Origin of the sequence: Streptomyces sp. NPDC088246 (assembly GCF_044741025.1) — a bacterium.
Classification (GTDB): Bacteria; Actinomycetota; Actinomycetes; order Streptomycetales; family Streptomycetaceae; genus Streptomyces.
In genome coordinates, this window is the sequence record NZ_JBIURV010000012.1 from 172,204 (window position 1) to 228,504 (window position 56,301).

At 70.5% G+C, this 56,301-nt stretch carries 47 protein-coding genes, 3 pseudogenes and 1 riboswitch (2 of these 51 cut by a window edge); of the genes and pseudogenes, 27 read left to right on the top strand and 23 right to left on the bottom strand.

Annotated elements, in window-relative coordinates:
- A protein-coding gene (locus tag ACIPEK_RS18935) for an NlpC/P60 family protein (RefSeq protein ID WP_401997217.1) crosses the window boundary here: on the bottom strand, window positions 1-124 show its 5' end (the start). The gene continues 1,034 nt to the left of window position 1, outside the view; the window shows 124 of its 1,158 coding nt (coding positions 1-124); the start codon lies at window positions 122-124; its stop codon lies beyond the left edge, outside the window.
- A riboswitch (cyclic di-AMP (ydaO/yuaA leader) is annotated at window positions 123-288 on the bottom strand. It overlaps the preceding gene by 2 nt.
- Window positions 289-546: 258 nt before the next feature.
- On the opposite strand from ACIPEK_RS18935, the gene pcrA reads away from it, so the two are divergent.
- Window positions 547-2,991: a DNA helicase PcrA gene (gene pcrA, locus ACIPEK_RS18940; RefSeq protein ID WP_401997220.1), complete on the top strand. Its 2,445-nt coding sequence runs from the start codon at window positions 547-549 to the stop codon at window positions 2,989-2,991.
- Window positions 2,992-3,040: 49 nt separating this feature from the next.
- Here pcrA and ACIPEK_RS18945 read toward each other — a convergent pair whose 3' ends face one another.
- Both ACIPEK_RS18945 and ACIPEK_RS18950 read right to left on the bottom strand, forming a co-directional pair.
- Window positions 3,041-4,594 carry a M23 family metallopeptidase gene (locus tag ACIPEK_RS18945; protein WP_401997223.1) on the bottom strand — a complete coding sequence of 518 codons (1,554 nt, stop codon included), beginning with the start codon at window positions 4,592-4,594 and terminating at the stop codon, window positions 3,041-3,043.
- A gap of 249 nt (window positions 4,595-4,843) precedes the next feature.
- On the bottom strand, window positions 4,844-5,761 hold the full coding sequence (locus ACIPEK_RS18950; protein WP_401997225.1) for an esterase/lipase family protein: 918 nt from the start codon (window positions 5,759-5,761) through the stop codon (window positions 4,844-4,846).
- Window positions 5,762-6,170: 409 nt separating this feature from the next.
- Here ACIPEK_RS18950 and ACIPEK_RS18955 point away from each other — a divergent pair, with 409 nt between their 5' ends.
- Complete coding sequence (locus tag ACIPEK_RS18955) at window positions 6,171-6,584, top strand: cobalamin B12-binding domain-containing protein (RefSeq protein ID WP_093899677.1); 414 nt, start codon at window positions 6,171-6,173, stop codon at window positions 6,582-6,584.
- 795 nt (window positions 6,585-7,379) lie between these two features.
- Here ACIPEK_RS18955 and ACIPEK_RS18960 read toward each other — a convergent pair.
- A complete protein-coding gene (locus tag ACIPEK_RS18960; protein ID WP_401997228.1) occupies window positions 7,380-8,972 on the bottom strand; it encodes a DUF5691 domain-containing protein in 1,593 nt (530 codons plus the stop codon).
- Between the two features lie 22 nt (window positions 8,973-8,994).
- A complete protein-coding gene (locus ACIPEK_RS18965; RefSeq protein WP_401997231.1) occupies window positions 8,995-10,446 on the bottom strand; it encodes an SWIM zinc finger family protein in 1,452 nt (483 codons plus the stop codon).
- A gap of 133 nt (window positions 10,447-10,579) precedes the next feature.
- On the opposite strand from ACIPEK_RS18965, the gene ACIPEK_RS18970 reads away from it, so the two are divergent.
- The 6 genes from ACIPEK_RS18970 to sucD all read left to right on the top strand — a co-directional run bounded on the left by ACIPEK_RS18970 (window position 10,580) and on the right by sucD (window position 19,126).
- Window positions 10,580-11,026, top strand: coding sequence for an MmpS family transport accessory protein (locus tag ACIPEK_RS18970; RefSeq protein WP_401997234.1), 447 nt, complete (start codon window positions 10,580-10,582; stop codon window positions 11,024-11,026).
- A 339-nt stretch (window positions 11,027-11,365) separates the two neighbouring features.
- Entirely contained in the window at window positions 11,366-12,478 is a 1,113-nt protein-coding gene (locus ACIPEK_RS18975; protein WP_401997236.1) for an AAA family ATPase, read from the top strand.
- Entirely contained in the window at window positions 12,475-14,928 is a 2,454-nt protein-coding gene (locus ACIPEK_RS18980; protein WP_401997239.1) for a DUF5682 family protein, read from the top strand. The genes ACIPEK_RS18975 and ACIPEK_RS18980 overlap by 4 nt, the downstream gene beginning before the upstream one ends.
- Entirely contained in the window at window positions 14,925-16,181 is a 1,257-nt protein-coding gene (locus ACIPEK_RS18985) for a VWA domain-containing protein (protein ID WP_401997242.1), read from the top strand. The genes ACIPEK_RS18980 and ACIPEK_RS18985 overlap by 4 nt, the downstream gene beginning before the upstream one ends.
- An 857-nt stretch (window positions 16,182-17,038) precedes the next feature.
- Window positions 17,039-18,220, top strand: a complete 1,182-nt coding sequence (sucC, locus tag ACIPEK_RS18990) for an ADP-forming succinate--CoA ligase subunit beta (protein ID WP_401997245.1) — start codon at window positions 17,039-17,041, stop codon at window positions 18,218-18,220.
- A gap of 21 nt (window positions 18,221-18,241) precedes the next feature.
- A complete protein-coding gene (gene sucD, locus ACIPEK_RS18995) occupies window positions 18,242-19,126 on the top strand; it encodes a succinate--CoA ligase subunit alpha (RefSeq protein ID WP_266358624.1) in 885 nt (294 codons plus the stop codon).
- Window positions 19,127-19,278: 152 nt separating this feature from the next.
- On the opposite strand, the gene ACIPEK_RS19000 is transcribed toward sucD, so the two are convergent.
- Window positions 19,279-20,217, bottom strand: a complete 939-nt coding sequence (locus ACIPEK_RS19000) for an RNA polymerase sigma factor (protein WP_401997248.1) — start codon at window positions 20,215-20,217, stop codon at window positions 19,279-19,281.
- Between the two features lie 284 nt (window positions 20,218-20,501).
- On the opposite strand from ACIPEK_RS19000, the gene ACIPEK_RS19005 reads away from it, so the two are divergent.
- Window positions 20,502-22,145 (top strand): DUF6350 family protein, encoded by a 1,644-nt coding sequence (locus ACIPEK_RS19005; protein WP_401997349.1) that lies wholly within the window; start codon window positions 20,502-20,504, stop codon window positions 22,143-22,145.
- Between the two features lie 12 nt (window positions 22,146-22,157).
- On the opposite strand, the gene ACIPEK_RS19010 is transcribed toward ACIPEK_RS19005, so the two are convergent.
- On the bottom strand, window positions 22,158-23,087 hold the full coding sequence (locus tag ACIPEK_RS19010) for a hypothetical protein (protein WP_401997251.1): 930 nt from the start codon (window positions 23,085-23,087) through the stop codon (window positions 22,158-22,160).
- 331 nt (window positions 23,088-23,418) lie between these two features.
- Between ACIPEK_RS19010 and purN the strand changes: the two genes are divergently transcribed.
- Together purN and purH are read left to right on the top strand one after the other, a co-directional pair.
- Window positions 23,419-24,075: a phosphoribosylglycinamide formyltransferase gene (gene purN / locus ACIPEK_RS19015; RefSeq protein ID WP_401997254.1), complete on the top strand. Its 657-nt coding sequence runs from the start codon at window positions 23,419-23,421 to the stop codon at window positions 24,073-24,075.
- Window positions 24,062-25,615 carry a bifunctional phosphoribosylaminoimidazolecarboxamide formyltransferase/IMP cyclohydrolase gene (purH, locus tag ACIPEK_RS19020; protein ID WP_383074671.1) on the top strand — a complete coding sequence of 518 codons (1,554 nt, stop codon included), beginning with the start codon at window positions 24,062-24,064 and terminating at the stop codon, window positions 25,613-25,615. The genes purN and purH overlap by 14 nt, the downstream gene beginning before the upstream one ends.
- An 87-nt stretch (window positions 25,616-25,702) precedes the next feature.
- Here the strand turns inward: purH and ACIPEK_RS19025 are convergent, their stop codons facing one another.
- On the bottom strand, window positions 25,703-26,293 hold the full coding sequence (locus tag ACIPEK_RS19025) for a hypothetical protein (protein WP_401997257.1): 591 nt from the start codon (window positions 26,291-26,293) through the stop codon (window positions 25,703-25,705).
- A 239-nt stretch (window positions 26,294-26,532) separates the two neighbouring features.
- Here ACIPEK_RS19025 and ACIPEK_RS19030 point away from each other — a divergent pair, with 239 nt between their 5' ends.
- From ACIPEK_RS19030 to ACIPEK_RS19050, 5 genes and pseudogenes are all read left to right on the top strand, one after another.
- A complete protein-coding gene (locus ACIPEK_RS19030; RefSeq protein ID WP_327273412.1) occupies window positions 26,533-27,396 on the top strand; it encodes a bifunctional methylenetetrahydrofolate dehydrogenase/methenyltetrahydrofolate cyclohydrolase in 864 nt (287 codons plus the stop codon).
- A gap of 29 nt (window positions 27,397-27,425) precedes the next feature.
- Entirely contained in the window at window positions 27,426-28,115 is a 690-nt protein-coding gene (locus ACIPEK_RS19035; protein ID WP_401997260.1) for a DUF3017 domain-containing protein, read from the top strand.
- A 427-nt stretch (window positions 28,116-28,542) separates the two neighbouring features.
- Window positions 28,543-28,873: pseudogene (locus ACIPEK_RS19040) on the top strand (helix-turn-helix domain-containing protein); the annotation flags it as partial.
- Between the two features lie 381 nt (window positions 28,874-29,254).
- Entirely contained in the window at window positions 29,255-30,244 is a 990-nt protein-coding gene (locus ACIPEK_RS19045; RefSeq protein WP_266358614.1) for a malate dehydrogenase, read from the top strand.
- A gap of 208 nt (window positions 30,245-30,452) precedes the next feature.
- A pseudogene (locus tag ACIPEK_RS19050) lies at window positions 30,453-30,572 on the top strand (helix-turn-helix domain-containing protein); the annotation flags it as partial.
- Between the two features lie 239 nt (window positions 30,573-30,811).
- Here ACIPEK_RS19050 and ACIPEK_RS19055 read toward each other — a convergent pair.
- Both ACIPEK_RS19055 and ACIPEK_RS19060 read right to left on the bottom strand, forming a co-directional pair.
- The gene (locus ACIPEK_RS19055; RefSeq protein ID WP_401997263.1) at window positions 30,812-31,546 is read right to left on the bottom strand and encodes an isocitrate lyase/phosphoenolpyruvate mutase family protein; all 735 of its coding nucleotides are present in this window, start codon (window positions 31,544-31,546) and stop codon (window positions 30,812-30,814) included.
- Between the two features lie 120 nt (window positions 31,547-31,666).
- Window positions 31,667-32,182, bottom strand: coding sequence for a carboxymuconolactone decarboxylase family protein (locus ACIPEK_RS19060; RefSeq protein WP_401997266.1), 516 nt, complete (start codon window positions 32,180-32,182; stop codon window positions 31,667-31,669).
- Window positions 32,183-32,229: 47 nt separating this feature from the next.
- Here ACIPEK_RS19060 and ACIPEK_RS19065 point away from each other — a divergent pair, with 47 nt between their 5' ends.
- Window positions 32,230-33,633: a PLP-dependent aminotransferase family protein gene (locus ACIPEK_RS19065; RefSeq protein ID WP_401997269.1), complete on the top strand. Its 1,404-nt coding sequence runs from the start codon at window positions 32,230-32,232 to the stop codon at window positions 33,631-33,633.
- Window positions 33,634-34,087: 454 nt separating this feature from the next.
- Here ACIPEK_RS19065 and ACIPEK_RS19070 read toward each other — a convergent pair whose 3' ends face one another.
- The 4 genes from ACIPEK_RS19070 to ACIPEK_RS19085 all read right to left on the bottom strand — a co-directional run bounded on the left by ACIPEK_RS19070 (window position 34,088) and on the right by ACIPEK_RS19085 (window position 37,181).
- The gene (locus ACIPEK_RS19070; protein ID WP_401997272.1) at window positions 34,088-34,594 is read right to left on the bottom strand and encodes a transcriptional regulator; all 507 of its coding nucleotides are present in this window, start codon (window positions 34,592-34,594) and stop codon (window positions 34,088-34,090) included.
- Window positions 34,587-35,780, bottom strand: a complete 1,194-nt coding sequence (locus tag ACIPEK_RS19075) for a PEP/pyruvate-binding domain-containing protein (RefSeq protein ID WP_401997275.1) — start codon at window positions 35,778-35,780, stop codon at window positions 34,587-34,589. The genes ACIPEK_RS19070 and ACIPEK_RS19075 overlap by 8 nt, the downstream gene beginning before the upstream one ends.
- Window positions 35,780-36,172 carry a hypothetical protein gene (locus tag ACIPEK_RS19080; protein ID WP_401997277.1) on the bottom strand — a complete coding sequence of 131 codons (393 nt, stop codon included), beginning with the start codon at window positions 36,170-36,172 and terminating at the stop codon, window positions 35,780-35,782. The genes ACIPEK_RS19075 and ACIPEK_RS19080 overlap by 1 nt, the downstream gene beginning before the upstream one ends.
- An 829-nt stretch (window positions 36,173-37,001) precedes the next feature.
- Window positions 37,002-37,181, bottom strand: a complete 180-nt coding sequence (locus ACIPEK_RS19085; RefSeq protein ID WP_401997361.1) for a hypothetical protein — start codon at window positions 37,179-37,181, stop codon at window positions 37,002-37,004.
- A gap of 56 nt (window positions 37,182-37,237) precedes the next feature.
- On the opposite strand from ACIPEK_RS19085, the pseudogene ACIPEK_RS19090 reads away from it, so the two are divergent.
- A pseudogene (locus ACIPEK_RS19090) lies at window positions 37,238-38,062 on the top strand (trans-sulfuration enzyme family protein); the annotation flags it as partial.
- Between the two features lie 369 nt (window positions 38,063-38,431).
- On the top strand, window positions 38,432-39,610 hold the full coding sequence (locus ACIPEK_RS19095) for a DUF418 domain-containing protein (RefSeq protein WP_401997280.1): 1,179 nt from the start codon (window positions 38,432-38,434) through the stop codon (window positions 39,608-39,610).
- Between the two features lie 315 nt (window positions 39,611-39,925).
- Here the strand turns inward: ACIPEK_RS19095 and ACIPEK_RS19100 are convergent, their stop codons facing one another.
- Entirely contained in the window at window positions 39,926-40,765 is an 840-nt protein-coding gene (locus tag ACIPEK_RS19100) for a hypothetical protein (protein ID WP_401997352.1), read from the bottom strand.
- 128 nt (window positions 40,766-40,893) lie between these two features.
- On the opposite strand from ACIPEK_RS19100, the gene ACIPEK_RS19105 reads away from it, so the two are divergent.
- Together ACIPEK_RS19105 and ACIPEK_RS19110 are read left to right on the top strand one after the other, a co-directional pair.
- Window positions 40,894-41,169, top strand: a complete 276-nt coding sequence (locus tag ACIPEK_RS19105) for a hypothetical protein (RefSeq protein WP_327273400.1) — start codon at window positions 40,894-40,896, stop codon at window positions 41,167-41,169.
- A 6-nt stretch (window positions 41,170-41,175) separates the two neighbouring features.
- Window positions 41,176-42,372, top strand: a complete 1,197-nt coding sequence (locus ACIPEK_RS19110) for a glutathionylspermidine synthase family protein (protein WP_401997283.1) — start codon at window positions 41,176-41,178, stop codon at window positions 42,370-42,372.
- Window positions 42,373-42,455: 83 nt separating this feature from the next.
- Here ACIPEK_RS19110 and rocD read toward each other — a convergent pair whose 3' ends face one another.
- Window positions 42,456-43,661, bottom strand: coding sequence for an ornithine--oxo-acid transaminase (rocD, locus tag ACIPEK_RS19115; protein ID WP_401997286.1), 1,206 nt, complete (start codon window positions 43,659-43,661; stop codon window positions 42,456-42,458).
- A 240-nt stretch (window positions 43,662-43,901) separates the two neighbouring features.
- Here rocD and trpS point away from each other — a divergent pair, with 240 nt between their 5' ends.
- Window positions 43,902-44,915: a tryptophan--tRNA ligase gene (gene trpS, locus ACIPEK_RS19120; RefSeq protein WP_093900215.1), complete on the top strand. Its 1,014-nt coding sequence runs from the start codon at window positions 43,902-43,904 to the stop codon at window positions 44,913-44,915.
- A 119-nt stretch (window positions 44,916-45,034) separates the two neighbouring features.
- The gene (locus ACIPEK_RS19125) at window positions 45,035-45,625 is read left to right on the top strand and encodes a 2'-5' RNA ligase family protein (protein WP_383074705.1); all 591 of its coding nucleotides are present in this window, start codon (window positions 45,035-45,037) and stop codon (window positions 45,623-45,625) included.
- A gap of 243 nt (window positions 45,626-45,868) precedes the next feature.
- Here ACIPEK_RS19125 and ACIPEK_RS19130 read toward each other — a convergent pair whose 3' ends face one another.
- Together ACIPEK_RS19130 and ACIPEK_RS19135 are read right to left on the bottom strand one after the other, a co-directional pair.
- The gene (locus tag ACIPEK_RS19130; protein WP_401997290.1) at window positions 45,869-46,669 is read right to left on the bottom strand and encodes a decaprenylphospho-beta-D-erythro-pentofuranosid-2-ulose 2-reductase; all 801 of its coding nucleotides are present in this window, start codon (window positions 46,667-46,669) and stop codon (window positions 45,869-45,871) included.
- 76 nt (window positions 46,670-46,745) lie between these two features.
- Window positions 46,746-48,095 (bottom strand): FAD-binding protein, encoded by a 1,350-nt coding sequence (locus ACIPEK_RS19135; protein WP_401997293.1) that lies wholly within the window; start codon window positions 48,093-48,095, stop codon window positions 46,746-46,748.
- 141 nt (window positions 48,096-48,236) lie between these two features.
- Here ACIPEK_RS19135 and ACIPEK_RS19140 point away from each other — a divergent pair, with 141 nt between their 5' ends.
- The gene (locus tag ACIPEK_RS19140; protein WP_401997296.1) at window positions 48,237-49,166 is read left to right on the top strand and encodes a YihY/virulence factor BrkB family protein; all 930 of its coding nucleotides are present in this window, start codon (window positions 48,237-48,239) and stop codon (window positions 49,164-49,166) included.
- Here ACIPEK_RS19140 and ACIPEK_RS19145 read toward each other — a convergent pair.
- Window positions 49,114-50,367 (bottom strand): D-alanyl-D-alanine carboxypeptidase family protein, encoded by a 1,254-nt coding sequence (locus tag ACIPEK_RS19145; RefSeq protein ID WP_401997299.1) that lies wholly within the window; start codon window positions 50,365-50,367, stop codon window positions 49,114-49,116. The two genes, ACIPEK_RS19140 and ACIPEK_RS19145, sit on opposite strands and share 53 nt — an antisense overlap.
- A 121-nt stretch (window positions 50,368-50,488) precedes the next feature.
- Here ACIPEK_RS19145 and ACIPEK_RS19150 point away from each other — a divergent pair, with 121 nt between their 5' ends.
- From ACIPEK_RS19150 to ACIPEK_RS19160, 3 genes are all read left to right on the top strand, one after another.
- The gene (locus tag ACIPEK_RS19150) at window positions 50,489-50,734 is read left to right on the top strand and encodes an SCO4848 family membrane protein (RefSeq protein WP_383074715.1); all 246 of its coding nucleotides are present in this window, start codon (window positions 50,489-50,491) and stop codon (window positions 50,732-50,734) included.
- A gap of 29 nt (window positions 50,735-50,763) precedes the next feature.
- Window positions 50,764-52,044 carry a metallophosphoesterase gene (locus tag ACIPEK_RS19155; protein ID WP_401997302.1) on the top strand — a complete coding sequence of 427 codons (1,281 nt, stop codon included), beginning with the start codon at window positions 50,764-50,766 and terminating at the stop codon, window positions 52,042-52,044.
- A gap of 188 nt (window positions 52,045-52,232) precedes the next feature.
- On the top strand, window positions 52,233-53,789 hold the full coding sequence (locus tag ACIPEK_RS19160) for an ABC transporter substrate-binding protein (protein ID WP_401997355.1): 1,557 nt from the start codon (window positions 52,233-52,235) through the stop codon (window positions 53,787-53,789).
- An 82-nt stretch (window positions 53,790-53,871) separates the two neighbouring features.
- Here the strand turns inward: ACIPEK_RS19160 and ACIPEK_RS19165 are convergent, their stop codons facing one another.
- The 4 genes from ACIPEK_RS19165 to ACIPEK_RS19180 form a co-directional block, all read right to left on the bottom strand.
- The gene (locus ACIPEK_RS19165; RefSeq protein WP_383050461.1) at window positions 53,872-54,582 is read right to left on the bottom strand and encodes a TetR family transcriptional regulator; all 711 of its coding nucleotides are present in this window, start codon (window positions 54,580-54,582) and stop codon (window positions 53,872-53,874) included.
- A 23-nt stretch (window positions 54,583-54,605) separates the two neighbouring features.
- Window positions 54,606-55,034, bottom strand: a complete 429-nt coding sequence (locus tag ACIPEK_RS19170; protein WP_383074719.1) for a thiol-disulfide oxidoreductase DCC family protein — start codon at window positions 55,032-55,034, stop codon at window positions 54,606-54,608.
- A 7-nt stretch (window positions 55,035-55,041) separates the two neighbouring features.
- Window positions 55,042-55,473: a hypothetical protein gene (locus tag ACIPEK_RS19175; RefSeq protein ID WP_401997306.1), complete on the bottom strand. Its 432-nt coding sequence runs from the start codon at window positions 55,471-55,473 to the stop codon at window positions 55,042-55,044.
- A 67-nt stretch (window positions 55,474-55,540) separates the two neighbouring features.
- Window positions 55,541-56,301, bottom strand: the 3' portion of a protein-coding gene (locus ACIPEK_RS19180; RefSeq protein ID WP_401997309.1) for an MFS transporter. It continues 466 nt past the right edge of the window; 761 of the gene's 1,227 nt are visible here — the last part of the coding sequence; its start codon lies beyond the right edge, outside the window — the gene reads right to left on this strand; it ends in the stop codon at window positions 55,541-55,543.

Consider the following 56,301-nt stretch of genomic DNA (forward strand, 5'->3'; position numbering starts at 1 on the left):
CGGCCGTGGCGCTCTGTGCGGAGAGCAGGGTCACGGACGCCAGTGCCGCCGTGGTGAGCCCCACGGCCGGTGTGGTGGTGCGCACCCGGGTGCGCGGTTTGCGATGTGATGCCAAGGCCGGCATCTCCTTCCGTGGACCGCCTACCGGGTTAGCTGTCGGGTTCGGGCGGAACGGAAGGCTGCCCTACGGTCCGAGTGGGGGACAAGGACCGATTCACCCCGGTGCTGCGTGTGGGTCCCCGGTTCCGAACTCCCGTGAGGGCAGGCCGGATTCGGCGTGGGCGCCCGCTCGGCGTGGTTCGCCTCAGGGGGTACGGGCCGCCCGGTCGGGCACGCTAGCCAACCCGTGGTGCTGCTGTGAAGGTCGATGTTCGATATGCCCGATACGTTTTCGTGACCTTGCTGAAGTGGGGGCGGCAAGGGCCGACGAGGGCCCGTATTCGCTTACGTGGAGTGGGTGACCGCTGCCTTTGTGTGCCCGGCCGTCGGGTCCGGTTCGTCATGCGGCCGTCGTGTGTCGTTGCGGCGGCCTAGACTCGACAAGCGATGAGCAGCCTCTTTGACGACAGCTTCCTGGCCGGCCTCCAGCACTCGGAGGAAGAGCCCCCGCCGCCCCCCGAGGACTCCGCACCCGAAGCGGTGCCGGAGGACCTCTTCGCGGGCGTATTCGACGGGCCCCCGCCGCCCAGGGACGCGTACTACCGCGACGGCGCGCACCGCCCCGTCATCGACTCCGCAGCGCTCCTCGACGGGCTGAACACCGAGCAGCGCGCCGCCGTGGTCCACGCGGGCTCCCCGCTGCTCATCGTCGCCGGGGCGGGCTCCGGAAAGACCCGGGTGCTGACCCACCGGATCGCCCACCTCCTCGCCGAGCGCGGGGTGCACCCCGGCCAGATCCTGGCGATCACCTTCACCAACAAGGCCGCGGGCGAGATGAAGGAGCGCGTCGAGCAGCTCGTCGGACCGCGCGCCAACGCCATGTGGGTCATGACCTTCCACAGCGCGTGCGTACGCATCCTGCGCCGTGAGTCGAAGAAGCTCGGCTTCACCTCGTCGTTCTCGATCTACGACGCCGCCGACTCCAAGCGGCTGATGGCTCTCGTCTGCCGCGACCTCGAGCTCGACCCGAAGCGCTTCCCGCCGAAGTCGTTCACGGCCAAGGTCTCCAACCTGAAGAACGAGCTGATCGACGAGGAGACCTTCGCCGGGCAGGCCGCGGACGGCTTCGAGAAGACCCTCGCCCAGGCCTACGCGATGTACCAGTCCCGGCTGCGCGAGGCCAACGCGCTGGACTTCGACGACATCATCATGACGACGGTCCATCTGCTCCAGGCGTTCCCCGATGTCGCCGAGCACTACCGCCGCCGCTTCCGGCACGTCCTTGTCGACGAGTACCAGGACACCAACCACGCCCAGTACACCCTCGTGCGCGAACTCGTCGGCCCGGCCGGCGAGGGTGACGCCCCCGCCGAGTTGTGCGTCGTCGGTGACGCGGACCAGTCGATCTACGCCTTCCGTGGCGCGACCATCCGCAACATCCTCCAGTTCGAGGAGGACTACCCGAACGCGACCACGATCCTCCTGGAGCAGAACTACCGCTCCACGCAGACGATCCTGTCCGCTGCCAACGCGGTCATCGAGCGCAACGAGAGCCGCCGCCCCAAGAACCTCTGGACGAACGCCGGCACAGGCGCCCGGATCACCGGCTACGTCGCCGACACCGAGCACGACGAGGCGCAGTTCGTCGCCGACGAGATCGACCGGCTGACCGACGCGGGCGACGCCAAGGCGGGCGACGTCGCGATCTTCTACCGTACGAACGCGCAGTCCCGTGTCTTCGAAGAGATCTTCATCCGCGTCGGACTGCCCTACAAGGTCGTCGGCGGCGTGCGCTTCTACGAGCGCAAGGAGGTCCGGGACGTCCTGGCCTACCTCCGGGTCCTCGCCAACCCCGAGGACACCGTCCCGCTGCGCCGCATCCTCAATGTTCCCAAGCGCGGCATCGGCGACCGTGCCGAGGCGATGATCGACGCGCTCTCCATGCGCGAGAAGATCACCTTCCCGCAGGCGCTGCGCCGGGTCGACGAGGCGTACGGCATGGCGGCCCGGTCGGCAAACGCCGTCAAGCGGTTCAACACGCTGATGGAGGAGCTGCGCACGATCGTCGAGTCCGGCGCGGGCCCGGCGGTGGTTCTGGAGGCAGTGCTGGAGCGCACCGGCTACCTCGCCGAGCTCCAGGCATCCACCGACCCGCAGGACGAGACCCGCATCGAGAACCTTCAGGAACTCGCCGCCGTCGCCCTCGAATTCGAGCAGGAGCGGGGTGAGTCCGGCGAGGAGGGCACGGGCACACTCGCCGAGTTCCTGGAGAAGGTCGCGCTCGTCGCCGACTCCGACCAGATCCCCGACGAGGACGAGGACGGCTCCGGCGTCATCACGCTGATGACGCTGCACACCGCGAAGGGCCTCGAATTCCCGGTGGTCTTCCTGACCGGCATGGAGGACGGCGTCTTCCCGCACATGCGCGCGCTGGGACAGGTGAAGGAGCTGGAGGAGGAGCGGCGGCTCGCGTACGTCGGGATCACCCGGGCCCGCGAGCGGCTCTATCTGACCCGGGCGGCGATGCGCAGCGCGTGGGGGCAGCCCTCGTACAACCCGCCGTCGCGATTCCTGGAGGAGATCCCGGACCAGCACCTGGAGTGGAAGCGGACAGGGCCGATGGCGGCCCCGGCCGGACCGACGTCGGGGATCACGTCGTCGCTGTCCTCGTCGCGGGCCCGGTCGGGCCCCTCGGGCTTCGCGACCCGGCGCACCTCGGACAAGCCGACGGTCACGCTGGTGGTCGGGGACCGGGTCACGCACGACCAGTTCGGGCTCGGCACGGTCACGGCGGTCGAGGGTGTCGGCGACCAGGCGAAGGCGACGGTCGACTTCGGGGACGAGCGGCCGAAGAAGCTGCTGCTGCGGTACGCGCCGGTCGAGAAGCTGTAGTGCGGTAGCCGGGTGGGCGGCCGGGCAGTTGCACCGGCCGCCGGGTGGCTCAGGTCGGGTCGAGGCCGTGGCTGCGGAGCCAGGGCAGCGGGTTTATTGCCGCTCCGCCCCCGGGCCGTACCTCGAAGTGCAGGTGCGGGCCGGTGGAGTTCCCCGAATCCCCGGAGTACGCGATCACATCGCCGGCCTTCACCGGGCCGGAGCGGATCCTGGTGCTGCTGAGGTGGCAGTACCAGGTCTCGGTGCCGTCGGCCATGGTGACGATGGCCATGTTCCCGTAGGCGCTGTTCAGCTGGGTGCGTACGGTGCCGTCGGTCGCGGCCATCACGGGCGTGCCGTACGAGACGGGGAAGTCGATGCCCGTGTGCACGGACATCCAGTTGACGCCCGCCTGGCCGAAGTACGCGCTGAGGCCGTGCCGCGCGACCGGCAGGAGGAATTTGGGGCGCAGCGCCTCCTTGCGGGCGGCCTCTTCCTCGCGCTTCTTCTTCTCGGCGGCCTGCCGCTCCCTCAGGTCGATGCGTTCCTGGGTGCGGCTGGCGCGGTCGGCGAAGTTCTCCGCGTCGGCGCTGAGGTTGGCGAGCTGGGTGTCCAGCTTGTTGTTGGCGGCGACCGGCTTGACGGAGCCGGGGTCGGCGGCCGCCATTGTGGTGTTGTTGTCCTTCTTGTCCTCGTCGCCCAGTCCGCTGACGGAAGCCGCGGCGATACCGGCCACGCTCATCACGCAGGCGGAGGGAATGGCGACGGTGAGGAGCGCGGAACGCTTTGCGGGGGAACGCCGCCGACTGCGACTGCCGCCGCCACCGCTGCGGGTGGCGGGGCGTCCGATGGGGCGGTGGGTGTCTGGCGCGGCGTCGGCCGTGTCGTCGGCGGCGGCTTCGCGCACGTCGGTGTCGAAGTCGGCCTCCGCCCCCGTCTCCGTCTTCGCCCCCGTCTCCGGGAGGCTGAACTCGGCGGTGCGCTGGGGCTCGTAGGGGTCGAAGGAGCCCTGGTCGGCATAGGGATCGTACGACTGGTGCGCCTCGTGCGCCTCTTGTGCTTCGTATGCCTCGTGTGTCGCCGGAGCCTCGTGCAACATCTGCGCGGTTTGCGCGGTCTGCTGTTCCTGCTCGGGCGTGGCGCCGGTGTTCCAGGCGGTGGCGTCGTACGCGCCGGTGTCGTGCGCGGCCGTGTCGGTCGTCGCCCACTGGCCGGTCTGGTGCCAGCCGTTGGTGTCCCACTGGCCCGTGGTGTCCGGGGCGCCGCCCTGGGCCGGAATTTCGGCGAAGGTGGCGGTAGCGGCGTCGGCCGTGGCCGCTGCCGTGCCGTAGTCGGCTCCGGGCGTCCAGGTGGCTGTGGTGTCGTACGTGGGGCCTGCGGCGTACTGCTGGGACTCCGCTGCGTACGGGGCGTAGGCGTCGTACGAGGTGGTGGGGTGTGCACCCGTGTCCCACTGCGTGGAGTCGTACTGGCCGCTGTACCCGGCATGGCCGGTCTCGTAGCCGCTGCCGTACGTGCCGTCGTAGCTGCCGGGAAGGGAGCCGAAGAGCGGGTCGCTGTCGAAGCTGCCGGTGGCCTGGCTGTCGTATCCGGCGTACCCGGCGTGGGGGTGCTGGTCGTTCACCAACTTCTCTCTCGCCTCGGCAGCAGGACCTGTGGTCTGGGGTCCGACGGAGGGATCCCAGGGGGAGCAGTGGGCGCGACTGTACCCGGCGGTACGTGACGTCGACAATCTTCGGCAGGCTCGGGCGGCTCAGGAAACGGGCAATCGGCCGTCTTTCGACGGGCTGTCCACACAGCCTTGGCTCTATGTTCGAAACGCGTTCTATTTTTGGGCCCTCCGGCGGGGTGCGGTGAGGCCGGGCCGGTCCGGTCAAGCCACCGAAGCGGCCCCTGCTGCTCCTGTTGGTCCTGTTGTTCCTGTGGTTCCTGTGGTTCCTGTGGATTCGATCACCGATTGGCGGGATTCCAGCGCCTGCCGGACCGCGGCGGCGACGGTGGGGTGCACCGGGAGCGCGAGATGGCCGATGCCGCTGACGCGTACGTTCAACGCGTCGAGATCCGGATGGTCGATACAGGCCGCCTCGGCCGGGACGATCACCCGGTCCAGCTCGCTCCAGAAGCTCACGAACCGGGTGCGGCAGCCGGGCGCCGGCCTGCGCAGTTCCTCGATCGGCGCGGAGCCTGTACGCATCTGGCGCACGATGGGGTGAGCGCTGGCCAGTGGGGCGACGGACGTGCCCCCGTGCGGTGTGCCGAGGGTGACCAGGGTGCGCACCCGCTGGTCACCGCCCAGCCGCTGTACGTAATAACGGGCGATCAGGCCGCCGAGGCTGTGCCCGACGATGTCTACCCGGTGGTGTCCGGTGCGGGCGCAGATCTCCTCGACGTGCCGCCCGAGCAGCTCGGCCGCCGTACGGATGTCGCAGGTCAGCGGCGAGTAGTTGAGTGACTCCAGATGGCGCCGGCCGTGCCGGGCGAGGGAGCGGCGGAGCAGGACGAAGACCGAGCGGTTGTCGATGAAGCCGTGCAGGAGCACGACGGGCGGCGGCTCGCCGCCCTCGGCGGGGAGGGCGGAGGTCCCGGCCGGGGCGGTGGGGGGTGTGGTGGTCGGTTCCGCCGGGCGCTGCGGGGGCCGTCGCTCCCCGGCGATGCCGGTGGGGTAGAGGAGCACATGCCCGGCGAGCACCACCAGTTCGAGTGCGGTGGCCTTGAGCAGCGCGGATGGCAGCCGGGCGCGGCACAGACACGGCCGGCGCAGCAATGGGGGAAGGAAAGGCAGGACCTTCATGGCCGACCTCCTGCTTCGGCAAGCGGGGAGGCGGCTCCGGTCCCCGTATGCCCTCATGGGATGCCGTTGCGGAGGTACGGGCGGCCGAACCCCGGCCATCCGGCCGGGGTTCGGCTCCGATTCGCAGGCCCCTGCTCACCGGTGGTGACCGGCGAACGATCGGCAGCCCGTACCACCGTGCCGCGCGGCTGGCAGCGCGGTGGTACGGCGACCTCTTGGCGGCTCCCCTGGCGGCCGGTCCCGCACGGCAGGTGTGCCGCGTCAAGCGGGAACGGCGCCCGGTGAACATGTCCCACGTGTGATTTCCCCCTCCCCGTCCACCGCGAAACGGCGGGTTGCGGGATGCTGTCGATAACGTTCGTTCACATCCCTGGCCCTTCAGGCACGGGAGACGCATGTGGAGGCAGTGATGGGTGTGACCGGTCCGATCCGTGTGGTGGTGGCCAAGCCGGGCCTGGACGGCCATGATCGCGGGGCCAAGGTGATCGCGCGGGCGCTGCGCGACGCCGGTATGGAGGTCATCTACACCGGGCTCCACCAGACGCCCGAGCAGATCGTGGACACCGCGATCCAGGAGGACGCCGACGCGATCGGCCTCTCGATCCTCTCCGGTGCGCACAACACGCTCTTCGCCAAGGTGATCGAGCTGCTGAAGGAGCGCGAGGCGGAGGACATCAAGGTCTTCGGCGGCGGCATCATCCCGGAGGCGGACATCGCACCGCTGAAGGACCAGGGCGTCGCGGAGATCTTCACCCCGGGTGCGACGACGGCGTCGATCGTCGACTGGGTCAACGCGAACGTCCGCCACCACGCGGAAGCCTGACCTCTCCCCGCCGCAAGGCAGCGGGCCGACAGGCCCGTCTGCCTTGCGGCGGTGTGCCGGGTGACGGCTGCGCGGGGGTGGCCGGCGGGGGCCGCTTGCCCCTGGAGCTGCTTGCCCGGAGTCACTTCCTGCGGCCGACTCTGCGGGCTGCGCCCGGGACCGGGTGCCTGGGATCAGCCACTGGCCACGTCGGACACCGGGCCCGAGCCGCTGCCCGGCCCCGCCGGCTGGGTCCCGGCCCCGCCCCGGGTCCCGGCCCCGCCGGCTGGGTCCCGGCCCCGCCCCGGGTCCCGGCCCCGCCGGCCGAGTCCCGGCCCCGTCCCGGGTCCCGGCCCCGCCCCGGGTCCCGGCCCCTGTCGGACACTTGGCCCCCGAGTCCCCGGGCCCGTCCTGGGCCTCCCTGGCCTCCCCGGCCCCCGGCACGCCCGTGCCGCTTACCCGGGACCGGGCGACCGAGGCCGGCCGCAGGCCCCCGCCGGACACTCGGCTCTCGGTATCCGGCCCCACTCGGGCTCCGGTCACTCCGGTCCCTCCGGGAACCTGGCCCCCGCCCAGACGCCCGGTTCCTGCCGATTCCGCTCGGGCCGGAGTCCGCCGATCCCCGTTGGACCGACCGGCACATGGGGGGCGGCGTCGCGGGGCTGGGCACGCACTCCCCCAAGGCATTAAGGGCCAGGGGGCCCCTTCCGGCGTTGTCGTCTGTCAACGGCGCTCCGCGTTGCTTCCCTCCTCCGCCTTGCAGCTGCACGCACCCGGCCCCGCTCCTTCTCCCACCCCCCCATGTGCCGGTCGGTCTTAGCCCGGTATCAGTTCCAGGTCCATCGCCGAGCGCAGCCGCAGCGTGGAGACCAGTCGTTGGAATGCCTCCGACCAGTAGCCGTTCGCGCCCGGTGAGGCGTCTTCCGGTTCGTCCGGGGTGGTGGTGAGGACCTCCAGGCGGTCCGCCTCGGCCGGGTTCAGGCAGCGCTCGGCGAGGCCCATCACGCCGCTGAAACTCCAGGGGTAGCTGCCCGCGTCCCGGGCGATGTCCAGGGCGTCGACGACCGAGCGGCCGAGTGGTCCGGCCCAGGGTGTCGGGCAGACCCCCAGCAACTGGAAGGCCTCCGACAGTCCGTGCGCCGCGATGAAGTCGGCCACCCATTCGGCCCGTTCGGCTGCGGGAAGTATGGCGAGCAGTTTCGACCGCTCGGCGAGCGACGCCGTACCGGGGCCGTTCGACGGGGGGACGGACGGGGCGCCGAGCAGCGCGCGGGCCCACTCCGGATCCCGCTGTCGCACTGCTGCCCGGCACCATGCCGCGTGCAGTTCCTCGGCCCAGCCGTCGGCCACCGGCAGGCCGACGATCTCCTGCGCGGCGCGGCCACCGAACCGCACCGGCCAGGTGGCCAGGGGGGTCGCCTCCACCAACTGGCCGAGCCACCACGACCGTTCGCCCCGCCCGGACGGCGGCACCGCCACCACGCCGTCGCGCTCCATCGACGCATCGCATTCGTGCGGGGCCTCCACGGCGACGGAGGCCTCGTCGCCGGTGAGGTCCGGGCTCACACAGGACATCGCGCGGCCCGCCATCCGCTCGGCGAACGCCGACTCCGGCAGCGCCGACAGCAGTTCGGCGGCAGTCGAACGGACATTGCGACTGCGGTCGGAGAGCGCCTGTTCCAGGAAGGTCTCGTCCACTTCGGACAGTCCGGTGCGCAGCGAGTCGAGAAACATCAGCCGGTCCTCGGCGCGCTCGGTGGTCCATGTGGTGGTGAGCAGCGCGAGCGCTTCAGCGGGATCGTGTGCCCGTACGGCCCCGAGCAGGGCGACCCGTTCGGCGAACAGGCCCTCCTCCCACAGCCGGGCGGCCGCTTCCGGCTCCCTGACGTCCGGCAGCAACGAGCCGCCGGGCGAGCCGCGCAGCGCGAACTTCCACTCGGGGTTCAGCCCGGCCAGCCACAGCCCGCGCGGCCCGGCGAAGGCCAGGGCCTGCGGCCGCAGGTCAGTACGGGACCTGGCCGCGTCCAGCAGGGGCGGGAGCAACGCGGCCGGGGCCCGGTAGCCGTGCTGATTGGCGGTGGCCAGCCACTGGGGGATCAGCTCCGTGAGATCAGGAGCCGTACCCCGCCGGCCGCCCGAGCCGCCCGGTGCCGACCGGTCCGCGAGCAGCCGGGCGAGCCTGCGCCGCGCGGCCGGGGGCAGCGGCGGCCGTGGGTCGGCGGGCGCCGGCTCGGGCCGCGCGGCCGCGGAGGCGGGCAGCAGCCCCGCTCTGCGTTGCACGGTGTGGAGCGCCGCCGCGTCCAGAAGTCCGTCCGGTCCGCCGCCTCCCTCGGCCGGGCGGCGGTCGGTGCCGAGAAGCGCCGAGGTGACGAGCTCTTCCCAGGGCGTGGGTGTGACGGTGCGAGGCATTGGTCCCCCTTCGGATCCAACGTCAGATGAGCGGCACGGTCTCGGACGTCGTGTCGACGCTGCTGATCCCGACGCCGTCGGCATCGACTCCGCAAGCTCCCGCGTCCGCGTCCGTGGACCAGGCCGCGAGCGGGTCGAATCCTCGGTGGCCGCATTCGCCGAAGACCGTGATGGGCGAGCCGCCGGAGAGCGCGACGAGCTTCCACAGGCCGGGCCGGGACAGCGCCGAAGGGGCGACGGGCAAGGCCGCATCGCTCGCCGCATCGACCAGCTGCCAGCCGTCCCCGGACGGTACGGGTATGACCTCGCGCAGTGTCACCGGCCAGGCGTCCAGCCAGGGATCGTCCAGCAGGGCGTCTCCGTACGCACCGATCGCGGCCGCCGCCGTACCGCCCGGCGGTGGCGTACCGATCGGTGACGGAACACCGAACTGCCCGCCCAGCTCCGCCCGTAGCCGGCCGGCGCCCGGATGGAGCGTGATCTCGGCGTCGATCGTGACGCCCACCGGCAGTGCCAGCCCAGGGGCGCGCCCGGCCGCCCCGAAGGAGAGCAGCAGAGCCGTGCGGCCCGAGTCACTCCCGTACAGCCAGATGCGGCGCGTGACGATCTTGCCGTCCGGGGTGTCGTACTGGGCGAGGACCAGCCAGTGGTCGCGGATTGGTGGGCCCTCGGCGGGGGCGGTCAGCCCCACGCGGGTACGGACCGTGGCCGCCAGCGGCTCCGGCAGCCGGTCGATCCCCAGCCATGCGCTGTCCAGCAGATGCAGCAGCGCGCACTCCTCCAGCAGCCGCACCGGCCAGCCCGGCCCGGATGCCGGGATGGAGCCCAACTCCCTTACACGGGAGGCCAGCCCAGGAGCTTGGGCGTCCACCATGCGGGCTGCCGTCTCCTCCCACAGCCCGTACCCCGGCTGATCGGCCGCTGCCAGACCGCCGCGCAGCAGATCCGTCAGCCGCTGCTCCAGCTCCTGCGCACCGCCGGTGATCCGCCCGGCCCGGCGCTCGGCGCGCCGCCGGGCGGCCTCCGGGTCGGCCGGGCCCGCGGCCGAGGCGCCGCGCGCAACCGGCCCGCCCTTCTCCCCCTTGTCCGCCGCACGCTTGCGTCGGCCCGTCAGCCACTCACCGGCCCAGTCCGGCACCTCGCCGGCGGGCAGGGCCGATTCGCCGGACGCCCAGACCAGCAGCAGACCCAGTGCGTGCTTGCACGGGAACTTCCGGCTGGGACAACTGCACGTGTACGCAGGGCCGGTGGTGTCCACCACCGTTTGATACGGCTTGCTTCCGCTCCCCTTGCACAGCCCCCACACCGCACCCGAACCGTCACACCCGCCGACCGACCACGGACCGGCCGAACCGAGCTTGCTCCCCGCCCTGCGTGACGTGTCGTCAGGAGCCAGGGCCAGCACCTGCTCCACCGTCCAGCGCGCAGCCGGGTCAGCGGTGCGCAAGGGTTCTCCCCCGTGAGATAGCAGCATGGGAACGACGGTAGAACGCACCACTGACAATCATCCTGACCTGCTGATTTACCGTCACGCGCACTACTTGACTTTACCTGCGCTTTGCGATTCGCTGCGAACTCCAGACCTGTGAATCCGGGGGGATCAGCTGATGAACCGCACCGTCCGTAACATCCGCAACGTCCGCACCATCCGCAACGTTCGGACGGCCCTCTGCGCAGCCGTCGTCCTCGGTCTCGCCGTGGGCGTCGGCGCCTGCTCCGAGACCGTCGACCAGGTGGACAAGGCCGTGGACGAGACGTACGAAGTCACCTACGAGGTCACCGGCACGAGCGTGGACGAGATCCAGTTCCACGCGGGCGGCGGCAAGGCCATGGACCCGGAGATCGAGACGGTCAAGTCACCCAAGCTGCCGTGGCGGAAGACCGTCACGCTGCGCGGCATCATGCCGCCCGCCGTCATGCCGATCACCCTGGACGAGGACGGGGCCGACGTCACCTGCTCGATCACCCACAAGGGCAAGGTCATCAAGGAGGCCAAGGGTGAGGGTCTCGTCACTGCGGGCGGCTGCGTCACGGTCTCGCCGGTGACCGGCTGAACGCCGCCCTTGGACCGACCGCACATGGGGGGCGGCGTCGCGGGGCTGGGCACGCACTCCCCCAAGGCCTTAAGGGCCAGGGGGACCCCCCTCCGGCGTTGTCGTCGGTCGACAACTTCCCCAAGCTCTCGGCTTCGCTCGAGCAGGGGAGGCCCCATTCGCGTTGCTTCCCTCCTCCGCCTTGCAGCTGCACGTACCCGGCCCCGCTCCTTCTCCCACCCCCCATGTGCCGGTCGGTCTCAGCCGCTGAATCGGCCCTGACCTGCGGTCGGGGCCGATTGTCAGTGCCATGGTGCACGGTGGAAACCACATCAGGTCGACCGATCTGGAGGGGGATCCATGACCGTGCCCGAAACCACCGCCGCCATTGGCGTACAGGCCCTGCGGCCGCATGCCGAGGACGCCTTCGCTCACGAGCTGAAGGCCCTTGCCGCGGCCGACGACCGGCCGCGGCCCGCCCGTTGGCAGTTGTCCCCGTGGGCCGTCGCCACCTACCTGCTCGGCGGCACACTGCCGGACGGCACGGTGATCACACCCAAGTACGTCGGTCCGCGCCGCCTCGTCGAAGTCGCCGTGACCACACTCGCCACCGACCGGGCCCTGCTGCTCCTCGGCGTTCCCGGCACCGCCAAGACCTGGGTCTCCGAGCATCTCGCGGCCGCCGTCAGCGGCGACTCGACACTGCTCGTCCAGGGCACGGCGGGCACCCCGGAGGAAGCCGTCCGCTACGGCTGGAATTACGCACAACTGCTCGCACACGGGCCCAGCCGCGGCGCCCTGGTGCCCAGTCCGCTCATGCGCGCCATGTCCGACGGCATGACCGCGCGGATCGAGGAACTCACCCGTATCCCCGCCGATGTGCAGGACTCGCTGATCACGATCCTGTCGGAGAAGACGCTCCCCGTCCCCGAACTGGGCCAGGAGGTCCAGGCGGTCCGCGGTTTCAACGTCATCGCCACCGCCAACGACCGCGACCGCGGGGTCAACGAGCTGTCCAGCGCGCTGCGCCGCCGGTTCAACACCGTCGTGCTGCCGCTGCCGGCCACCCCCGACGCAGAGGTCGACATCGTGTCCCGGCGCGTCGACCAGATCGGGCGTTCGCTCGACCTCCCGGCCGCGCCCGACGGCATGGCCGAGATCCGGCGCGTCGTGACGGTCTTCCGCGAGCTGCGTGACGGTGTCACCATCGACGGCCGCACCAAGCTCAAGTCTCCCTCGGGGACGCTGTCGACGGCCGAGGCGATCTCCGTCGTCACCAACGGCCTTGCGCTGGCCGCGCACTTCGGCGACGGGGTGCTGCACCCCGGTGACGTGGCTGCGGGCATCCTGGGCGCGGTCGTCCGCGATCCCGCGGCCGACCGGGTGGTCTGGCAGGAGTACCTGGAGACCGTGGTCCGGGAGCGGGACGGGTGGAAGGACTTCTACCGCGCCTGCCGCGAGGTATCCGCATGACCCGGGCCGCGTGTTCCGCCGGGCCGCTGCTGCTGGGAGTGCGGCACCACGGCCCGGGCTCGGCCCGAGCCGTCCGTGCGGCCCTGGAGGCCGCCCGCCCGCGGGCAGTGCTGATCGAGGGACCTCCTGAGGGTGACGCACTGCTGCCGCTGGCCGCCGACGAGCAGATGCGGCCGCCGGTCGCGCTTCTTGCCCATGCTGTCGACGACCCGGGACAGGCGGCGTTCTGGCCGCTGGCCGCGTTCTCGCCCGAGTGGGTCGCGATCCGCTGGGCGCTGGCGCACGACGTCCCGGTCCGCTTCATCGACCTGCCCGCGGCGAACTCCCTGGCCATGGCACAGGCGGCGGAACGCGAGACGGGCGGGGACGGGGGAGCGGACGGGGATGGATCCGGGGAGCCGTCTACGGCCGGCTCGCCTGCGCATGCCCCGATCGACCCCATCGGAGTACTGGCCGAGACAGCGGGTTACGACGACCCGGAGCGCTGGTGGGAGGACGTCGTCGAACACCGCGCCCAGGGCGGTGAAGCAGTCGACCCGCGGGCGCCGTTCGCCGCGCTCGCCGAGGCGATGACGGCCCTGCGCGAGGTGTACGGGGACGGCGGCCACCCTCGTGACACCGTCCGCGAGGCGTATATGCGTATCCAACTGCGCAAGTCGGTAAAGGAGTTCGGGGACGACATCGCGGTCGTCTGCGGTGCCTGGCATGTGCCCGCGCTCGTCACGAGGACCACGCTCGCCGCCGACCGGGCCCTGCTCAAGGGGCTGCCCAAGGTCAAGGCCGAGCTGACCTGGGTGCCCTGGTCGCACCGTCGGCTGGCCCGGCACAGCGGATACGGGGCGGGCATCGACTCGCCCGGCTGGTACGGACACCTCTTCGAGACCGCCGACCGCCCGATCGAGCGGTGGATGACCAAGGTCGCCGGACTCCTGCGCGACGAGGACCGGTTCGTCTCGTCCGCCCATGTCATCGAGGCCGTCAGGCTCGCCGAGACCCTCGCCGCCATGCGCGGCCGCCCGCTGGCCGGGCTGAGCGAGACGACCGATGCGATCCGGGCCGTGATGTGCGAGGGCTCCGATGTGCCGCTCGCGCTCGTACAGGACCGGCTGACAGTCGGCGAGACACTCGGCGAAGTGCCGGACACCGCCCCCGCCGTACCCCTGCAGCGCGACCTCACCCGACAGCAGCGCACACTCCGGCTCAAGCCGGAGGCCATGGAGCGGGAGTTGGAACTCGACCTGCGCAAGGACACCGACGCGGCCCGTAGCCGGCTGCTCCACCGGCTGCGGATCCTCGCCGTCGGCTGGGGCGAGCCCGTCGCGGGCCGGGCGAGTACCGGCACCTTCCGGGAGAGCTGGCGGCTCTGCTGGGAGCCCGAGCTGTACGTACGGGTCGCGGAGGCCGGGACATGGGGTACCACCGTGCTTGCCGCGGCGACCGCCAAGGCCGAGACCCAGGCGGTTTCGGCGACCGCACTCGCCGAGGTCACCGCACTCGCCGAGCACTGCCTCCTCGCGGAACTGCCGGACGCGCTGCCCGTGGTGATGCGGGCCCTCGCCGACCGTGCCGCACTCGACGCCGACGTCGGCCATCTCGCCGACGCCCTGCCCGCGCTGGCCCGCACCCTGCGCTACGGCGACGTGCGGTCCACGGACACCGCGGCTCTCGGCGAGGTCGCGGCCGGGCTCGCCGAACGGATCTGCGTCGGACTCCCTCCCGCCTGCACCGGACTGGACGCCGACGGCGCCGCCGAACTGCACCGCCGGGTGGACGGGGTCCACACCGCGATCGGGCTGCTCACCGGATTCGTTCAGGCGGTCGACGGGGCCGGGCTGCGTGAGCGCTGGACCGCCGTGCTGCACAAGCTCGCCGCCCGGGACATGGTCGCGGGTGTCATCCGGGGCCGCGCGGCCCGCCTGCTGCTCGACGAAGGGCGGCTCGCGGAGGACGACGCGGCACGGCTGATGGGCCTGGCCCTCTCGCCCGGCACACCCCCGGCCGACGCCGCGGCCTGGATCGAGGGGTTCGTCGGCGGAGCCGCCGGGGGCGGCATGCTCCTCGTCCACGACGAGCGACTGCTGGGCCTGGTCGACGCCTGGCTCACCGGGGTTCCAGCCGACACCTTCGCCGATGTGCTGCCCCTGTTGCGCCGCACCTTCTCGGTGTACGAAGCGGGCGTACGGCGCACGCTGGGCGAACTCGTACGGCGCGGCCCGTCAGCCGAAGGGCCGACAGCCACCGCCACCGGGACGACGGCCCCCGGCTTCGGCCCCGGACTCGACCGAGCCAGAGCCGACGCGGTGGTGCCGGTGCTGCGTCTGCTGCTCGGTCTGGACACCGGCACCGGTCCGGACCCGGGCGGCGTCGACCCGGACAACAGAGATCCGGACAACAGAGATCCGGACAAGAGAGTCGGGAACGCCGAGGAACCGCTGGGGGCGACGGGATGACCACGGACACGGCCGGCACCGCACCGCACCCGGCCCACAGCTCGCCGCCCGGCCCGGCGGACCGCTCGGCACGACCCCGCCCGCAGTCGGGCCCGGCGGACGACGAGCGGCTGCGTCGGTGGCGGCTGGTCCTGGGCGGGGACAGCGCAGAGAGCACCGGCTGCACCCTCACCGGACGCGACGCCGCGATGGACGGCGCACTGACCGCGCTGTACGGCGGCGGAGGCAGACCCGGGGGCCGGGGCGGGAGCAACCGCTCGGCCGGACTCGGGGCCTCCGCCCCCTCCGTGGCCCGCTGGCTCGGCGACATCCGCACATACTTCCCCAGCTCCGTCGTCCAGGTCATGCAGCGCGACGCGATCGACCGACTCGGCCTCTCCGCACTGCTCCTCGAACCGGAGATGCTGGAGGCCGTCGAGGCGGACGTCCATCTCGTCGGAACGCTCCTCTCTCTCAACAAGGTCATGCCCGAGACGACGAAGGAGACCGCAAGAGCCGTCGTGCGCAAGGTCGTCGACGATCTGGAGAAGCGGCTCGCCACCCGCACCCGGGCCACACTCACCGGCGCACTGGACCGCTCGGCCAAGATCAACCGGCCCCGCCACCACGACATCGACTGGGGCCGGACCATCCGGGCCAACCTCAAGAACTACCTTCCCGAGCACGGCACCGTCGTCCCCGAGCGGCTCATCGGCTACGGGCGGGCCGCGCAGTCCGTGAAGAAGGACGTCATCCTCTGCATCGACCAGTCGGGGTCGATGGCCGCCTCCGTCGTCTACGCCTCCGTCTTCGGCGCGGTGCTCGCCTCCATGCGAACCCTGCAAACCAGGCTTGTCGTCTTCGATACGGCGGTGGTCGACCTCACCGACCAGCTCGACGACCCCGTCGACGTACTCTTCGGTACCCAACTCGGCGGCGGCACCGACATCAACCGTGCGCTCGCCTACTGCCAGTCGAAGATCTCCCGCCCTGCCGACACCGTCGTCGTCCTCATCAGCGACCTCTACGAGGGCGGCATACGCGACGAGATGCTGAAGCGGGTCGCCGCGATGAAGGCATCCGGCGTGCAGTTCGTGACGCTGCTCGCGCTGTCCGACGAGGGTGCGCCCGCCTACGACCGTGACCATGCGGCGGCCCTCGGGGCCCTGGGCGCACCGGCATTCGCATGCACCCCGGATCTGTTTCCGGGAGTGATGGCAGCGGCGATCGAGAAGAGGCCACTTCCCATGCCGGACAAGGAGACTCATCAGTAACAAGGGCCTGCGCAAACCCGGGAGGTTCGTGCAAGCACCGCCCCGTCACCCGCGGAGGACCGCATTCCGCGGTCTGCGCCATCCGGGGAGGGCTCATCCCCACGTGACCACCGCAGCCGTTCGTTCCGCCACCGGCCCGCGCCCCCGGCGCGGGCCGGTCGCCCGGCGAGCGCTACAGGTGGTGCTGTTCCTCGGCGGGCTGCTCTTCGGGACGCGGGCCCGTGCGGCACAGCAACCCGCTCCGTCGCTCCCCGGCGCGGGGGGCAACGATGACCCGCGCAGCGGACACAGAAGCGGAAGCCGAAGCCGAAGCAGAAGTCGCTACGGGCCAGGCGCGCACGGCGTCGGAGCCCAGGCGCAGCCGTTCGCCGGCGGTCTCGCCGGTACGGTCGGTGACGGTGTCCGTCCCACTGCCGGGAACGCGGCCTACGGTGCCGAGGGCCTGACCTCGATCACTCCGGCGTATGTGACCGATGCGACAGACTCGGTGCCCTCCTTCGGCACTCCCGGGTACCCGGCCCGGAGCATCTGAGACCGGCGGCCCCGGACCGCCCGGATGCTGTTGCGGATTAACCAACAGCATCCGCCCGGTCCGGGGCCCGTCCCCGCTGCACCGCACGAGTGCCCTTTTGTCCACTGCGGCCCGGGCACCGGCGGGATCTGTGACCGTAATCACCGCTCAGGTGCGATCTGCGATTTAGGGTCCTGTGGAGCGCGGGGATAACCTGCGAGATGGACATGCCGCGTACCCCGGGTCACCGTGTGCGCCTTCCTAGTGACAGAGCAGTCACGTTGCCCCTCGCGGCACGCCCACGCTGAAAACGAACCGCGAGACCACTGAAAAGGGACGGACGCGCGTGGACCTGTTCGAGTACCAGGCGAGGGACCTCTTCGCCAAGCACGGTGTACCGGTGCTGGCCGGTGAAGTCATTGACACGCCTGAGGCAGCCCGCGAGGCGACCGAGCGGCTGGGCGGCAAGTCTGTCGTCAAGGCGCAGGTGAAGGTCGGCGGCCGCGGCAAGGCCGGCGGCGTCAAGCTGGCCGCCACCCCCGACGAGGCGGTCGCCCGCGCGACCGACATCCTCGGCATGGACATCAAGGGCCACACGGTCCACAAGGTGATGATCGCCGAGACCGCGCCGGAGATTCTTGAGGAGTACTACGTCTCGTACCTCCTCGACCGCACCAACCGCACCTTCCTGGCCATGGCCTCGGTGCAGGGCGGCATGGACATCGAGGAGGTCGCGGAGAAGACCCCCGAGGCCCTCGCGAAGGTCCCGGTCGACTCCAACACCGGAGTCACGATCGAGAAGGCCCGCGAGATCGTGGCCCAGGCGAAGTTCCCGGCCGAGGTGGCCGAGAAGGTCGCCGAGGTCATGGTGACGCTGTGGGAGACCTTCGTCGCCGAGGACGCGCTCCTCGTCGAGGTCAACCCGCTCGCCAAGGTCGCCTCCGGTGACGTCCTGGCGCTGGACGGCAAGGTGTCTCTCGACGAGAACGCCGACTTCCGTCAGCCCGGCCACGAGGCCCTTGAGGACAAGGCCGCGGCCAACCCGCTCGAGGCTGCCGCCAAGGCCAAGAACCTCAACTACGTCAAGCTCGACGGCGAGGTCGGCATCATCGGTAACGGTGCCGGTCTGGTCATGTCGACCCTGGACGTCGTCGCGTACGCCGGTGAGAACCACGGCAACGTGAAGCCCGCCAACTTCCTCGACATCGGGGGCGGCGCCTCCGCCGAGGTCATGGCGAACGGCCTGGAGATCATCCTCGGCGACCCGGACGTCAAGTCCGTCTTCGTCAACGTCTTCGGTGGCATCACCGCGTGCGACGAGGTCGCCAACGGCATCGTCCAGGCTCTTGCGCTGCTCAAGAGCAAGGGCGAAGAGGTCACCAAGCCGCTGGTCGTGCGCCTCGACGGCAACAACGCGGAGCTGGGTCGCAAGATCCTTTCCGACGCCAACCACCCGCTCGTTCAGCGCGTGGACACCATGGACGGCGCGGCCGACAAGGCCGCCGAGCTCGCCGCGGCTGCGAAGTAAGGGACGAGGGACTCCAACACCATGGCTATCTTCCTCACCAAGGACAGCAAGGTCATCGTCCAGGGGATGACCGGTGCCACCGGCATGAAGCACACCAAGCTCATGCTCGCTGACGGCACCAACATCGTCGGCGGCGTGAACCCGCGCAAGGCCGGCACGTCCGTCGACTTCGACGGCAACGAGGTACCCGTGTTCGGGACCGTCGCCGAGGCGATGGAGAAGACCGGCGCGAACGTGTCGGTTCTCTTCGTGCCGCCGGCCTTCGCCAAGGCCGCCGTCGTCGAGGCGATCGACGCCGAGATCCCGCTCGCCGTCGTGATCACCGAGGGCATCGCCGTCCACGACTCCGCCGCCTTCTGGGCGTACGCGGGCTCGAAGGGCAACAAGACCCGGATCATCGGCCCGAACTGCCCCGGCCTGATCACCCCCGGTCAGTCCAACGCCGGCATCATCCCGGGCGACATCACCAAGCCCGGCCGCATCGGTCTCGTGTCCAAGTCCGGCACGCTGACCTACCAGATGATGTACGAGCTCCGTGACATCGGCTTCTCGTCCGCCGTCGGCATCGGTGGCGACCCGGTCATCGGCACGACGCACATCGACGCCCTCGCGGCGTTCGAGGCCGACCCCGAGACCGACCTGATCGTGATGATCGGTGAGATCGGCGGCGACGCCGAAGAGCGCGCGGCCGACTTCATCGCGAAGAACGTCACCAAGCCGGTCGTCGGTTACGTCGCGGGCTTCACCGCCCCGGAGGGCAAGACCATGGGCCACGCCGGCGCCATCGTCTCCGGCTCCTCCGGCACCGCGCAGGCGAAGAAGGAGGCCCTTGAGGCCGCCGGCGTCAAGGTCGGCAAGACGCCGACCGAGACCGCCAAGCTGGCGCGCGAGATCCTCGGCGCCTGATCGCTTCACCGCGACGGAGCAGCACCGCAGTATCGCGTCACCGCACAGACGGCGCGGGCCCGTACCCCGGTCAGGGATACGGGCCCGCGCCGTATCTGTTTCTCCGTCCGGCTGTCCGGCTGTCCGTCTGCCGGTCCTCTCGGTCCTCCCGGTCAGCCGGCGTCGGGGACCAGCCGGGAAGGACCCTGGACGAGCTCGCTCTGAAGCCTCTTCTGCAGATTCAGGTCCTGCGGCGTCAGCTTCTGCGGGCCACCTCGTGGCGGCACCCCGCCGACCTGCTGAGCGGGCGACTCCGGGGTTTCGTACCGGTCCGGAGCCGTCGCCAGGGTGAACAGCGTCAGACCGATGAGCAGCACCGTGAAGGAGATGGCCGCTCTGGTCCACACCCGGGCCTTGCGCTCGCTGTCCGTACGGATCGTGTCGGGCGAGGGGAGCGAGGCGGGGGGCTGGGCCCGGGCGAGCGCGCCGAGCTGTTGATGCAGGAGCGCCGACTGCTCGGTGGAGGACGACGGCTCCGCCGGCTCGGGCAGCCGCTCGGCGACCGCGGCACGTGCGTTCATCAGCCTGCTCGCCGTCGCCGGGGTGCTGGCCTCCGTCTCTGCCGCGGTCTCCGGAAGATCCAGGCCGACACCGTCGTAGAGCAGCAGGGTGCGACGGTACGACGGCGGCAGGTCGAGCAGCGCGCCGAGCAGTGCGCGCGCACCGGGTTCAGCGGGCGGCGGGTCGAGGGGGCGGTGCGTGCGGCGCAGACGGTGCCAGGGCGACATCGCGTACTCGTACGCGGCGGCCCGCACCCAGCCCGCCGGATCACGGTCCACCGCGACCTCCGGCCAGTGCTCCCAGGCTCGCGCGAAGGCCCGCGCGACGGACTCCTGGGAGAGGTTCCGACGCCCGGTCAGTAGAAACGTCTGGTGGAAGAGGGCGGCGGCGCAGCTCTTGTACAGGGCATCGAATGCCTCGGCCGGTGCCTCAGATGCTTCTGGTGTTTCAGGCGCGGCACGGGTGACGGATGGGCTGTCCGTGACAGGTGTGCCGGATGCGCCGTACTTGTCCGGAAGTTCGGGGGTGGTGCCCGGCTCGGTCGGGGCCATGGCGGTGCTCCCAGTGGCTTCGACGGGGGTCGGCGGTCGGGACAGCGGACGGGGCGGCGGTTGTTTCGTGGCGGTCACCGGCTTGGGTAGCCTCGCGGCCGCCGCCGGTGTCGTCGGGCGCGCCGCCCGTTCGGCGCATCGGGCGAGCTCTCTGTCATGAAAGACCCCCCGCGGGCCCTGCACTGGGCGAAAAAGTACATACACGTATATTGAGCGACACAGCGGTCGTTCGCCTGTTACACGGAATAAGCGCGTGTCGTTGGGAGCATTGCCGTGTGACCCAAGTGACCGAACGCAGCCCGTCGTTGTCGGCAGAGCAGGGCCGGTCCGCCGTTCTCACCTTCGCCTTCCTGCGTGGGGCGCTTGCGGCCGGGCTGGGGCTGGGCGCACTCGCCGTGCTCGCCGTGGGGCTGTGGATCAGCTCCCCGGCTCCCGACAACGGCCCCGGCGGGGCCCTCCACGTGGCGGCCGGGCTCTGGCTGCTCGCCCACGGTGCCGAGCTGATCAGGACCGACACGCTCGGCGGAGCCCCGGCCCCGGTCGGCGTCGTCCCGCTGCTGCTCGCCGTGGTGCCGGTGTGGCTGGCACACCGTGCGGCCCGGGACGCCCTGGAGTCCGTCGAGGGGCGCCCGGCGCCCTCGGCGGCGGGCGCGTTCGCCATGGTCAGCGGCGGATATCTGCTGGTCGGAGCCGCTGTCGCGTTCTATGTGCGGGGTGGTTCGCTGTCCGTGTACGCACCGTCGTTGCTCTTCCCTTCGGCCGTTGTGGTGATGGGCGCGGCGGCTGCCGGGGTCTGGACGGCATCGGGGCGCCCGATCGCGCCGCCGTCCTGGGCGCCGGTGCGCCTGCACGAGAAGCTGGCGCGTACCCGGTTCAGGGAGCACGCGGAGACGGTGTGCCGGTCGGCCGCGGCCGGGGTGGCGGTGCTGCTCGGTGGCGGGGCGCTGCTCGTCGCGGTGGCGCTGGTGTGGCATGCACAGGCGGCTCAGCAGTCGTTCGTCCAGCTCTCGGGCGACTGGTCGGGACGGGTCCCGGTACTGCTGCTCGCGCTGGTGCTGGTGCCGAATGCGGCGGTGTGGGGTGCCGCGTACGGACTCGGTCCGGGCTTTGCGCTCGGTACGGCGTCCGCGGTCACCCCGCTCGCCTTCTCGGGGCGCCCGGCGCTGCCCGTTTTCCCGTTGCTCGCCGCGGTGCCGGCCCAGGGCCCGGGGACGGTCCTGAACTGGGCGGCCGGGGCGGTGCCGGTCGTGGCCGGGGTGACGGTCGCCTGGTTCACGGTACGGCGGGCCGCGCCCGCCCATGCCGGGCGGGAGGAGGCGTGGAGCCTGCGGGAGACCGCGCTGACGGCCGGCCTGGGGGCGGTGGGGTGCGGGGTCGGCACGGCGGCGCTGGCCGCGGCCGCGGGGGGACCGCTCGGCACCGGTGCGCTGGCGGAGTTCGGCCCGGTGTGGTGGCCGACGGGTGCGGCGGCCCTGGCATGGACGGCACTGCTCGGCATTCCCGTGGCGCTGCTGCTCCGGGCCTGGCGGCTGCGGGGCGGCGACGGGGGACGGCGAGTGCGACGAGCGGCGCAGGAGACGGCAGCGGCGGAGTGCGCGTCGGCAGCTCAGGCGCCTGCGAAGAGCCCCGGGCAGGTGCCTCGGAAGCCGGATGATGGCGGCCGGCGGTGGTGGTGGAAGCGGTCCGGGCGCCGGGACGAGGGCGAGGTGGCCGAGCCGGTGCCCGGACCGGGAGCCGTTCGCGTGCCCGTCCGCGCTTTTGGGGGCGTACCCGCTGCGGCGACTGTCCCCGCAACCGGCGGCGCTGCGTCGGTGTCCGCGGCGGACGGGAGGAGCGACGACTCCGAGCCGTACGACTTCCTGCCGACCGACCCCTGGCGCGAACGGACGGCCCTGCCGGGTGAGGCTGGGCCGTCCGTGGATCCGTAAATCCGTGAAGTGTCAGTTCTTGACGCCGAAGAAGGGCTCCAGCGGCTTCGGCAGCAGGTCGTTGCAGGCCAGCTGGCCGGACTTGGTCAAGGCGTCGTTCACACAGGTGTAGTAGTCGCGGTAGACGAACTGCACCGTGAACGTCGTCGCGACGATCGAGAGTGCGAGCAGCGCCGTCACCAGGCCGCTGACCGCAGCCGTGGTCTGCTGCCTCCCGTAGCCAGGAGCGGCGGGGGCGCCGGGCGCGGACGCCGGAACACGCCCGGAACCGGAACCCTGGAGGGGGCCGGCGGCCGGCGCACCGGACGCTGCGGCCGGCCCGGGTGCTCCGGCGGCGCCCGGCGCGGACGCGCCACTCGGCTTCGCGCGGAGCGAGCTGATCGACCAGTACACGGCGAGTGCGCCGAGCAGCAGGGCGATCTCCGGGAAGTCGAAGAGTGCGAAGAAGAAGGCCCACATGCCGCAGAGCAGCGCGTAGCGTGCGCGGCGCTGGGCGGGGTCGGTCGGATCCCAGCGCAGTCCGCCGGGGCTGCCCCCGGGGCCGCCTCGGCCTTTCGGCCCGCCCTCGCCCCCGGGGCGGCCGCCGAAGCCGCCGCTCTGACGGCCGGGCTGCTGGCTGCTCCACTGGCTGCCCCAGACCGGCCGGTCGTCGGAGGAGCCGCCCTCGGGCGACCCGTCGTCGTTGCCCCGGCCCCCGTTCCCCTGGGTGTTCCCGTTGCCGTTTTCGGCGTTCGCAGGGTGACGGGGCTGCCAGGGCTGGTCGGGCCGGTCCTCGGGCGGTGCGGCGAACGGGTTGTCGCCCGCGGGACCGGAAGAACCGGAAGAACCGGAAGAACCGGAAGAGGAGGAAGGGCCCGTGGGGGACTGGCGCTCCCGCAGCATCAGTGGGGTCCGCTCGGGCAGCGGGTGGCGGAAGGCGGTGCGGCGGCGTCGGTCCGGCATATGGTGAACGTCTTCCCCATCTCGTCATTTCCGCCCTGTGGACGGTTCCCTGTCCCCTGACGCTACCTCCCGGCCGGGAGGGGCCGAAAGCTGGGAGCGCGGCGCAGGTGGCCGATACCCCGTCACCCGGACCCTTTCGTGCTTCGCCGCAGCCGCCGCGCAGTCGGCCTGCGGCCTCTCACCCCCGTCCCGTGGGGGTCTTCCGAGGTGCCGGTATCGTTGCTGACGGTCGGCTCGTTCGTAGAGTTCCCCGTATCGAGGGGCTCGATTCTTTCGTACGACCATACAAATCAGCGCTGCTCTGCTTCACCACGCGAGAAAGGGCCCAGCCGTGGCCTCCCCGCCCCCCTCCGCCGCACCGGCCCGTCTGGTCGTGCTGGTCTCCGGCTCCGGTACGAACCTCCAAGCCCTGCTCGACGCCATCGGTGGCGACCCCGAGGGCTTCGGCGCACAGGTCGTCGCGGTCGGCGCCGACCGCTCCGGCATCGTCGGTCTGGAACGGGCGGAGCGCGCCGGACTGCCGACCTTCGTGTGCAGGGTCAAGGACCACGCCACCCGCGAGGAGTGGGACGCGGCACTCGCGGCCGCGACGGACGAGCACCGCCCGGACCTCGTGGTGTCCGCGGGATTCATGAAGATCGTGGGCAAGGAGTTCCTCGCCCGGTTCGGTGGCCGGTTCATCAACACCCACCCCGCCCTGCTCCCCAGCTTTCCCGGTGCCCATGGGGTGCGTGACGCGCTCGCGTACGGCGTGAAGGTCACCGGGTGCACCGTCCACTTCGTCGACGACGGCGTCGACACCGGCCCGATCATCGCGCAGGGCGTGGTCGAGGTGGCCGAAGCGGACACGGCGGAGGGCGAAGCCGCTCTCCACGAACGCATCAAGGAAGTCGAGCGCAAGCTGCTCGTCGAGGCCGTGGGGCGGCTCGCCCGTGACGGCTATCGCATTGAGGGACGAAAGGTTCATCTCGGTCATGTCGGTGAATAAGCCCATCCGCCGCGCCCTGGTCAGTGTCTACGACAAGACGGGGCTCGAAGACCTCGCCCGCGGTCTGCACGAGGCGGGTGTCGAGCTGGTCTCCACCGGCTCCACCGCCGGGAGGATCGCTGCTGCCGGGGTGCCGGTCACCAAGGTCGAGGAGCTCACCGGCTTCCCCGAGTGCCTCGACGGCCGCGTCAAGACGCTGCACCCGCGCGTCCACGCCGGCATCCTCGCGGACCTGCGCCTGGACGCCCACCGCGAGCAGCTCGCCGAGCTGGGCGTGGAGCCGTTCGACCTGGTGGTCGTCAACCTCTACCCGTTCAAGGAGACCGTCGCCTCCGGCGCGTCCGCCGACGAGTGCGTGGAGCAGATCGACATCGGCGGCCCGTCCATGGTCCGCGCCGCCGCCAAGAACCACCCGTCCGTGGCCGTCGTCACCAGCCCCGAGCGGTACGCCGACGTCCTCGCCGCGGTCAAGGCGGGCGGCTTCGACCTGACCGCCCGCAAGCGCCTGGCCGCCGAGGCGTTCCAGCACACGGCCGCGTACGACGTGGCCGTCGCCTCCTGGTTCGCGGACGAGTACGCCGCCGCCGACGACTCGGGCTTCCCCGACTTCTTCGGTGCGACGTACGAGCGCAAGAACGTCCTGCGGTACGGCGAGAACCCGCACCAGCCCGCCGCGCTCTACACCTCCGGCGCCGGTGGCCTGGCCGAGGCGGAGCAGCTGCACGGCAAGGAGATGTCGTACAACAACTACACGGACACGGACGCCGCGCGCCGGGCCGCGTACGACCACGCCGAGCCGTGCGTCGCGATCATCAAGCACGCCAACCCGTGCGGCATCGCGATCGCCGACGACGTCGCCGAGGCGCACCGCAACGCGCACGCCTGCGACCCGCTGTCGGCCTTCGGCGGGGTCATCGCCGTCAACCGTCCGGTGACCGTCGCCATGGCCGAGCAGGTCGCGGAGATCTTCACCGAGGTCATCGTCGCCCCGGCGTACGAGGACGGCGCGGTCGAGATCCTGGCCCGCAAGAAGAACATCCGTGTGCTGCGCTGCCCCGACGCCCCGACCTCCACGGTCGAGGTCAAGCCGATCGACGGCGGCGCGCTGCTCCAGGTCACCGACCGCCTCCAGGCCGACGGCGACGACCCGGCCAACTGGACCCTCGCCACCGGTGAGGCACTCTCCGAGGACGAGCTGAAGGAGCTCGCCTTCGCATGGAAGGCCTGTCGGGCGGTCAAGTCCAACGCGATCCTGCTCGCCAAGGGCGGCGCCTCGGTCGGCGTCGGCATGGGCCAGGTCAACCGGGTCGACTCCGCGAAGCTGGCCGTCGAGCGTGCGGGTGAGGAGCGGGCCCGGGGCGCGTACGCCGCGTCCGACGCGTTCTTCCCGTTCCCGGACGGGCTGGAGATCCTGACCGCGGCCGGCATCAAGGCCGTGGCCCAGCCGGGCGGTTCGGTCCGTGACGAGCTGGTCGTCGAGGCCGCGAGGAAGGCGGGCGTGACGATGTACTTCACGGGCACGCGGCACTTCTTCCACTGACACCGACCCGGCAGAACGACCGAAGGCCGTACCCCCGCGCACGTGCGGGGGTACGGCCTTCGTGTGATTCCGGTGCCTGTGGCCGGATCAGTACTGCGGCTGCTGCTGGCGGTTGAACCAGGCGCTGCCGTCGGCCCTCGCGACGAAGACGATGATCAGCACGGCGAGAATCGTGTGAACGAGACCGAAGATCACGAACGGGTAGATACCGAGTATCGCGGTGATCGCACCGAAGACGATCGCCGTGATGCGGATGCCGTTGGTTCCCTTGCCGAACTTCACGGCGAGGAACACGGCAAAGGCGCCCCACAGCACTGCGAAGACCACGATGCCCCACAGGGCATTGCCGGAGTAGTCGGCAAGCTGCTGGAACTGAACGTCGTCCTTGAGCGTCGCGTCGTTCTTGGCGGCGCCCACGGCTGCGGCGCCGATCGCGAAGATGACCGCGCCGATGACCTGCAGGCCGGTGATCACGTAGAGCATGACGCGGGCTGCCTTCACGCCGCCCGGCATCTCGGTGGGCACACCGGGGAAGCCGTATCCGCCCTGCACGGGCGGGGCCGCCGGGTAGCCGCCCTGCTGCGGCGCGCCCTGCGGGGACTGCTGCGGGTAGCCGTACCCCGGCTGCCCGCCCTGCTGCTGCTGGCCGTAGGGGTTGTTCGGGTCGCCGAAGCTCATGGCGAATTTCCTCCGTTGTAAAAAAGGTGCGGGGACGACGCGGTCCGAGCGGAGGAAACAAGCGCAATGAGTACGGTCTGTCCCCCCGACACTGTCCGCGGTACTGCGCGGCTCATAGTCGTCTTGACATCGGCTTTTTGTCCAGCCGATTGCCGAATGTGTTGTGCAAGCGCAACCTGGTGGCCATGGTCGGCACCCAGAATTGGTATGCGGGTGGGGTCATCCGCGAGTATGGGGACATGACTGCCCAGATTCTCGATGGCAAGGCCACCGCAGCCGCGATCAAGTCCGATCTCACCGTCCGCGTGGCGGCCCTCAAGGCGCAGGGCATCACCCCCGGCCTGGGAACCCTGCTCGTCGGGGACGACCCGGGCAGCCGGTGGTACGTGAACGGCAAGCACCGTGACTGCGCACAGGTCGGCATCGGCTCCATCCAGCGCGAGCTCCCCGACACCGCCACCCAGGAGGAGATCGAGGACGTCGTACGGGAGCTCAACGCCAACCCCGAGTGCACGGGGTACATCGTGCAGCTTCCCCTGCCCAAGGGGATCGACACCAACCGCGTCCTGGAACTGATGGATCCGGCCAAGGATGCCGACGGTCTCCACCCGATGAACCTCGGCCGGCTCGTACTGAACGAGGCGGGCCCGCTGCCCTGCACCCCGCAGGGCGTCGTCCAGCTGCTCCGCCACCACGACGTGGAGATCAACGGGGCGCACGTCGTGGTCGTCGGCCGCGGTGTCACCATCGGCCGCTCGATCCCGCTGCTGCTGACCCGTAAGTCCGAGAACGCCACCGTCACCCAGTGCCACACCGGTACGCGTGACCTCTCCGCCCAGCTCAAGCAGGCCGACATCATCGTCGCCGCAGCCGGAGTGCCGCACATCATCAAGCCCGAGGACGTGAAGCCGGGCGCGGCCGTGCTCGACGTCGGCGTCAGCCGGGACGAGCACGGCAAGATCGTCGGGGACGTACACCCGGGCGTGGCCGAGGTCGCCGCCTGGATCTCCCCGAACCCGGGCGGTGTCGGCCCGATGACCCGCGCCCAGCTGCTCGTCAACGTGGTCGAGGCGGCCGAGCGCAACGCAGCCGACGCAGTCTGAGCCGGCTGACCCGATCCGGAAGGAGCCCCATGGGTGCTGGTACGAGTCCGGCCGACCCGGCCGCCGAGGCGGACCGGACGTCTGAGGTGCCGTCCGACGCGGACGTCTCCGGTGCGGGTGCGACGGACGAGGCCGCGCCGGATCGGGCTGCGACCCGTGAGGGCGCCGCTTCGGAGGGTGCTGCTCGTGAGGGGGCGGTCGTCCGGGCAGATGCGGACGCCGGCGAGGACTCCGGCGACGCGGACCTGGGCGAGGGTGGCCGCCCGGAGGCTGCCGCTGCCTCCGGTCCCGGCGGCAGCGCCGCCCCGCACAGCGGTCCGCATCCGTCGCGGAGGTTCCCCTCGTTCACCCGGGACACCGCGCGCCCCGAGGGCGGTGGCCGTGCCGCGTCCGGGGACGCGCCCGCCCCGGCCCGGCAGTGGCCGCTGCTCGCCGTGCTCTGCACGGCCGGGATCGGGCTGCTGATCGTGGCCGTCGCCCCCTTCGCGGAGGCCTTCAGGATCGGCACGATGCTGATCGGTGTGGCCCTCATCGGGGGTGCCGTGCTGCGGGTCGTGATCCCGTCGGTGGGCATGCTGGCGGTCCGTTCCCGCTTCACCGACCTGGTGACGTACGGGCTGCTCGGCTTCCTCATCGTGATGCTCGCGCTGGTGGCGCAGCCCAAGCCGTGGCTGGACATTCCGTTCCTGGAGGACGCGGTCCACTTCACGATCCGCTGAGGCCGTCCGTACCGCTACGGCTAGTGCTGCGCGGCTTGAGGACGGTGTCCGTCCCCTCCCCCGAGAAGGGACGGACACCCGAGGGCGGGGGCAGCCACCGAAACGCAAGCGCTCCGGAATGTGGTGACTTGAGCGGCCTTGCCCCTGTCCTGGCTTCAGCCTCGTGGACAGCGAAGACCGCTACAAGGGAACCCTGTGGCCTGTGGCACGGAAGTGACCATTCCGCCACGGTGTGATCACCCCGCAACGTGTTCGGCACGCATCGGTGTGTTCGGCATGCATCGGTGGTCCCGGGGGCGTGCGCGGGTGCGCCCCGAGTCCCGAACACCCCCGTGCGCCCCGTCCGCTGGAACTGTCGTCCTGCGTTCGTGCGTACTCCTGGGTAGTCCGGAACGGAAGAAGAACCGGATCCGGGCAAGGGGAAGCAATGCCTCGTTGGAAGGCGCTATCGGATGAACTCGACCCGCAGATCAGGGAGTTCGCCGGCCAGCTGCGCAGGCTCGTCGACCGCAGAGGTCTGAGCATCGCCGCGGTGGCCGACAGTACGGGCTACAGCAAGACGTCGTGGGAGCGCTATCTGAGCGGGCGTCTGCTCGCGCCCAGAGGGGCGATCGTCGCTCTCGCCGAGGCGACAGGTACCGATCAGGCGCATCTGACGACCATGTGGGAGCTGGCGGAGCGGGCATGGAGCCGTTCCGAGATGGGCCAGGACATGACGGCGGAGCCCATCCGGATCTCCCGGGCGCGTGCGTCGCTCCCGCCGGTCCCGCAGCAGCCACCGCACCGGACCGAAGGCGGGGAAGTGGACCGCTGGGGTGGTGGCCACAGGCGACTGGCCGTGCTCTTCGCGGGGGCGGTCGGCGTGCTGCTCGTACTGGCCGGAGCGGTGCTGCTGACCGGGGCGGGGCGGTGACGACGAGGACGAGAAGGCCCACCGTCGAGCGACCGCCTCCCGGGGGAGCTGATACGGCCGGGTGAGCGCTGTGTGACGGGTTGTGTGCGGTGCCACAGGGGGCCGGGCGGTCGGGGGGTTCCGGGTCGGATAGCCTGATCGCTGGATATCTCTTCACATCAAGATTCAGGGATGTCCAGCACCAGGGGCAGGGACCCCCACCGCCAGCTGTCTAACGGAGATCGCCATGACCCGCACTCCCGTGAATGTCACCGTGACCGGCGCAGCCGGCCAGATCGGCTACGCGCTGCTCTTCCGCATCGCCTCCGGCCACCTGCTCGGCCCGGACGTGCCGGTCAACCTGCGCCTCCTGGAGATCCCGCAGGGGCTGAAGGCCGCCGAGGGCACCGCGATGGAGCTCGACGACTGCGCCTTCCCGCTGCTGCGCAACATCGAGATCACCGACGACGCCAATGTCGGCTTCGCCGGTGCCAACGTCGCCCTCCTGGTCGGCGCCCGCCCGCGTACGAAGGGCATGGAGCGCGGCGACCTGCTCTCCGCCAACGGCGGCATCTTCAAGCCGCAGGGCAAGGCCATCAACGACAACGCCGCGGACGACATCAAGGTCCTCGTCGTCGGCAACCCGGCCAACACCAACGCGCTCATCGCGCAGGCCGCCGCCCCGGACGTACCGGCCGAGCGCTTCACCGCGATGACCCGCCTCGACCACAACCGCGCGATCTCGCAGCTGGCCGCCAAGACCGGTGCCGCCGTCTCCGACATCAAGAAGCTGACGATCTGGGGCAACCACTCGGCGACCCAGTACCCGGACGTCTTCCACGCGGAGGTCGCCGGCAAGAACGCCGCCGAGCTCGTCAACGACGAGGCGTGGCTGGCCGACACCTTCATCCCGACCGTCGCCAAGCGCGGCGCCGCGATCATCGAGGCCCGTGGCGCGTCCTCGGCCGCCTCGGCCGCCAACGCCGCCATCGACCACATCCACACCTGGGTCAACGGCACCGCCGCCGGCGACTGGACCTCCATGGGTATCCCGTCGGACGGCTCCTACGGCGTGCCCGAGGGCATCATCTCGTCCTTCCCGGTCACCACGAAGGACGGCAAGTACGAGATCGTCCAGGGCCTGGACATCAACGAGTTCTCCCGTACGCGCATCGACGCGTCGGTGCAGGAGCTCATCGAGGAGCGCGACGCGGTTCGCGAGCTCGGCCTGATCTGATCCGTACGTCCTCCGAGGCGTACACCACCGCCCCCGGCAGCAGTCGCTGCCGGGGGCGGCTGCGTCGGGTACGTGGCCGTGATCGGGGAGCTGCCATTTTTTAGTGCTTCTGGTTGCAATGGGGCGGATTGGGTCACGATGCGGATAGTGCCCGCAGGTTTTGATCTTGCTGCAGGACTTTTCGAGTGTCAGTCGTACGGTCGTGTGTGTGCGGCTTCGGTATGCGTTTCGGATCGAGTCGAACCCCGGTCGGCGTCTTGCGCTGGATCGGGCGTTCGGCTGTGCTCGGGTCGTGTTCAACGACTGTCTGCAGGCCCGGCGAGAGGCACACGCAGCAGGTCTGCCGTTCCCCTCGTCGGCTGAGCTTTCGAAGCGGTGCATCACGGAGGCGAAGAGGACCCCGGAGCGGTCCTGGCTCGGGGAAGTGTCGTCGGTGGTGCTGCAGCAGTCCATTCTTCGAGGGCAGGCACTGGAGGGCGCGTATGCGCTCTCTGGCCGGACCTGCTGGAACGGACCCTGGCGGCCTTCGGCGGCAGACAGGCGTGACCGTGCGCGGCCCCGGGGCGCCTACCCCTTCCGCAGTTCGTCCGCGATCTCGCGTACGGCTGCCATGGCCCGGCGCTGGAGGCCGGGGCCGAAAGTGATCCGGCCGGCGCCCAGCCCGCCGAGCTCGCGCGGGGTGGGGCCGTCGGCCCGGGCAAGGGCGTTGAGCGGGGCCGGGACGGCGGCGGCCAGCCGGGGCAGGGCCTCGGGCGGGGCCGCGATCGGGTAGACGCAGTCCGCGCCCGCCGCCACGTACAGCAGGGCGCGGCGAACCGTCTCCGCCTCCTGGTCCGTGCCGTCGGGAACGCCGTGGATGTAGGTGTCGACGCGGGCGTTGACGAAGAGCCGGTCGCCGGCGACCGCCCGTACCTCCGCCAGCCGGTCCGCCTGCCGCTGGGCATCGACGAGGGTGCCGTCGGCCGAGTCCTCCAGATTGCAGCCGACGGCTCCGGTGCCGAGGAGGCGTTCCACGAGTTCCTCCGGCGCCAGCCCGTAACCCGCCTCGATGTCCGCCGAGACGGGGACGGCGGCCGGGACGGCGCGCACGATCCTGGCCACGGCCGCGAACATCTCGGCGGCGGGCGTCGCCCCGTCCTCGTAACCGAGTGAGGCCGCGATCCCGGCACTGGGTGTGGCGAGCGCCGGGAAGCCCGCATCGGCGAAGACGCGGGCACTCGCCGCGTCCCACGGGCCGGGGAGGACCAGCGGATCGCCGGGGGCGCGGTCGTGGTGCAGGGCACGGAGGACGGATGCGGTCATCGCGGGGCTCCCGGGGCGGGGTCCGTCAAGAGGACGGACGAAGGGGCGGGAAGGAGGGCGTACAACGGGGGCGGGGGCGGACAACGCGGGGCGAGGCGCACGAGGGTCACCCGCGTCCGGTCAGTGCTTGATGTCGCCCGGCGTGTAGTGACCGGGGACCATGCGGGTGGTCACGGCGAACCGGTTCCAGGCGTTGATCGTCGTGATCGCGGCGATGAGGTGGGCGAGCTCGGTCTCGTCGAAGTGCTTGGCGGCCTTCTCCCACACCTCGTCCGGCACGAAACCGTCGGTCAGTACGGTCACCGCCTCGGTCAGCTCGATGGCCGCGATCTCCTTGGGCGTGTAGAAGTGCTGCGACTCCTCCCACGCACTGAGCTGGATGATCCGCTCGATGGACTCGCCCGCCGCCAGTGCGTCCTTGGTGTGCATGTCGAGGCAGAACGCGCAGTGATTGAGCTGCGAGGAACGGATCTTCACCAGCTCCCCGATGACCGGGTCGACGCCCCTGCGGGACGCCGCGTCCAGTCGGACCAGGGCCTTGTAGACATCGGGGGCGAGTGCGGCCCACTGCTGCATACGGGGGGTGTGCTCGGGGGTGAGCTCGGAGGTCGGGTGGCTGTGCTCGTTCGTCGTCATGGGTACGACATTACGGCGAGGATGGCGCAGCGGTATGGTCCAGTTCCATGACGGATTCCTGGGCCACTTTCGGTGCCGACCTGCATCTGGAGACGACGGGTGCGGCGGGGCTGCGGGCCGGGCTCATGGACGCCCTGCGCGAGGCCGTACGGACGGGGCGGCTGGCGCCCGGCACCCGGCTGCCGTCCTCCCGCAGTCTCGCCGTCGACCTCGGCATCGCCCGGAACACCGTCGCCGACGCGTACGCGGAGCTGGTCGCCGAGGGGTGGCTCACCGCCCGGCAGGGTTCGGGGACCAGAGTGGCGCGGCGGGCCGAGCCGCGCCGGACGGCCACCAGGGCGACCCGCTCCCGGCCGGTGCGCTCGCGGCCCGCCCACAACCTGCTGCCCGGGTCGCCCGACCTCTCGACGTTCCCGCGCGCCGACTGGCTCAAGGCGGCCCGCCGCGCCCTGACCGCCGCACCCAACGACGCCTTCGGGTACGGCGATCCGCGCGGGCGCATCGAGCTGCGCACCGTCCTCGCCGACTATCTGGCCCGCGCCCGCGGTGTGTACGCGGACCCGGAGCGGATCGTGATCTGTGCTGGTTTCGTGCAGGCGCTGAAGCTGATGGGGACGGTGCTGCGCAAGCGGCGGGTGCGGGAGGTGGCCGTCGAGTCGTACGGACTGGACGTGCACTGGAGGCTGCTCGCGGACGCCGGGCTGCGCATGCCCTGTCTGCCGGTCGACGGGCTCGGGGCCAGGACCGGTGAGCTGGCCGGGCTGCGCGCCGTGGGCGCGGTCCTGATGACACCCGCGCACCAGTTCCCGACGGGGGCGCCGCTCCACCCCGACCGGCGGGCCGCGGCGGTCGACTGGGCGCGCGGCACGGGCGGCCTGATCCTGGAGGACGACTACGACGGGGAGTTCCGCTACGACCGGCAGCCGGTCGGTGCGCTCCAGGGCCTCGACCCCGAACGCGTCGTACACCTGGGAACGACGAGCAAGTCGCTGGCGCCGGGACTGCGGCTGGGGTGGATGGTGCTGCCGGAGAACCTGGTGGGGGAGGTGGCCGAGGCCAAGGGGCTGAGCGACTGGTCGTCGAGCGCGCTGGAGCAGCTGACGCTCGCGGAGTTCATCGAATCGGGTGCGTACGACCGTCATGTGCGCTCGATGCGGCTGCGCTACCGCCACCGTCGCGACCAGCTCGTCGCGGTGCTGGCGCAGCGGGCGCCCGATGTCCGGATCAGCGGTATCGCCGCCGGACTGCACGCCGTGCTCGAACTCCCGGAGGGCAGCGAGCCATCGGTGATGCGGGCGGCCGCGTGGCAGGGGCTGGCACTGGCGGGGATCTCGCGCTTCCGGCACCCGCAGGCGCCGCCGGGGCGCGACGCCCTGGTCATCGGCTACGGGACACCGACCGACAGCGCCTGGGCGGGGGCGCTGGAGGCCCTGTTGCGAGTGCTTCCATGAGCCGGGAACGTGACCGTCATCGGTTGAGCTGCCGGGCGTGAGCGGTCCGGAGCCCTGGGAAGTCCCCGCCCGTTTTCGACAGGGCGAGACCGGATCACCTTCCGCTGCACCCTCATCCAGACCGGCACCGAGTCCTACCGCTTCCAGGCCACCGAATCCGAACGCCAGGCCACGCCGACCCGGTGACCAGGATCCTCGGTATCGGCGCGCAGCGCCCCCGGTCGCTGACACCTGACGCGCCGGCAATCTCCAGATCCTGGCCCTGCTCAGCGACCTCCCGGGCCCTTGTCAGATCTGAGCATCAGAGTCCCGGGATGATCTCGACCGGACGTTCCGACTCCTCCACCCCCCGTAGAACCAGTACGCGTCAGCCTGGATCTTGGCGGGCGCCACTTGTCCTTTCTCCTTCCTGGACTTCGGCGGCCCCGGCCTCCCCCTGCTCGCTCAGGCGGGATCAGCGCGCCACACCGAGGGTGGCGATCAGGTCTTCGTGCAGCTCGAACCAGACCCGGTGGCAGGAGTCACGGTCGGTGCCGGTGATCCAGGCAGGTTCCACATGTGCCTTGGTCAGGGCTTCGGTGAAACGCTGCTGGTAGCCGGAGAACCGGTCGAGACGGGCCGTCAGGCGGCCCTCGAGCCCGGCCAGCGCAGCGGCGGGGCCTTCGAGCGCCGTAATCGTCTGGGCGAGCGTCACGGTCTGATCGTCGATGCCCATCTCGGCCAGCTGCCAGGCGGTGCAGGCGGCGGCCGTGACGTCGTTGAGCGGCAGGAAGTCCCGGTGGACCTTCTCGACAGCTGCACGGGCGCCGGCTTCGTCGAGCTCAGCCGCCAGCAGCCGCTCCCCATGCGCTTTGCCGGACTCGGTCAGCGACCAGCCCCCGTCACCGGCGAAGGAAGAGAAGGTGATCCAGCCCTGGGCCTGGGGGTCCAGAAGGTACTCACGCGCCTCGTCCTCAGTCACGCTCAGGCGAGCGGCTATCCGTGCGGTGTCGGCATAGCCCATGGTCCGAACGGCGTGCAGCACCAGGAGGTCGATTGGGGAAGTCTGGCTCATCTGCGCTCCGTGGTGTGATTTCGGTGCCGGGCCTGCCCAGCAATGCGACGTTGCCGCGGCTGCCGTCCACGACGACCCAAAGTCTGTCGGCCAGCACAGTCGTCGCGTCGTCGGCGGCCGTGACTGCCGGAATGCCGAACTCGCGGGCCACGATCGCAGCGTGGCTGAGAACCCCGCCGACCTCGGTGACGACCGCGGCGGCGCGGGCCAGCAGCGGGGTCCAGGCCGGTGAGGTCGTGCGACAGACCAGCACGTCACCGGACCGGAAGCGGGGAAAGTCGTCCAGCCCGCCGATCATCCGTACCAGCCCGGTTGCGGTGCCGGGGCTGGCCGGCGTGCCTGTGACAAGCGTCTTGCCGGCATTGCGGGCTGCATGTCCGTCCGGCTCGGCAGCCGTGGTGATGGGGCGCGCTTGCAGCACCCATACCGTGCCGTCGGCGATGGCCCACTCGACGTCTTGTGGGCATCCGAACGAGGCTTCGATCCGGCGGCCGGTCTCGCCCAGCGCGCGCACCTGCGCCGCGGTCAGGACCGTCTCTACGACGGTGTCCGGGGTGGCGAGCACGTCGCCGTCGATGGTCCACCTCTGCGGGGTGAGGCTCCCGTCGACGACCTTGTCGCCAAGTCCGCGAGCCGCCTCGATCACCACCTGGTCGGCGCCGGTGACCGGTTGGCGAGTGAATAACACCCCGGCCACTTCGGCGCGGACCAGCCTCTGCACGATCACCGACACCGCGGGTCCGGGTGACCGACTTGTCCGGGCGGTGTACGCGGCGGCCTGCGGGCTGGTTCCGGACGTGGCGGTGCGCCGCACCGCCACGGCCACCTGCGCCGTAGTGGTCGCGCCGAGAGTGGTGTGCAGTTGGCCGGCGAATGACGCCTGGACGGCGTCCTCGCCCACGGCGGAGGAGCGCACCGCGAATGGTCCGGAACCCAGACCCCGCAGCGCGGACTCGAGCTCGTGGACCCAACTGCCGTCACTCACGTCCTCGATCACGAACCCGGCCGGCACGGCAAAGCCCTCGCGCAGCAGCCGGGCGAGGTTGGCGGCCTTGGCCCCGCACCGTTCATCGGCGTGACTCAGCGGGATCATCACGGCTGAGCACAAGTCTCGGGATCGCTGGTCCGGGTGAGCACTCGATTCAGGCGCTGTTGAGCGGCCTGAGCCGAGGCCAGGCCGAGAGCGCCGGCGATCTGCGGCCACGTCATCCCCGCCCCGCGTGCGGCGAACAGCAAGGCGGACTCGGCCTGGTCGAGCTCCGCCCGAGCGGAGGCCAACAGTCGCAGCCCCGCGTGCATGACCGTGGGATCAGCCGTCTTCGCATCACGCGCGGTCCAAGCAGTGAACCGCACCAAGTCGGCGTCCGAGGCGGGCTGTCCGGATTGCTGCCATGGCCGTCGTTCGAGGCCGGCGGCGCCGGCGTCGTTGACCACAGCGCGGGCACGGTCGAGGTCGGCAGCACGGTCCTGATCATTGGCGGGCACCCCACCACCTCAGTGCATCAACACTCTGTTGTCAACATGATGTTGATTTCGAGGGGGCGGAATAACCGAGCCTGACAATGGGAAAATCGGGCACTCCGGACATTTTCGATCTTGGCCCCTCGTGCTCGACCACCAGAAGCCCGGACCACCCCAGACGCTCAGACCGAGATCGCTCCTTGGACCGACCGGTACATGGGGGGTGGGAGAAGGAGCGGGGCTGGGTGCGTGCAGCTGCAAGGCGGAGGAGGGAGGCAACGCGAAGGGGGTCCCCCCATGCCTTCAGGGCTATGGGGGAGTTGTTGACCGACGGCAACGCCGCAGGTGTGCGTGCCCAGCCCCGCGACGCCGCCCCCCATGTGCCGGTCGGTCTTGGTGGTCGACGGCTTCCACGACTTTCTCGGCGGCTTTCAGGAGGACGCACAACCTGGCGTTGATGACTACGGCATAACGGAGCCGGGCCCTACCGAACCGTGCCTGCCAGGGGCACGGGCCAGTAGGACCCGGGACCGCACGGCTATCGGTTCCCCAATGGGATCGTTCCCGCGGAGACTTCGACCCCGTCCCGGCGCATCGGATACCGGCTGCTGGAATTCGCCGAGTTGCCGAACACCGTGCTCCGGATCGCCCCGTACGGCATAGGGGAGCGCCGCCCGTTCGGCCTTCCGATGAACCTGCCGACGCTGTCGGACCTGTCCGTGATCGCGTATGCAGGGACCGGCCGGTTCGGCGTCGCCCCATCGTGCCGGGCACGGTGGGGCTTCGTGCTGTCCGGACACGACGAAGGCCCCGCCGCACCCCTCGGGTTCCCATGGTCATCGCAGACCCCGGCTCAGGGGATGCGAGGGGCATCGAGATCCGTGGGGACCGCAAACCGCACCGGCCCGGGAAGCCCTGCGGCGGGCGGGCGGGCGCCGACAGCGGCGAACCGGTCGCGGACCACGGACTCGAACGCGGCCCAGGCTTTGCCGAGCCGGCCGACCGCGATCCGCAGGGCCGCAGGTTCGTTCACGAAGGACAGGCGGAGGTGATCGGCGAAGCCTCGGTCGGGCGAGGTTCTGGGCCCGCTTCGGTGTCGAGGTGACCTTCGTGGTCCAGACCGACACCGATGCCTTCGTCCGGGCCCTCACACCGGACACCGAGCTGATCATGCTGGAGACGCCCAGCAACCCGCTGCTCCGGCTGACCGACGTGGAAGCGGTCACCGCGTCGGCGCGCGCCCGGGGCATTCTCACCTTCGCCGACAACACCGTGGCGACCCCCTCCAACCAAAGGCCGCTGGAGCAGGGCGTGGACCTCGTCATGCACAGCGTCACCAAGGCCATATCAGGGCATGCGGACGTGCAGGCCGGGATCGTGCTCGGGAGCGGCGAGCTGATCGAACGGCTCTGGAAGGCGCACACCATGGTGGGCTCGGTGATCAGCCCGTTCGACGCCTGGCTCGCGCTGCGCGGCCTGCGGACACTGTCGTTGCGGGCGGGGCGGCAGAACCAGTGCGCGCAGGCCGTCGCGGAGTACCTGGCCGGTCACCCCGCGGTACGAACGGTGAACTACCCCGGGCTCCCCGGTCATCCCCAGCACGACCTCGCGAAGCGGCAGATGCGGGGTTTCGGCGGACTGCTGAGCTTCGAACTCCGCGGTGGCCGGCTGGCGGCCGAGCAGCTCATCTCGGCGCTGCGCCTTCCGGTGCGTTCCCCCAGCCTGGGCGGCACCCGCTTGACGCTGGTGCGGCCCGCCGCGATGTGGTCGAACGAACTGACCGAGGAAGAACTCGCCGAGGCCGGAGTCCCGGGCGGCCTGATCCGGTTCGCGGTCGGCCTCGAACACGAAGCAGACCTGATCGCCGATCTCAGTCAGGGGCTCGCCGCGCCGGCCTCGGAGAGCGCCGAATGACGGCGGATCCGGGTACCCAGGCCGTGACTACGCACAACGAAACCCGTTCTGAACTGCGGGGACCAGCCAGCGGGAACACCCTCAAAAGGTCCTGCTATCCCTTTAGCCGTATCTCGGCCGACCCCCACCGAGAGTCGGATCACATGTGTTCTGCCTCGCAGCCTGTTCGCGGCCGTCGGATGTACATTCGAAATACAAGCGCCGATGGCTGTCCATCCTTGCTGCACCGAGCCCGAAGCCCCAGATGACCAGGGCGGCTCCGCGAGCAGCGGCTCCGGACACCCGGCAGGTGGGCCTCCGCCGGATGGCGGGGCGGCCCGGACATCTGCCGGATACCCGGCGATCAGCCCACTCTCAAACCTGGAAGGCATGACTCAGTACTCAGACGTCGCAACTCCTGTAGTAAACGCCCCGGCCCCCGTGCGCGACAGCGGAAAGGCACCGGCGGGCCGGCTGATCGGGCTGGACCTGGCCCGCGGACTCGCGGTATTCGGCATGTACGCGGCTCATGTGGGGCCCGACCCTGACCAGGGCGGTGTGATCGGCTTCCTGATGGAGCTGGCCCACGGCAGGTCCTCCGCTCTCTTCGCCTTCCTGGCGGGCTTCGCCGTTGTCCTCATCACCGGGCGCGTGACGCCGAAGACGGGGCGGGCCGGGCGCCAGGCAGTGGCCAAGGTAGTGATCCGGGCCGTGATCCTTCTGGCCCTGGGCACCGTGCTGACCATGAGCGGCATCCCGGTCGACGTGATCCTCGCCTTCTATGGCCTGTACTTCCTGCTCGTACTGCCGCTGTACCGGCTCGGCTCCGGCCCCCTGGCGGCGATCGCTGTGGGAACGGCCCTCGTCCTGCCCCAGGTGCTCTACGTGGTGCAGCAGGTGATCGGCGACAGTGGCGTCCCATCGCCCGGTGAGCCCGACGGCATCGTCTCGCTGGTCTTCACCGGCGCCTACCCGGCCCTGACCTGGATCCCGTTCGTGATCGCCGGCATGGCCGTGGCCCGCCTGGACCTGGCTGCCACCGCTGTCCGGACAGACCTGGCCCTCACGGGTGCCGCCCTCATGATCGCCGGCTACGGAGGCTCCTGGCTGGCGCTGCACGTCGCTCCCGGCGCCGCCAACGCCATCGGCGCGGGTTGGGCGAGCGCGTGGTGGTCCGACACCGCCGGTTATCCGTCCGGTGACACCCCCGCCTGGCTGCTGGCTGCCTCCCCGCACAGTGAGACCACCCTGTCGATCCTGGGCAACACCGGTGTGGCGATCATGGTCGTGACCGCGTGTCTGGCCGCGACGGACGCCTTCCCGCGGCTCCACTCCCTGGCCCGGCCGGTCATCGCAGTCGGTTCCATGTCGCTGACCGCCTACGTTTTCCACCTCGTCGGCATCCGGTTCCTGGGCATCGAAGAACTGCCCGGATCACCCCTGTATGTCCTATGTGGCTTCATCGCGGCAGCCTTGGTGTTCGCGACCGTCTGGTCGCGCTTCCATCAGCGCGGACCACTGGAATGGCTGATGACCAAGGCGACGGACCTGGCCCGGCACATCCGCTGAGCGCAGAACCGGCCGGACCGTCACACCGACTCCCCGACGGTCAACGCCCCCGACGCCGACCGCTGCGGTGCACCACGCGCTGCGTGTCCACCCGGATGGTGCGAGACAGTAGTTGACCGGCGCCGGGCTGCGCCGCCCGATCGCCCGGCCCGCTCCGGCCCGGCGCGGGGAAGTGAAGCGTCGGCCGCAAGGCAGCGCGCGCAGCAGTTCTCCCGCTCTACGCCGGCGTCGGGCAGAGCCTGAATCGCCCGCCCGCCCGCCTGTCTGCCCGCCGCCCGGCGCGGTTCGCGCCGGGCGCGGACGGTGCGGGCGGGCTCAGACCGGTTCGGGGGCGTCCTGCGGCGCCTCGCCGAACCGGGCCAGGGCCAGCGCACCCGCCACCGCCACCACGAAACCGGCGACCGCCAGTCCGCCGAGGCCCGCACGCGTACGGTCTCCGAGCCAGATGACGCCCACCAGCGCCGGGCCGATCGTCTCGCCGATCACCATGCCGGCCGTCGCCGTCGTCACCGAACCGCGCTGCAGCGCCGACGTGAGCAGCAGGAACGCCGAACCGCCGCCCAGCAGCAGCGCGTACACCGCGGGGTTGGCGAGCAGTGCCGTCGGGGACAGGTCGTCGATCAGCCGGACGGCGACCTCCACCACCCCGAAACCGCACCCCGCGCCGAGCCCCAGGACGAGCGCCCGCGGCTTGTCCGGGAGGCGTCCGGCTGCCACGCCGATCAGCAGAATGCCCAGCGAGATCCCCAGCATCCACCAGCTCAGGGCCGCCGGACCGGCCGCGTGGCCCTCACCGCCGGAGGCGAGCCCCAGCATGCCCAGGCCCGCGCAGACGACCCCGACCGCGGTCCATTCGACGCCGCTCAGCCGCACGCCGAGAAGCCGGGCGGCGACCACTGCCGTCACCGCGAGACTCGCCGCCAGGGCGGCGCCCACGACGTAGATCGGCAAGGACCGCAGGGCGATGATCTGGAGGACGAAACCGCAGCCGTCAAGGGCGAGTCCGGCTACGTACCGCCACTGGCGCAGCGCGCGCAGCAGCAGCGCGGGATCGACGCCCGCGCCCGACCCCGGCTCGGCGGCGGCCCGCGAGGCGACGGCCTGGAGGACGGAGGCCGTACCGAAGCAGCCAGCGGCGCCGAGCGCGCAGATCATCCCGAGGAGCACATCAAGGACTCTACTTGCGGACGTTTCGGTGGACCCGCTTCCTGCCGAAACCAGCAGCCCTTTAATCTGACAAGTGGCCGTACTGGCTTGATTCGTACGACGGGGGAGACGGAAATATGGCCACACGAAGGCTGAGGTCGAGCACGGTGGTGCTCGGCGGCATGGGGGTGCTCGCGGCGATGATCACCTCCTGCGGTTCGGAACCGGACAAGCGGTGCGTCGACCCGCTCACCCAGGACAAGCTGCCGAGTTATGAGTGCAAGAACGACAGCGGCAAGGGGTCGTACTACTACGGCGGCAGCAGCAAGAACGGCAAGGTGGAGGGCGGCAGCTTCAACAAGTCCGCGGTCGACCGCGGCGGCTTCGGCTGCTCGGGCACCGGCGGCGGCTGAGCCGGCATGGAACGCCGCGCCACGCGACCGCGTCCCGACTGGCAGCGGACGGTGGAGGAGCAGGGGCTCGTCTACCCGCTCACCCGCTATCCGGACGGATCGCTGCGACCGTACTGGGACGAGAGCGCGTATTACGTCTTCTCGCTGCCCGAGGTCGAGCAGTTGGAGGGCGTCGTCGAGGAACTGCACACGATGTGCCTGGCTGCGGCCACGCACATCGTGGAGCGGGAGCGCTTCGCCGAACTCGGCGTCACCGACCCCCGGCTGGCCGCCCTGATCGCCCAGTCCTGGCGGCGCCGGGACGAACTGCCTTCCCTGTACGGCAGGTTCGACCTCCGGTACGACGGAACCGGCCCGGCGAAGATGCTGGAGTACAACGCGGACACCCCCACCTCCCTGGTGGAGGCCGCAAGCGTCCAGTGGTTCTGGATGGAGGACCGTTTCCCGGGCGCCGACCAGTGGAACTCCCTGCACGAACGTCTTGTCGCGGCGTGGAAACGGCAGGCCGGCCTGCTGCCGCCCGGACCGCTGCATTTCGCGCACTCCGACGGGGACGAGCTGGGCGAGGACCTGATGACGGTCGCCTATCTGCGCGAGACCGCCGAACAGGCCGGCATCGACACGGAGGCGCTCTCGGTCGAACAGATCGGCTGGGACCGGCTTGCCGGGCGGTTCGTCGACGAGCGGCTCCGCTTCATCCGCAGCTGCTTCAAGCTGTACCCGTGGGAGTGGCTGGCGAGCGACCGGTTCGGGCCGCACGTGCTGGACACCCTCGACAACGGCGGCGGCACCGGCACCACCTGCTGGATCGAGCCCGCCTGGAAGATGCTCCTCTCCAACAAGGCGCTGCTGGCGATCCTCTGGGAGCTCTTTCCCGGCCACCCGAATCTGCTCCCCGCCTACCTCGACGGTCCGCGTGAACTCGCGGCGACGGGTACGAGGGAGGGCGCGGGCTACGTCGCCAAGCCGCTGCTCGGCCGCGAGGGGGCGGGGGTCACGATCCATGAGCCGGGAAGCCCCGCGGTGCTGCGGGACGAGCCGTGCTGCTATCAGGAACTGGCGCCGCTGCCGGACTTCGACGGCAACCGGGTGGTGCTCGGGGCGTGGGTCGTCGAGGACGAGGCGGCCGGGCTCGGCATCCGCGAATCGGCGGGGCTGGTCACGGACGAGTACGCCCGCTTCCTGCCTCACGTGATCCTTTAGGGCCTTTCGTCCGGATCGGGCCGGGCTCGCGGGCCCTGGCCCGATCCGGACGAAAGGCCCTGGGGCCTGCCCGGCGACGGAACTCAGCCGCGCAGGACGCCGCGGAGCTGCTCGAGCCCCCAGTCCAGGTCCTCCTTGCTGATCACCAGCGGCGGGGCGATCCGGATCGTCGAGCCATGGGTGTCCTTGACCAGCACCCCGCGGTCCATCAGCTTCTCGGAGATCTCCCGGCCGGTGCCGAGGCTCGGGGCGATGTCGACGCCCGCCCACAGCCCGCGGCCCCGTACCGCCTCCACCGCGCCCCCGCCCACCAGCAGCCCCAGCTCCTGGTGGAGGTGTTCGCCCAACTCGGTGGCCCGCTGCTGGAATTCGCCGGTACGGAGCATCGCGATGACCTCCAGCGCGACCGCACAGGCAAGGGGATTCCCACCGAACGTCGAACCGTGCTCACCGGGCCGGTACACCCCGAGCACATCCTTCGACGAGACCACCGCCGACACCGGGACCACACCACCGCCCAGCGCCTTGCCGAGCACATACATGTCCGGCACGACGCCCTCGTGCTCACAGGCGAAGGTCTTCCCGGTCCGGCCCAGGCCCGACTGGATCTCGTCCGCGATGAACAGCACATTCCGCTCACGGGTGAGTTCACGCACCCGGGGGAGATAGCCGGGCGGCGGCACCAGCACCCCGGCCTCGCCCTGGATCGGCTCCAGCAGCACCGCCACGGTGTTCTCGGTCATCGCCTCCGCGAGCGCGGTCAGATCCCCGTACGGCACGATCTCGAACCCGGGCGTGTACGGACCGAAGTCCTCCCGTGCCTCCTGGTCCGTGGAGAAGCTGATGATCGTCGTCGTCCGGCCGTGGAAGTTGTTCGCGGCGACGATGATCTTCGCCATGCCGTCCGGGACGCCCTTCACACGGTAGCCCCACTTGCGGGCGGTCTTGACCGCGGTCTCCACGGCCTCCGCCCCGGTGTTCATCGGCAGCACCGTTTCCATGCCGCACAGCTCGGCGAGCTGGGTACAGAAATCGGCGTACCGGTCGTGGTAGAAGGCGCGCGAGGTGAGGGTCACCCGCTCCAGCTGTGCCTTGGCCGCGTCGAGCAGGCGCCGGTTGCCGTGGCCGAAGTTGAGCGCCGAATATCCGGCGAGCATGTCGAGGTAGCGCCGGCCCTCGACATCGGTCATCCAGGCTCCGTCCGCCGAAGCGACGACGACGGGCAGCGGATGGTAGTTGTGCGCGCTGTGCGCCTCGGCGGAGGCGATGGCAGTTTCCGTGGTCGACACGGGATCTCCGTTCGTCGTGCGGCGTGGGCGGAGGGTGGTGCCCACTTTGTATCGTCGGTCGGAACCCTGGCGAGGAAACCTTCAATTCACGGCGCGCCCGTCCGCGCCGTCCACCGCCCGCAGCCGTCCCGCCGGCCCGGCTGTGTTCCTCGTCTCGTTCACGGCGGTGCGCGTCCTGCGCCCGCACACCTTCCGCACCGGCTGCCGGAGATCGGTTCCGTACCTGAGACAATGGGTCCCATGGCCTCTGAACGCCCCCGCGTGCTCTCCGGAATCCAGCCCACCGCAGGCTCGTTCCACCTCGGCAACTACCTCGGTGCGGTCCGCCAGTGGGTGGCACTGCAGGAATCCCACGACGCCTTCTACATGGTCGTGGACCTGCATGCGATCACCATTCCGCAGGACCCCGCAGAGCTGCGCGCGAACACCCGGCTCGCCGTCGCCCAGCTCCTCGCCGCCGGTCTCGACCCGGAGCGCTGCACGCTCTTCGTCCAGAGCCATGTCCCCGAGCACGCCCAGCTCGGCTGGATCATGAACTGCCTCACCGGCTTCGGCGAGGCGTCCCGCATGACGCAGTTCAAGGACAAGTCCGCCAAGCAGGGGGCCGACCGCACCACGGTCGGTCTCTTCACGTACCCGATGCTGATGGTGGCCGACATCCTGCTGTACCAGGCCGACCAGGTTCCGGTCGGCGAGGACCAGCGCCAGCACCTGGAGCTGACCCGTAATCTCGCCGAGCGGTTCAACGGCAGCTACGGCGACACGTTCACCGTGCCGGACCCGTACATCCTCAAGGAGACGGCGAAGATCTACGACCTTCAGGACCCGTCGTCGAAGATGAGCAAGTCGGCGGCCACCCCGAAGGGCCTCATCAACCTCCTCGACGAGCCGAAGGCCACCGCCAAGAAGGTCAGGAGCGCGGTCACCGACACCGACACGGTCATCCGCTTCGACCGGGCCGAGAAGCCCGGGGTCAGCAACCTGCTGACCATCTACTCCACGCTGACCGAAACCGGTATCGCGGATCTGGAGCAGAAGTACGAGGGCAAGGGCTACGGTGCGCTCAAGACCGACCTTGCCGAGGTCATGGTCGAGTTCGTCACACCGTTCCGCACCCGCACCCAGGAATACCTGGACGACCCGGAGACGCTGGACTCGATCCTGGCCAAGGGCGCGGAGAAGGCCCGCTCCGTCGCGGCCGAGACCCTGGCCCGGACGTACGACCGGATGGGCTTTCTGCCCGCGAAGCACTGAGTCCAAGGACCCTGGCGGTTTCGGGGCCCCAGGCGTCACACTGGCGACGGGAAGTTGATCCGGTGGATGGCTGAAAACAGGCCACCGACCATCGGCCATCGAGGATTGAGGAGAACGACGTGGGGACCGTAACGCTCGGCGTTTCGATCGCGGTCCCGGAGCCCTACGGCAGCCTGCTCCAGGAGCGGCGCGCGAGCTTCGGGGATCCTGCCGCGTACGGCATTCCCACCCACGTCACGCTCCTTCCGCCGACCGAGGCCGAGGCGGCCGACCTGCCCGCGATCGAGGCGCATCTCGCGCAGATCGCCACGGGCGGCCGCCCCTTTCCGATGCGACTCGCCGGCACGGGGACCTTCCGTCCCCTCTCGCCGGTCGTCTTCGTCCAGGTCGTCGAGGGGGCCTCGGCCTGCTCGTGGCTGCAGAAGCGGGTCAGGGACTCCTCCGGGCCACTGGTGCGCGAGCTCCAGTTCCCGTACCACCCGCATGTGACCGTGGCGCACGGCATCGCCGAGCAGGCGATGGACCGGGCGTACGAGGAGCTCTCCGACTACGAGGCCGCCTGGACCTGCGCTTCCTTCGCGTTGTACGAGCAGGGCCCGGACGGCGTCTGGCGCAAGATCAACGAGTTCCCGTTCGGTGCCGGGGAGGGCGCGCCCGCCGTGCCCGCGCAGGGCGGCTCCTGCGTGGACGAGCCCTCCCTGCATCCCTGAGAGCCTGTCGGGTGACCTCCGACCGGGTGGCCACGCCCTGGCACGCACGCTTCCCGCGTTGTCGTCAGTCACCGACTCCCCCATAGCTGAAGGCATGGGGGACCCCCTTTGCGTCGGCTCCCTCCTCCGCCTTGGAATCGCACGCACCAGACCGCGTCCGCTATCCGATCGGAGGTCACCCGACAGGCTCTGAGCGGCCCCGGAGGGCCCTCTTCGCTCGTTGAGCGCCCCGGCGCCCGAGGATCAGACCGGCAGGCGCCGGAACAGCGGGCGCGGTACATGCCGCAGTGCCGACATCACTACACGCAGTGACCCCGGCACCCACACCGTCTCCGAACGTCGCCGCAGACCCGTCACGATCGCCGCCGCGACCGCATCCGGAGTCGTCGCGAGAGGCGACGCCTCCAGCGGTGCAGCGGCGAACCGTGCCGCGGTGAGCCGCGGCGTCGCGGGCCGGGCCGCCGTTTTTGGCCGTACGACGCCGGGGCGTACGACCATCACATGCACCCCCGTGCCGTACAGCGCGTCCCCCAGCCCCTGTGTGAACGCGTCCAGGCCCGCCTTGCTGGACCCGTAGATGAAGTCGGCACGGCGGACGCGTTCGCCGGCCACCGAGGACAGCACCACCAGCGAGCCGTGTCCCTGCGCCTGGAGTGCTCCGGCGCACACCAGCCCGGCGGAGACAGCCCCCGTGTAATTCGTCCGGGCGACCCGGACCGCGGAGAGCGGCTCCTCCTCGTCACGCTCCTGGTCGCCCGCGATACCGAAGGCGAGGAGCACCATGTCGATGTCGCCCTCGGTGAAGATCTTGCCGAGGGCGGTCTCGTGGGACTCGGAGTCGAGGGCGTCGAAGTCGACCGTACGGACGTCGGCGCCGCGTGTGCGCAGTTCGGCGGCGGCCGACTCCAGTGCGGGCGAGGGGCGGCCGGCCAGCCAGACCGTACGGGTCCGGTGGGCGATCAGCCGGCGTGCGGTGGCGAGAGCGATCCGAGACGTGCCGCCGAGCACGAGCAGGGACTGCGGGGCACCGAAGGCGTCCTTCACGGAAACACTCCTTGCGGACGAGGGGGCGGGGGGCGAGGGGGACGAAGGAGAACGAGAGGGCGGAGGACCGCAGCGGTCAGAGCGACAGGCGGCGCGACAGGTCCGAGCGGAACGCACCGTTCGGGTCCAGCTCGGCGCGCAGCGACCGGAATTCGGCCAGCCGTGGATACATCGCGGCCAGCATCTGAGGCCGCAGCCGGGAGTCCTTGGCCAGGCAGACCCGGCCACCGGCCTCCGCCACCTCCTCGTCCAGCGAGTCCAGGAACCCGGCCAGGCCCGGCAGCGCGGCGGGCAGATCGAGGGCGAGCGCCCAGCCGGGCATCGGGAACGACAGCCAGCCCGGGTCGCCTTCGCCGAACCGCTTGAGCACGGCGAGGAACGACGGGCAGCGCCGCCGGGAGATCCGGCGCACGATCCGGCGCAGTGTCTCCTCCTGACCGTGCCCGACGACGAACTGGTACCGCACGGATCCGCCGCGCCCATGGATCCGGTTCCAGTGCGGCAGGCAGTCCAGGGGGTGGAAGAACGCGGACAGCTTCTGGAGCTCGCCGACGCGGTACCTGGGGGCGCTGCGGTAGTGGAGCTCGTTGAAGAGGGCGACCGAGGTACGGCCGAGCAGCCCTTCCGGTACGAGCGCGGGTGCGACCGGCAACTGTCCCGGGCGGAACGCGAGCGGTGTGCGCTGGGCGCGCGCCGGGAGCGCGTACCGGGGCACGTGCTCCCCCCGGGTGAGTACGGAGCGCCCCGTCGCCCGGCCGCGGGCGAGGAGATCGATCCAGGCGGCCGAATAGCGGTAGCGGTGGTCCCCGGCGGAGAGCCTGGCCAGCAGGTCGTCCAGGTCGACGGTCCGTTCGGTGTCCACCGACATCCAGGAGCTGGTGACACGGTGGCACCGGAGCGTGGCGGAGAGGATCACACCCGTCAGCCCCAGGCCGCCCGCGGTCGCGTCGAAGAGATCGGTGCCGGGCCGGACCGTACGGATCTCGCCCTCGGCGGTCAGCAGCTTCAGCTCCTGGACGTGCCGCGAGAAGGAGCCGGAGAAGTGATGATTGCGGCCGTGGATGTCGGCGCCGATCGCGCCGCCCACGGTGACATGACGGGTGGCCGGTGTGACGGGGACGAACCAGCCGAGCGGCAGCAGGACTTCCATCAGCCGGTGCAGGCTGACCCCGGCGTCGCAGACCACCAGGCCGGTCCCGGCGTCGATGGTGCGGATCCGGTTCAGCGCGGTCATGTCGAGGACGGAGCCGCCCGCGTTCTGTGCGGCGTCGCCGTGGGACCGGCCGAGCCCCCGGGCGATGGAACCGCGGGGTCCGCAGCCGCGTACCGTCGCCGCCGCCTCCTCGTACGTACGGGGGCGGAAGCGCAGGGCGGTCGTCGGGGCGGTACGGCCCCAGCCGGTCAGGGACACGGTGTCGACAGACATGGTGGTGACCGTATCGCCCGAGAAAACCCTTTCGAGGGATTTGTTACAACACTCACCGATATGGGTGATTGAGGAAGTGTCAGCCCGTACGGCAGTGAAAGGGATGCCGGTTTTCCTTGCCCGGGAGGGTAGTCGTACGTCATGGACTGGCTGAAAAACCTCCCTGTCATCGGGCCGATCGTCTCCCGGCTGATGGCGACGCACACCTGGCGCTCGTACGAAACGCTGGAACGGGTCCACTGGGCCAGGCTCGCCGCCGCGATCACCTTCATCAGCTTCCTGGCGCTCTTCCCGCTGATCGCGGTCGGCGCGGCGATCGGTGCCGCGCTGCTCTCCACCGAGCAGATCCACAAGATCGAGGACAAGATCACCGAGCAGGTGCCGGGCATCTCCGACCAGCTCGGCATCAACAATCTGGTCGCCAACGCGGGCACGGTCGGGCTGGTCGCCGGTGCGCTGCTGCTCTTCACCGGCATCGGCTGGATCGGCGCGATGCGGGGCTGTCTGCGCGCCGTGTGGGGCATGGACGACACGGACCTGGGCAATCCGGTCATCCGTAAACTCAAGGACGTCGGGCTGCTCTTCGGTCTGGGCGGAGCGGCGCTCGTGACTCTCGCCGTCTCCTCGGCAGGCTCCGTAGCCGTCGGCTGGACCGCCGGCCTGCTGGGCATCTCGGACCGCGGCGCGGGCGGTGTGGTGCTGCAGGTGGCAGCCGTGGTCGTGGCGGCCCTCGCCGACTTCCTGCTGCTGCTCTATCTGCTGACGCTGCTGCCCGGCGTCGAGCCCCCGCGGCGCAGGCTACTGGTCGCCGCAGCGATTGGCGCGGTCGGCTTCGAACTGCTCAAGCTGCTGCTCGGCAGCTATATGAAGGGCGTAGCGTCGAAGAGCATGTACGGCGCCTTCGGGGTGCCGGTCGCGCTGCTGCTGTGGATCAACTTCACGGCGAGGCTGCTGCTGTTCTGCGCCGCCTGGACGGCGACGCGGAACAGCAAGGACACCGAGAAGGACTCCGCGCCCGTCAGCGGCGAGGAAGGCGGCGCATCAGGTCCGGCAACGGCCAGCGCCGGTTGACCAGGAACACCCCGCCGGCCAGCAGCACCAGGACGCCTCCGGCGATTCCCAGCGCGATCCCCACGCCCCGGTTGCCGCCGTCGGCGGCAGCGGCCTCGGTGTTGTGCGAGGGGCCGTTCCTGCCCTTGTCCTCTTCGTGCGCCGCCGCGGGGCCCTTCCCGGTGCCGGTTTCGGTACTGGCGGACTTCGGGGGTACCAGTTCGCCGACCGGGGTCACCTTGCCGCTCGCGGCGAAGCCCCAGTCGAGGAGGTCGGCGGCTTCCTTGTAGACGGCGTGGCGCTCATTGGACGACGGGTTCATGACGGTGACGAGCAGCACCTTGCCGTTGCGTTCGGCGACACCGGTGAAGGTGTTGCCCGCGTGCGTGGTGTAGCCGTTCTTGACCCCCGCGATGCCCTTGTACGGGTCGACGCCGTCCGCACCGGTGAGCAGCCGGTTGGTGTTCTGGATCTTGAAGCTCTCGCGCTTCCCGTTCTTCTTCGTGCCGGGGAAGTCCGCCTCGGCCGTCGAGCAGTACTCCCGGAAGTCCGCCTTCTGCAGCCCGCTGCGGGCGAACAGCGTCAGGTCGTACGCGCTGGAGACCTGATCGGGCGCGTCGTAACCGTCGGGCGACACCACCTTCGTGTCGAGCGCCTGCAACTCCACGGCGTGTGCCTGCATGTCGGCGACGGTCTTGGGGATGCCGCCGTACATCGAGGACAGCACATGCACCGCGTCATTGCCCGAACGCAGGAACACCCCGAGCCACAGGTCGTGGACCGTATAGCTGAGGTGTTCCTTGATGCCGACCAGGCTGCTGCCCTCGCCGAGATCGGCGAGGTCCTCCTCCTGCACCGTGTGCGTCCGGGTCTTCGGCTGGAGTCCGGGCATCACGGTGTCCGCGAAGAGCATCTTCAGGGTGGAGGCGGGGGGCAGCCGCCAGTGCGGGTTGTGCGCCGCGAGGACCTCGCCGTTCTCCGCGTCCGCGACGATCCAGGACCTGCCCGTGAGGTCCTTGGGCAGTACCGGGGCGCCGGCCCCCAGCTTGACCTGCGTGCCGGTCCGGCCCAGCAGCTCGCCACCGACCCGGGACATACCGGCGGGTGGCTTCGGCCGGTTGGCGGGGGTGTCCTTGTCGACCGCCGATGCCGGACTGACGACAAATGCGGACAACAAGGCGGCAGAGGTGACCGTCAACGCGATCTTTTTCAGAGCAGGCACGGTCGGAAACGTACAGGGCGAAGATATGAATGTGGGTACGGATGGCTTGACCCGCCGTGTGCACCGCCGGGACAGCCCACCCCGGGCGACTTCGCCGGAGCGCGGCGGAGATACTGGGGCCATGAAGCTCAGCCGCCCCGTCTCCTGGTTCCTGCTCGCTTTCGGGGTGTGGAGCTGGTTCATCTGGATCACTTTCGTCAAGAACCTGTGGAAGGACGGCAGTGGACTCGCCTTCGACGACGCGGGTGACCCGACTGCGTACTTCTGGGTGCATCTGCTGCTCGCCATCACGTCCTTTCTCCTGGGGACGGCCGTTGGTGTGATCGGGTTCCGTGGGATCAGGGCCCTGCGCCGCGAAGGTGCGTAACAAGCCGTACGACGGGCGGGGGAGCGCAAGTGGCAGTGGCCGGTCTCGCGGTGGCGGCAGTCGTGGTGCTCGCGCTGCTCGTCGGTGTGCACCGCTATCTGTGGCGCCGCTTCGTCGGTGACACGACGGCCGAGGGCAGCGCCCTGCGCGCAGCCGGCACGGTGGCCGTGTACCTCCTGCCGCTGCTGAGCATCGGCGCCCTGGTCGCCGGCCGTACGGGTGCGCCCTTCTGGCTCCAGCGGGTGCTGGCCTGGCCGGGGTACCTGTGGCTGGCCGCGCTGCTGTATCTGACGCTGGCTCTGCTGGTGGGCGAGGCGGTGCGGCCGATTCTGCGACGGGTGCTCGCGGGCCGTGCGAACGAGTCAAGCCGGTCGAATCGTCCGTCGGTGACGAAGGTGCTCACGCCCGAGGCCGCCGACGCCCCCGCAGCCCCGGCAGCGGACATCCTCGTCGCCGACGCCCCCGCAGCGGACACCCTCGCCGTCCCCACACGCCGTCTGTTCGTCGCGCGGGCCGTCGGGGGCGCCGCCGCCGTCGCCGGGCTCGGCACGGTCGGCCACGGCACGTACGGCGTGCTGCGCGGGCCGCGGGTCAAGCGGATCACCGTCCCGCTCGCCAAGCTGCCCCGCTCCGCGCACGGCTTCCGGATCGCCGTCGTCAGCGACATCCACCTCGGCCCGATCCTCGGCCGCGCCCACACCCAGCGGATCGTCGACACGATCAACCGGACCCAGCCGGATCTGGTCGCCGTCGTCGGGGATCTCGTCGACGGAACCGTCGCCGACCTCGGTCCGGCCGCGGAGCCGCTCGCGCGGCTGAGTGCCCGCCGGGGCAGCTTCTTCGTCACCGGTAATCACGAGTACTACTCCGGTGCCGCCCAATGGATTGATCATGTACGGGAATTGGGGCTTCACCCTTTGGAGAATGCCCGGGTCGAGGTCGACGGATTCGATCTTGCGGGTGTCAATGACATCGCCGGGGAGAGCGAGGGGAGGGGACCCGACTTCGATCGCGCGCTCGGTGACCGGGATCGTACCCGCGCCGCCGTCCTCCTCGCCCACCAGCCCGTCGTCATCCACGATGCCGTCGCCCACGGTGTGGACCTCCAGCTCTCCGGCCACACCCACGGCGGCCAGCTCTGGCCGGGCAATCTCATCGCAGGACTGGCCAATCCCACCGTCGCCGGGCTCGACCGCTACGGCGACACCCAGCTGTACGTCTCGCGTGGAGCGGGCGCCTGGGGGCCGCCCGTACGGGTCGGTGCACCCTCCGACATCACCGTCGTGGAACTCGCCTCCCGGCAGGCCTGACACTCCGTCGATGGCCTGTTGCGGACCTTGTTGATCGACCTGAGGTTTCAAGTGCCGAACAAAAGGCTATGAGTCCTAGTTTTGCTCTTCCAGATGTGAAAATCGTGTGATTGGCTGAGCGCGAACATGCGGTGATGTGCGTATCTGAGCGCGACGCCGAGGTGGGGCTGGTAAGGGAGAGCACGGCAATGCGGTCGATCCGGATACGGATTCTCGCGATTTTCGCGGTTTTGGTCATCGCAGGCGTCGGCGCCTGGCAGCTGCTTCCTTCGGACGAGGTGAAGAAGGACCCGATCGCGGTCGGTACGACGGACGAAGTCACCTCGCTCGACCCGGCGGGTGCGTACGACGCCGGTTCCTGGGCGATGTACAGCAACATCTATCAGTCCCTCATGACGTTCAAGTCCGGGGCGATCGTCCCCGAACCCGACGCCGCCGAGAGCTGTGGGTTCATCGGCCAGAAGCTCCAGACGTACCAGTGCAAGCTGCGCGACGATCTGTTCTTCTCCAACGGTCGCAAGATGACCGCCGCCGATGTCAAGTACTCCATCGAGCGCATGATCAGGATCAAGACGGATGTCGGTCCGGCGGTGCTGTTCCCGAGCCTCAAGAACGTGGTGTCCGAGGGCCGCACCATCACCTTCAACCTCTCCTCGCGCGATGCGACCTTCCCGCAGAAGCTCGCCACGGGAGCCGGTTCGATCGTCGACCGCGAGTCGTACCCGCCGAACAAGCTCCGGGCCGGAAGCACGATCGACGGCTCGGGCCCCTACATCCTGAAGTCGTACCGGCCCGGCGTCACCGCCGAGCTGGTCCCCAACCCCCGGTACAAGGGTGCGCTGAGCAAGACCGGTGTCCCGGTCACCGTGCACTACTACAAGGAGTCGGACGCACTCCTGGCGGCCTGGAAGTCCGGACAGATCGATGTGACGCACCGCCAGCTGCCGCCTGCCACGCTCGCCGAGCTGAACCCCGGCGACCCCGATCAGCGCGTCACCGAGGCGGGCAGCGCCGAGATCCGCAATCTCGTCTTCAACGTCCGCGCCGGCTCCCCGTTCGCCGACAAGAAGGTCCGCCAGGCCATCGCGTCGATCATCGACCGCGGGCCGCTGGTGACCGATGTCTACAAGGGCACGGTCGAGCCGCTCTACTCGCTGATCCCGCAGGGCTACATCGGGCACAGCACACCGTTCTTCGACATCTACCCCGCGCCCGACCTCGAGCGCGCCAAGAAGCTGATGGAGGAGGCCGGCGTGCAGACGCCGCTGCACTTCACCTTCGGCTACCGCGGCGGCGACGAGGCGTACGCGACGGAGACCGCGGAGCTGCGCCGCCAGCTGGAGGCGAGCGGCCTGTTCAAGGTCACGGTCAAGGCAGTCGACTGGCAGAAGTTCCAGAAGGAATACGCGGCAGGCAAGTACGACGCGTACACCGTCGGCTGGCTTCCCGACTACCCGGACCCCGACACCTTCAGCCAGCCGCTGGTGGGCCGCAGCAACAGCCTCCACAACGGCTACTCCAGCAAGAAGATGGACGCCCTGATCGGCGCCACGCTGCAGTACAGCGACCGCAGCCGTACCTCGGCGGACTTCAAGGAGCTCCAGGCGCTGGTCGGTGAGGATGTGCCGCTCGTGCCGCTGTGGCAGAAGAAGGACTATGTCATCAGCACGACCGATGTCTCCGGTTCGCAGTACCTCTCGGACGGCACCGGCATCTGGCGGCTGTGGGAACTGAAGCGGATCTGACGGTCCGTCGCGCCGGACCCGGCGCGTACGACAGGGTCCGGGGGGCGGTCGTCCCGGCACTGCCGGACGATCGCCCCTCTGCCTAGGCCCGACGCTTCGCGGCGCCGGGCAGGAATTCCTCCAGCACCTCGTGAATCTGCCGCACCAGAGGTCGCAGCGCCCGGAACCGGGAGAGCGCGATGGCGCGGGCGCCGATCGGGGCGGAGCGCTCGACCAGGCGGCGGCTGCGTTCGGTGTGCTCCGTCCGGTCGTACACCCAGTACAGCACCAGGCCCATCTGCATCAGCCACATCAACTGCGGCAGCAGCTCGGCCAGTTCGGGATCGGTCTTGGCGTCGGAGCCGGCCAGGCACCGCCGGTGGATGGAGATCGCCGCCTCGCGGGCCGCGACCGAATCCGCCGAGAACGGGCTGAGCGGGCTCTCCGGGTCGGCGGCGTTCTTGAAGAACTGGGCGGCGAAGCGGTGGTACGGCTCCGCCACGTCCAGCCACGTGAGCAGGACCCCGCGCATCCGCACCGCGAGGTCCTTGTCGCCGTCCAGGACCGGCTGGACCGCCGCTTCGTGCTCGGCGGCGAGCCGGTCGTAGAAGCCCTGGACGAGGTGTTCCTTGTTCGTGAAGTAGTAGTAGGCGTTCCCGACGGAGACGCCGGCCTCCTGGGCGATGGCCCGCATCGTCGTCTTGTCGTAGCCGCGTTCCTGGAAGAGCCGGAGCGCGGTTTCGAGGATGAGTGTGCGGGTCTGCTCGCTCTTGGGAGCCTTGACTTCCTTCACGTCCTTCGCTTCCTTCACCACAGTCCCGAGGGTATCCGCCCCGGTCAGTCCCCGGATCCGGGGGCCGTACAGGCGCTGTCCCCGTCGCCGCACGGTGTCGCGGTCAGCGACCGGTACTTGGCGGCGGCGAGCACGGTCGCCCGGGCGAACGGGCGGCCCGCCGGGGTGGCCAGCCAGTGGGATCTGGGCCGGTGTTCGGCCAGCGCCCAGAGGCAGACGATCCATGCGTCGGTCCCGCGGTAGATCTGCCCCCGGTCGCCGATCACGGTGATCTCGTCGAGCGTCCCGGCGTGGTCCAGTCCGGGGAAGCGGCGTCGTGCCTCGTCGGAGGCCGCCGGGACGAGGTCGAGCGGGACGAGTTGGCGCTGCTTCATCAGCCACCGGCGCAGATGGACGCAGAGCGAGCACTGTGCGTCGTAGAGCACCGTGAGGCGCTCGACGGACAGCCGCTGCCCGCCTGTTCCAGCCGTCATGGCGCGCTCAGGCTTTGGTGGCGGGTGCGGCCCACGGACCGTTTCCCGGACCCGTCCAGCCCTGCGGCGGTACGGGCGGGGTCTGCTCACGCTCCATCAGGCCCCTGCGGCGGATCTTGTTGAGCACATAGACGTTGCCGAGGTGCAGCACGCCGAGGACGAGCAGGACGACGCCGAGCTTCACCGACAGTGCCTCGAAGAGCCCGCGGGCGTCGGCGACCCCGTCGTCGTTCCTCAGGTAGAGGGTGACGAAGCCCAGGTTGACCAGGTAGAAGCCGACCACCAGCAGGTGGTTGACGGCATCGGCGAGTTTCTCGTTCCCGTGCAGCACATCGGCGAGGAACACCCTGCCGTTGCGGCTGAGCGTGCGCGCCACCCAGACGGTGAGCGCCACGCTGATCAGCAGGTAGATGACGTACGCGACAACAGTGAGGTCCATGCCCCACCCTCCCTTGAACGCGTTCAAAAGCTGTTGTCATGGACTGTATACCTGTCTTTGAACATGTTCAAGCAAGCGCTTCGGTGGCTCGCTCCTCCTGCTTGCCGACCGCCGCGAAGCGCCGTACGCCCGGCACCGCCGCCGTCGCCAGACAGGCGGCGCCGACCGCCACCGCAGCGACGGCCAGGGGGACTTCGGCGCCCCAGGCCGAGGCGGCGAGTGGGGCCAGGGCATATCCGAGCGGCATCGCGCCGAGGGAGAGCAGCCAGTCGTACGAGGTCACGCGGGCCAGGGCGTGCGCGGGCACGGCGGACTGGACCGAGGTCTCCCAGACCGGGTTGAGGAAGCCGAGGCCGGCCTGTGCGATGCCGTACGCGGCGATGGTCACGACGACGGGTGCGTGGACGGCGAGCAGGCCGAGCGGGAGGGCGTACGTGGCGAGGCCCAGGTTGGCGATCAGGACCGGGCGGCGGGGGTGGGCCCGGCCGGCCAGCAGGGAGCCGAGGAGCAGGCCGACCGCGCCGGTCTGGAGGAGGGCGACCCAAACGCTCTTGCCGCCCAGCTCCCGGACGAAGAGCGCCGGACCCACGGTCATCAGGACGGCCGCCGCGCAGTTCCAGACGGCGTGGGCGATCAGGCTCGTCCAGTACCAGTCGCGGCCCCTGACCTCGCTCCAGCCCTCCTTGAGGTCGGCGAGCAGGGAGCGCCGGGGGATGGGCACATGCCGGACCTTCATGGCGGACAGCAGCGCCGCGCTCACCGCGAAGCTCGCGCCGTCCAGCACGAAGGCCCAGCCCGGGCCCGCGGTGAGGATCAGGGCTCCGGCGA

Excerpts from the sequence above, each read along its gene's own strand:
- pcrA (WP_401997220.1), top strand. The coding sequence starts at position 547 with ATGAGCAGCCTCTTTGACGACAGCTTCCTGGCCGGCCTCCAGCACTCG.
- ACIPEK_RS18950 (WP_401997225.1), bottom strand. The coding sequence starts at position 5,761 with ATGAAGGTCCTGCCTTTCCTTCCCCCATTGCTGCGCCGGCCGTGTCTG.
- ACIPEK_RS18955 (WP_093899677.1), top strand. The coding sequence starts at position 6,171 with ATGGGTGTGACCGGTCCGATCCGTGTGGTGGTGGCCAAGCCGGGCCTG.
- ACIPEK_RS18960 (WP_401997228.1), bottom strand. The coding sequence starts at position 8,972 with ATGCCTCGCACCGTCACACCCACGCCCTGGGAAGAGCTCGTCACCTCG.
- ACIPEK_RS18965 (WP_401997231.1), bottom strand. The coding sequence starts at position 10,446 with ATGCTGCTATCTCACGGGGGAGAACCCTTGCGCACCGCTGACCCGGCT.
- ACIPEK_RS18970 (WP_401997234.1), top strand. The coding sequence starts at position 10,580 with ATGAACCGCACCGTCCGTAACATCCGCAACGTCCGCACCATCCGCAAC.
- ACIPEK_RS18975 (WP_401997236.1), top strand. The coding sequence starts at position 11,366 with ATGACCGTGCCCGAAACCACCGCCGCCATTGGCGTACAGGCCCTGCGG.
- ACIPEK_RS18980 (WP_401997239.1), top strand. The coding sequence starts at position 12,475 with ATGACCCGGGCCGCGTGTTCCGCCGGGCCGCTGCTGCTGGGAGTGCGG.
- ACIPEK_RS18985 (WP_401997242.1), top strand. The coding sequence starts at position 14,925 with ATGACCACGGACACGGCCGGCACCGCACCGCACCCGGCCCACAGCTCG.
- sucD (WP_266358624.1), top strand. The coding sequence starts at position 18,242 with ATGGCTATCTTCCTCACCAAGGACAGCAAGGTCATCGTCCAGGGGATG.
- ACIPEK_RS19000 (WP_401997248.1), bottom strand. The coding sequence starts at position 20,217 with ATGGCCCCGACCGAGCCGGGCACCACCCCCGAACTTCCGGACAAGTAC.
- ACIPEK_RS19010 (WP_401997251.1), bottom strand. The coding sequence starts at position 23,087 with ATGCCGGACCGACGCCGCCGCACCGCCTTCCGCCACCCGCTGCCCGAG.
- purH (WP_383074671.1), top strand. The coding sequence starts at position 24,062 with ATGTCGGTGAATAAGCCCATCCGCCGCGCCCTGGTCAGTGTCTACGAC.
- ACIPEK_RS19025 (WP_401997257.1), bottom strand. The coding sequence starts at position 26,293 with ATGAGCTTCGGCGACCCGAACAACCCCTACGGCCAGCAGCAGCAGGGC.
- ACIPEK_RS19030 (WP_327273412.1), top strand. The coding sequence starts at position 26,533 with ATGACTGCCCAGATTCTCGATGGCAAGGCCACCGCAGCCGCGATCAAG.
- ACIPEK_RS19035 (WP_401997260.1), top strand. The coding sequence starts at position 27,426 with ATGGGTGCTGGTACGAGTCCGGCCGACCCGGCCGCCGAGGCGGACCGG.
- ACIPEK_RS19045 (WP_266358614.1), top strand. The coding sequence starts at position 29,255 with ATGACCCGCACTCCCGTGAATGTCACCGTGACCGGCGCAGCCGGCCAG.
- ACIPEK_RS19055 (WP_401997263.1), bottom strand. The coding sequence starts at position 31,546 with ATGACCGCATCCGTCCTCCGTGCCCTGCACCACGACCGCGCCCCCGGC.
- ACIPEK_RS19060 (WP_401997266.1), bottom strand. The coding sequence starts at position 32,182 with ATGACGACGAACGAGCACAGCCACCCGACCTCCGAGCTCACCCCCGAG.
- ACIPEK_RS19065 (WP_401997269.1), top strand. The coding sequence starts at position 32,230 with ATGACGGATTCCTGGGCCACTTTCGGTGCCGACCTGCATCTGGAGACG.
- ACIPEK_RS19075 (WP_401997275.1), bottom strand. The coding sequence starts at position 35,780 with ATGATCCCGCTGAGTCACGCCGATGAACGGTGCGGGGCCAAGGCCGCC.
- ACIPEK_RS19095 (WP_401997280.1), top strand. The coding sequence starts at position 38,432 with ATGACTCAGTACTCAGACGTCGCAACTCCTGTAGTAAACGCCCCGGCC.
- ACIPEK_RS19100 (WP_401997352.1), bottom strand. The coding sequence starts at position 40,765 with ATGATCTGCGCGCTCGGCGCCGCTGGCTGCTTCGGTACGGCCTCCGTC.
- ACIPEK_RS19105 (WP_327273400.1), top strand. The coding sequence starts at position 40,894 with ATGGCCACACGAAGGCTGAGGTCGAGCACGGTGGTGCTCGGCGGCATG.
- ACIPEK_RS19110 (WP_401997283.1), top strand. The coding sequence starts at position 41,176 with ATGGAACGCCGCGCCACGCGACCGCGTCCCGACTGGCAGCGGACGGTG.
- trpS (WP_093900215.1), top strand. The coding sequence starts at position 43,902 with ATGGCCTCTGAACGCCCCCGCGTGCTCTCCGGAATCCAGCCCACCGCA.
- ACIPEK_RS19135 (WP_401997293.1), bottom strand. The coding sequence starts at position 48,095 with ATGTCTGTCGACACCGTGTCCCTGACCGGCTGGGGCCGTACCGCCCCG.
- ACIPEK_RS19140 (WP_401997296.1), top strand. The coding sequence starts at position 48,237 with ATGGACTGGCTGAAAAACCTCCCTGTCATCGGGCCGATCGTCTCCCGG.
- ACIPEK_RS19150 (WP_383074715.1), top strand. The coding sequence starts at position 50,489 with ATGAAGCTCAGCCGCCCCGTCTCCTGGTTCCTGCTCGCTTTCGGGGTG.
- ACIPEK_RS19160 (WP_401997355.1), top strand. The coding sequence starts at position 52,233 with ATGCGGTCGATCCGGATACGGATTCTCGCGATTTTCGCGGTTTTGGTC.
- ACIPEK_RS19170 (WP_383074719.1), bottom strand. The coding sequence starts at position 55,034 with ATGACGGCTGGAACAGGCGGGCAGCGGCTGTCCGTCGAGCGCCTCACG.
- ACIPEK_RS19175 (WP_401997306.1), bottom strand. The coding sequence starts at position 55,473 with ATGGACCTCACTGTTGTCGCGTACGTCATCTACCTGCTGATCAGCGTG.